Origin of the sequence: Novosphingobium sp. ZN18A2, assembly GCF_036784765.1 — a bacterium.
Lineage (GTDB): Bacteria > Pseudomonadota > Alphaproteobacteria > Sphingomonadales > Sphingomonadaceae > Novosphingobium.
In genome coordinates, this window is record NZ_CP136651.1 from 108,263 (window position 1) to 162,757 (window position 54,495).

General features: G+C 65.9%; 57 protein-coding genes and 1 tRNA gene (1 of these 58 running past the window's edge). 24 read left to right on the top strand and 34 right to left on the bottom strand.

What is annotated here, in order from left to right; genetic code table 11:
* Positions 1-550 carry the 5' end (the start) of a pyridoxal phosphate-dependent aminotransferase gene (locus RXV95_RS00620; RefSeq protein WP_338467096.1) on the bottom strand. The gene continues 629 nt to the left of window position 1, outside the view, so the window shows 550 of its 1,179 coding nt (coding positions 1-550); it begins with the start codon at positions 548-550; the stop codon falls past the left edge of the window.
* Positions 547-2,325 carry an aminodeoxychorismate synthase component I gene (gene pabB / locus RXV95_RS00625; protein ID WP_338467097.1) on the bottom strand — a complete coding sequence of 593 codons (1,779 nt, stop codon included), beginning with the start codon at positions 2,323-2,325 and terminating at the stop codon, positions 547-549. Before pabB ends, RXV95_RS00620 begins: the two co-directional genes overlap by 4 nt.
* Positions 2,326-2,465: 140 nt before the next feature.
* On the opposite strand from pabB, the gene RXV95_RS00630 reads away from it, so the two are divergent.
* On the top strand, positions 2,466-4,040 hold the full coding sequence (locus RXV95_RS00630) for a helicase HerA-like domain-containing protein (protein WP_338467098.1): 1,575 nt from the start codon (positions 2,466-2,468) through the stop codon (positions 4,038-4,040).
* Positions 4,041-4,056: 16 nt separating this feature from the next.
* Here RXV95_RS00630 and RXV95_RS00635 read toward each other — a convergent pair whose 3' ends face one another.
* From RXV95_RS00635 to RXV95_RS00660, 6 genes are all read right to left on the bottom strand, one after another.
* Positions 4,057-5,484, bottom strand: a complete 1,428-nt coding sequence (locus tag RXV95_RS00635) for an ATP-binding protein (protein ID WP_338467099.1) — start codon at positions 5,482-5,484, stop codon at positions 4,057-4,059.
* Entirely contained in the window at positions 5,481-6,230 is a 750-nt protein-coding gene (locus tag RXV95_RS00640; protein WP_338467100.1) for a response regulator, read from the bottom strand. Before RXV95_RS00640 ends, RXV95_RS00635 begins: the two co-directional genes overlap by 4 nt.
* 3 nt (positions 6,231-6,233) lie before the next feature.
* Complete coding sequence (locus RXV95_RS00645) at positions 6,234-6,857, bottom strand: EF-hand domain-containing protein (RefSeq protein ID WP_338467101.1); 624 nt, start codon at positions 6,855-6,857, stop codon at positions 6,234-6,236.
* 270 nt (positions 6,858-7,127) lie between these two features.
* Positions 7,128-7,526, bottom strand: a complete 399-nt coding sequence (locus RXV95_RS00650) for a cupin domain-containing protein (RefSeq protein WP_338467102.1) — start codon at positions 7,524-7,526, stop codon at positions 7,128-7,130.
* The gene (locus RXV95_RS00655) at positions 7,526-7,903 is read right to left on the bottom strand and encodes a VOC family protein (RefSeq protein ID WP_338467103.1); all 378 of its coding nucleotides are present in this window, start codon (positions 7,901-7,903) and stop codon (positions 7,526-7,528) included. Before RXV95_RS00655 ends, RXV95_RS00650 begins: the two co-directional genes overlap by 1 nt.
* A gap of 61 nt (positions 7,904-7,964) precedes the next feature.
* Entirely contained in the window at positions 7,965-9,770 is a 1,806-nt protein-coding gene (locus tag RXV95_RS00660) for an aminopeptidase P family protein (RefSeq protein ID WP_338467104.1), read from the bottom strand.
* A gap of 76 nt (positions 9,771-9,846) precedes the next feature.
* Between RXV95_RS00660 and RXV95_RS00665 the strand changes: the two genes are divergently transcribed.
* The gene (locus RXV95_RS00665; RefSeq protein WP_338467105.1) at positions 9,847-11,946 is read left to right on the top strand and encodes a S9 family peptidase; all 2,100 of its coding nucleotides are present in this window, start codon (positions 9,847-9,849) and stop codon (positions 11,944-11,946) included.
* A gap of 14 nt (positions 11,947-11,960) precedes the next feature.
* Positions 11,961-12,338 (top strand): acyl-CoA thioesterase, encoded by a 378-nt coding sequence (locus tag RXV95_RS00670; protein ID WP_338468598.1) that lies wholly within the window; start codon positions 11,961-11,963, stop codon positions 12,336-12,338.
* 44 nt (positions 12,339-12,382) lie between these two features.
* Here the strand turns inward: RXV95_RS00670 and RXV95_RS00675 are convergent, their stop codons facing one another.
* The 9 genes from RXV95_RS00675 to RXV95_RS00715 form a co-directional block, all read right to left on the bottom strand.
* Positions 12,383-12,793, bottom strand: coding sequence for a DUF3035 domain-containing protein (locus tag RXV95_RS00675; RefSeq protein ID WP_338467106.1), 411 nt, complete (start codon positions 12,791-12,793; stop codon positions 12,383-12,385).
* A complete protein-coding gene (gene lspA / locus RXV95_RS00680) occupies positions 12,793-13,320 on the bottom strand; it encodes a signal peptidase II (RefSeq protein ID WP_338467107.1) in 528 nt (175 codons plus the stop codon). Before lspA ends, RXV95_RS00675 begins: the two co-directional genes overlap by 1 nt.
* Positions 13,317-16,223 (bottom strand): isoleucine--tRNA ligase, encoded by a 2,907-nt coding sequence (gene ileS, locus RXV95_RS00685; RefSeq protein WP_338467108.1) that lies wholly within the window; start codon positions 16,221-16,223, stop codon positions 13,317-13,319. The genes lspA and ileS overlap by 4 nt, the downstream gene beginning before the upstream one ends.
* A gap of 99 nt (positions 16,224-16,322) precedes the next feature.
* Complete coding sequence (locus RXV95_RS00690) at positions 16,323-17,252, bottom strand: bifunctional riboflavin kinase/FAD synthetase (RefSeq protein ID WP_338467109.1); 930 nt, start codon at positions 17,250-17,252, stop codon at positions 16,323-16,325.
* Complete coding sequence (locus tag RXV95_RS00695) at positions 17,249-17,761, bottom strand: dihydrofolate reductase (RefSeq protein WP_338467110.1); 513 nt, start codon at positions 17,759-17,761, stop codon at positions 17,249-17,251. The genes RXV95_RS00690 and RXV95_RS00695 overlap by 4 nt, the downstream gene beginning before the upstream one ends.
* Positions 17,762-17,777: 16 nt before the next feature.
* Positions 17,778-18,836 carry a 5-(carboxyamino)imidazole ribonucleotide synthase gene (locus tag RXV95_RS00700; protein ID WP_338467111.1) on the bottom strand — a complete coding sequence of 353 codons (1,059 nt, stop codon included), beginning with the start codon at positions 18,834-18,836 and terminating at the stop codon, positions 17,778-17,780.
* Positions 18,837-18,849: 13 nt separating this feature from the next.
* Positions 18,850-19,338 carry a 5-(carboxyamino)imidazole ribonucleotide mutase gene (purE, locus tag RXV95_RS00705; RefSeq protein ID WP_338467112.1) on the bottom strand — a complete coding sequence of 163 codons (489 nt, stop codon included), beginning with the start codon at positions 19,336-19,338 and terminating at the stop codon, positions 18,850-18,852.
* A gap of 31 nt (positions 19,339-19,369) precedes the next feature.
* The gene (gpmA, locus tag RXV95_RS00710) at positions 19,370-20,056 is read right to left on the bottom strand and encodes a 2,3-diphosphoglycerate-dependent phosphoglycerate mutase (protein ID WP_338467113.1); all 687 of its coding nucleotides are present in this window, start codon (positions 20,054-20,056) and stop codon (positions 19,370-19,372) included.
* Positions 20,057-20,107: 51 nt separating this feature from the next.
* Complete coding sequence (locus RXV95_RS00715; protein ID WP_338467114.1) at positions 20,108-20,287, bottom strand: hypothetical protein; 180 nt, start codon at positions 20,285-20,287, stop codon at positions 20,108-20,110.
* A gap of 130 nt (positions 20,288-20,417) precedes the next feature.
* Here RXV95_RS00715 and RXV95_RS00720 point away from each other — a divergent pair.
* Positions 20,418-20,492: transfer RNA gene (locus RXV95_RS00720), tRNA-Thr, on the top strand.
* 47 nt (positions 20,493-20,539) lie between these two features.
* On the opposite strand, the gene RXV95_RS00725 is transcribed toward RXV95_RS00720, so the two are convergent.
* Entirely contained in the window at positions 20,540-20,830 is a 291-nt protein-coding gene (locus tag RXV95_RS00725; RefSeq protein ID WP_338467115.1) for a GNAT family N-acetyltransferase, read from the bottom strand.
* 53 nt (positions 20,831-20,883) lie between these two features.
* On the opposite strand from RXV95_RS00725, the gene RXV95_RS00730 reads away from it, so the two are divergent.
* Positions 20,884-21,900 carry a beta-eliminating lyase-related protein gene (locus tag RXV95_RS00730; protein WP_338467116.1) on the top strand — a complete coding sequence of 339 codons (1,017 nt, stop codon included), beginning with the start codon at positions 20,884-20,886 and terminating at the stop codon, positions 21,898-21,900.
* Positions 21,897-22,829, top strand: coding sequence for an EamA family transporter (locus RXV95_RS00735; protein ID WP_338467117.1), 933 nt, complete (start codon positions 21,897-21,899; stop codon positions 22,827-22,829). The genes RXV95_RS00730 and RXV95_RS00735 overlap by 4 nt, the downstream gene beginning before the upstream one ends.
* Here RXV95_RS00735 and RXV95_RS00740 read toward each other — a convergent pair.
* Positions 22,739-23,584 (bottom strand): SDR family NAD(P)-dependent oxidoreductase, encoded by an 846-nt coding sequence (locus tag RXV95_RS00740; protein WP_338467118.1) that lies wholly within the window; start codon positions 23,582-23,584, stop codon positions 22,739-22,741. The genes RXV95_RS00735 and RXV95_RS00740 overlap by 91 nt on opposite strands.
* A gap of 3 nt (positions 23,585-23,587) precedes the next feature.
* Positions 23,588-24,913, bottom strand: a complete 1,326-nt coding sequence (locus RXV95_RS00745) for a M48 family metallopeptidase (RefSeq protein ID WP_338467119.1) — start codon at positions 24,911-24,913, stop codon at positions 23,588-23,590.
* A 112-nt stretch (positions 24,914-25,025) separates the two neighbouring features.
* Between RXV95_RS00745 and pepN the strand changes: the two genes are divergently transcribed.
* Together pepN and pgeF are read left to right on the top strand one after the other, a co-directional pair.
* Positions 25,026-27,668, top strand: a complete 2,643-nt coding sequence (gene pepN, locus RXV95_RS00750) for an aminopeptidase N (RefSeq protein WP_338467120.1) — start codon at positions 25,026-25,028, stop codon at positions 27,666-27,668.
* Between the two features lie 7 nt (positions 27,669-27,675).
* Positions 27,676-28,443, top strand: a complete 768-nt coding sequence (gene pgeF / locus RXV95_RS00755) for a peptidoglycan editing factor PgeF (RefSeq protein WP_338467121.1) — start codon at positions 27,676-27,678, stop codon at positions 28,441-28,443.
* Between the two features lie 127 nt (positions 28,444-28,570).
* On the opposite strand, the gene RXV95_RS00760 is transcribed toward pgeF, so the two are convergent.
* From RXV95_RS00760 to galE, 4 genes are all read right to left on the bottom strand, one after another.
* On the bottom strand, positions 28,571-28,861 hold the full coding sequence (locus tag RXV95_RS00760) for a GIY-YIG nuclease family protein (RefSeq protein ID WP_338467122.1): 291 nt from the start codon (positions 28,859-28,861) through the stop codon (positions 28,571-28,573).
* Between the two features lie 613 nt (positions 28,862-29,474).
* Positions 29,475-30,089 carry an HAD-IA family hydrolase gene (locus tag RXV95_RS00765; RefSeq protein WP_338467123.1) on the bottom strand — a complete coding sequence of 205 codons (615 nt, stop codon included), beginning with the start codon at positions 30,087-30,089 and terminating at the stop codon, positions 29,475-29,477.
* Between the two features lie 87 nt (positions 30,090-30,176).
* Entirely contained in the window at positions 30,177-30,302 is a 126-nt protein-coding gene (gene ykgO, locus RXV95_RS00770; RefSeq protein ID WP_004210176.1) for a type B 50S ribosomal protein L36, read from the bottom strand.
* Positions 30,303-30,458: 156 nt separating this feature from the next.
* On the bottom strand, positions 30,459-31,463 hold the full coding sequence (galE, locus tag RXV95_RS00775) for a UDP-glucose 4-epimerase GalE (RefSeq protein ID WP_338467124.1): 1,005 nt from the start codon (positions 31,461-31,463) through the stop codon (positions 30,459-30,461).
* A 135-nt stretch (positions 31,464-31,598) separates the two neighbouring features.
* Between galE and RXV95_RS00780 the strand changes: the two genes are divergently transcribed.
* The 3 genes from RXV95_RS00780 to RXV95_RS00790 all read left to right on the top strand — a co-directional run bounded on the left by RXV95_RS00780 (position 31,599) and on the right by RXV95_RS00790 (position 33,614).
* Positions 31,599-32,195 (top strand): DUF4136 domain-containing protein, encoded by a 597-nt coding sequence (locus RXV95_RS00780; protein WP_338467125.1) that lies wholly within the window; start codon positions 31,599-31,601, stop codon positions 32,193-32,195.
* A 52-nt stretch (positions 32,196-32,247) separates the two neighbouring features.
* Entirely contained in the window at positions 32,248-33,396 is a 1,149-nt protein-coding gene (locus RXV95_RS00785; protein WP_338467126.1) for a M14-type cytosolic carboxypeptidase, read from the top strand.
* 86 nt (positions 33,397-33,482) lie between these two features.
* On the top strand, positions 33,483-33,614 hold the full coding sequence (locus RXV95_RS00790) for a hypothetical protein (RefSeq protein WP_338467127.1): 132 nt from the start codon (positions 33,483-33,485) through the stop codon (positions 33,612-33,614).
* A gap of 58 nt (positions 33,615-33,672) precedes the next feature.
* Here the strand turns inward: RXV95_RS00790 and arsC are convergent, their stop codons facing one another.
* Genes arsC through RXV95_RS00805 form a run of 3 tightly spaced genes read right to left on the bottom strand, consistent with a single transcriptional unit; the run spans position 33,673 to position 35,386 of the window.
* Positions 33,673-34,017 (bottom strand): arsenate reductase (glutaredoxin), encoded by a 345-nt coding sequence (arsC, locus tag RXV95_RS00795; protein WP_338467128.1) that lies wholly within the window; start codon positions 34,015-34,017, stop codon positions 33,673-33,675.
* On the bottom strand, positions 34,014-34,565 hold the full coding sequence (locus tag RXV95_RS00800; RefSeq protein WP_338467129.1) for a (2Fe-2S)-binding protein: 552 nt from the start codon (positions 34,563-34,565) through the stop codon (positions 34,014-34,016). The genes arsC and RXV95_RS00800 overlap by 4 nt, the downstream gene beginning before the upstream one ends.
* Before the next feature lie 35 nt (positions 34,566-34,600).
* Entirely contained in the window at positions 34,601-35,386 is a 786-nt protein-coding gene (locus RXV95_RS00805) for a class II aldolase/adducin family protein (RefSeq protein ID WP_338467130.1), read from the bottom strand.
* Between the two features lie 28 nt (positions 35,387-35,414).
* Between RXV95_RS00805 and RXV95_RS00810 the strand changes: the two genes are divergently transcribed.
* Positions 35,415-36,044 (top strand): SOS response-associated peptidase family protein, encoded by a 630-nt coding sequence (locus tag RXV95_RS00810; protein WP_338467131.1) that lies wholly within the window; start codon positions 35,415-35,417, stop codon positions 36,042-36,044.
* Positions 36,045-36,219: 175 nt separating this feature from the next.
* Here the strand turns inward: RXV95_RS00810 and RXV95_RS00815 are convergent, their stop codons facing one another.
* Both RXV95_RS00815 and panC read right to left on the bottom strand, forming a co-directional pair.
* Positions 36,220-36,924: a sulfite exporter TauE/SafE family protein gene (locus tag RXV95_RS00815; protein WP_338467132.1), complete on the bottom strand. Its 705-nt coding sequence runs from the start codon at positions 36,922-36,924 to the stop codon at positions 36,220-36,222.
* 122 nt (positions 36,925-37,046) lie between these two features.
* Positions 37,047-37,901, bottom strand: coding sequence for a pantoate--beta-alanine ligase (gene panC, locus RXV95_RS00820; RefSeq protein WP_338467133.1), 855 nt, complete (start codon positions 37,899-37,901; stop codon positions 37,047-37,049).
* Between the two features lie 129 nt (positions 37,902-38,030).
* Here panC and RXV95_RS00825 point away from each other — a divergent pair, with 129 nt between their 5' ends.
* The 5 genes from RXV95_RS00825 (at position 38,031) to RXV95_RS00845 (ending at position 43,947) form a co-directional block, all read left to right on the top strand.
* Complete coding sequence (locus RXV95_RS00825) at positions 38,031-38,858, top strand: division plane positioning ATPase MipZ (protein WP_338468599.1); 828 nt, start codon at positions 38,031-38,033, stop codon at positions 38,856-38,858.
* Between the two features lie 4 nt (positions 38,859-38,862).
* Complete coding sequence (locus RXV95_RS00830) at positions 38,863-39,153, top strand: J domain-containing protein (RefSeq protein WP_338467134.1); 291 nt, start codon at positions 38,863-38,865, stop codon at positions 39,151-39,153.
* Between the two features lie 40 nt (positions 39,154-39,193).
* Positions 39,194-40,597 carry a phosphomannomutase/phosphoglucomutase gene (locus RXV95_RS00835; protein WP_338467135.1) on the top strand — a complete coding sequence of 468 codons (1,404 nt, stop codon included), beginning with the start codon at positions 39,194-39,196 and terminating at the stop codon, positions 40,595-40,597.
* Between the two features lie 26 nt (positions 40,598-40,623).
* Entirely contained in the window at positions 40,624-41,448 is an 825-nt protein-coding gene (locus tag RXV95_RS00840; protein ID WP_338467136.1) for a DUF2059 domain-containing protein, read from the top strand.
* Between the two features lie 66 nt (positions 41,449-41,514).
* Positions 41,515-43,947, top strand: a complete 2,433-nt coding sequence (locus RXV95_RS00845) for a ligase-associated DNA damage response DEXH box helicase (RefSeq protein ID WP_338467137.1) — start codon at positions 41,515-41,517, stop codon at positions 43,945-43,947.
* Between the two features lie 171 nt (positions 43,948-44,118).
* Here RXV95_RS00845 and RXV95_RS00850 read toward each other — a convergent pair whose 3' ends face one another.
* From RXV95_RS00850 to RXV95_RS00865, 4 genes are all read right to left on the bottom strand, one after another.
* Positions 44,119-44,553: a biopolymer transporter ExbD gene (locus RXV95_RS00850; RefSeq protein ID WP_338467138.1), complete on the bottom strand. Its 435-nt coding sequence runs from the start codon at positions 44,551-44,553 to the stop codon at positions 44,119-44,121.
* A 48-nt stretch (positions 44,554-44,601) separates the two neighbouring features.
* Complete coding sequence (locus tag RXV95_RS00855) at positions 44,602-45,132, bottom strand: biopolymer transporter ExbD (protein ID WP_338467139.1); 531 nt, start codon at positions 45,130-45,132, stop codon at positions 44,602-44,604.
* Between the two features lie 119 nt (positions 45,133-45,251).
* Positions 45,252-46,013, bottom strand: coding sequence for a MotA/TolQ/ExbB proton channel family protein (locus RXV95_RS00860; protein WP_338467140.1), 762 nt, complete (start codon positions 46,011-46,013; stop codon positions 45,252-45,254).
* 90 nt (positions 46,014-46,103) lie between these two features.
* Positions 46,104-46,757 carry an energy transducer TonB gene (locus RXV95_RS00865; protein ID WP_338467141.1) on the bottom strand — a complete coding sequence of 218 codons (654 nt, stop codon included), beginning with the start codon at positions 46,755-46,757 and terminating at the stop codon, positions 46,104-46,106.
* Positions 46,758-47,019: 262 nt separating this feature from the next.
* Between RXV95_RS00865 and RXV95_RS00870 the strand changes: the two genes are divergently transcribed.
* From RXV95_RS00870 to RXV95_RS00890, 5 genes are all read left to right on the top strand, one after another.
* Complete coding sequence (locus tag RXV95_RS00870) at positions 47,020-47,976, top strand: hypothetical protein (protein ID WP_338467142.1); 957 nt, start codon at positions 47,020-47,022, stop codon at positions 47,974-47,976.
* Between the two features lie 79 nt (positions 47,977-48,055).
* Positions 48,056-48,466, top strand: a complete 411-nt coding sequence (locus tag RXV95_RS00875) for a thioesterase family protein (protein WP_338467143.1) — start codon at positions 48,056-48,058, stop codon at positions 48,464-48,466.
* 92 nt (positions 48,467-48,558) lie between these two features.
* Positions 48,559-49,875 (top strand): homoserine dehydrogenase, encoded by a 1,317-nt coding sequence (locus tag RXV95_RS00880; protein WP_338467144.1) that lies wholly within the window; start codon positions 48,559-48,561, stop codon positions 49,873-49,875.
* A gap of 56 nt (positions 49,876-49,931) precedes the next feature.
* The gene (locus RXV95_RS00885) at positions 49,932-51,149 is read left to right on the top strand and encodes a histidine kinase (RefSeq protein ID WP_338467145.1); all 1,218 of its coding nucleotides are present in this window, start codon (positions 49,932-49,934) and stop codon (positions 51,147-51,149) included.
* A gap of 3 nt (positions 51,150-51,152) precedes the next feature.
* Positions 51,153-51,950 carry a LytTR family DNA-binding domain-containing protein gene (locus RXV95_RS00890; RefSeq protein ID WP_338467146.1) on the top strand — a complete coding sequence of 266 codons (798 nt, stop codon included), beginning with the start codon at positions 51,153-51,155 and terminating at the stop codon, positions 51,948-51,950.
* 130 nt (positions 51,951-52,080) lie between these two features.
* On the opposite strand, the gene RXV95_RS00895 is transcribed toward RXV95_RS00890, so the two are convergent.
* A complete protein-coding gene (locus tag RXV95_RS00895; protein WP_338467147.1) occupies positions 52,081-52,782 on the bottom strand; it encodes a class I SAM-dependent methyltransferase in 702 nt (233 codons plus the stop codon).
* 110 nt (positions 52,783-52,892) lie between these two features.
* Between RXV95_RS00895 and nadC the strand changes: the two genes are divergently transcribed.
* Complete coding sequence (gene nadC, locus RXV95_RS00900; RefSeq protein ID WP_338467148.1) at positions 52,893-53,756, top strand: carboxylating nicotinate-nucleotide diphosphorylase; 864 nt, start codon at positions 52,893-52,895, stop codon at positions 53,754-53,756.
* Positions 53,753-54,475: a ribonuclease T gene (locus RXV95_RS00905; RefSeq protein WP_338467149.1), complete on the top strand. Its 723-nt coding sequence runs from the start codon at positions 53,753-53,755 to the stop codon at positions 54,473-54,475. Before nadC ends, RXV95_RS00905 begins: the two co-directional genes overlap by 4 nt.
* Positions 54,476-54,495: the final 20 nt, after the last annotated feature.

Here is a 54,495-nt window from a genome sequence, read left to right on the forward strand (position 1 = left end):
AGGTCGCGCCGGTCGGGTTACCGGGACTGTTCAGCAACAGCCAGCGCGTGCGCGATGTGATCGCACCGTCCAGATCGTCCGCGCTCATGCGAAAGCCGGTTGCAGCCGTCGTCGGCACCTTGACGACCTCTCCACCGGCAAAACGCACGATCTCGGGATAGCTGACCCACCACGGCGCGGGGATCACCACTTCGTCTCCGGGATCGATCGTTGCCAGCAGGGCTTCGAATATCGCCTGCTTGCCGCCTGCGGTTGCGATCACTTGCGAAGGCGACACTTCGATTCCCAGGTCGCGCCTGAAATGCAGCACCGCCGCTTCGCGCAGGGCCGCGGTCCCCGGAACCGGCGTATAGCGCGTATCGCCTGCGTCGAGCGCCGCCTTGGCCGCCGCGATCACGTGCGCGGGCGTGGGGAAATCCGGCTCTCCCACAGACAGCGAGATGATGTCGGCCCCGGCGGCGCGCAGTTCGAACGCGCGGTCGGTCATCGCATTGGTGCGTGACACGGCAACGCGGCCAAGCGCGGCGGAAATGTGTTCGGCGCCGCTCATCGCACCAGCAGCCTTGCCGGCATCAGCCCGCGCACCGCATTGCCAATAAGGAACCCGCCTTCAAGATCGTCGATCCGCAAGTCCGCCTCTTCGGCGCGGCCTTCCTCTATCAGGCTGCGGCGCAGGACGCCGGGAAGCAGGCCGAGCGAAAGAGGCGGGGTAAGCAGCTTGTCATCGCGCCGGACGAACAGCGACGTGAAGCTGCCTTCGGTCAACAGGCCGTCATCGCGAAGCAGCAGCGCTTCGTCCGCTGCCGCGTCTTTCGCCGCGGCCAGGGCGTCGCCATAAAAACCGCGATCGGTTGTCTTGTGGCGCAGCCGCCAGTCGTTCGCGGCAACGGGCAGCGGCAACAGCGCGCAAACCGCGTCTCGTCCCAGTTCCGGTGGCAACGGCGCAACCTCAAGCGCGTGGGCACCGCTTTTCGAAACGACCAGCCGCAGCCTGGAAGGCGCGTCCAGATCGAAGCACAGCGCCTGTATCGCGTTGCGGATTGCGTGCCTGTCGAACTCGAACCCCAGTTCGGCCGCGCTCGCCTTCATGCGTTCCAGATGCATTTCCAGCAGCGGGATGCCCCTGGCGGGATCGAAGGCCATCGTTTCGATCAGGTCGGCATTGCCGGCGGTAAGGCGCAAGAAATTTCCCTTCAACACGCATTCGCGCCATTCGCCCAAGCAATCGGAATCGGCAACCACCGCCGAACCGACCCCCATCCTGGCTCGACCCGTTTGCGGGTCGAGGCGCAAGGTGCGGATTGCCACATTGAACGCGGCGTCGCCAGTGGTGTCTATACGGCCCATTGCCCCGCAATAGAGTCCGCGCGCGTCGCGCTCTACCGCGCCGATCAGCTCCATCGCGCGGATCTTGGGCGCACCAGTGATCGAACCGCAGGGAAATATCGCGCGGACCAGCGACGTGGCGTCCTCCCCTTCGCGCAGGCGCGCGCGAACCGTCGTCACCATCTGGTGAACGGTGGGATAGGTCTCCACCGCGAACGGCTTTTCCACGCGCACGCTGCCTGCGTGCGACACGCGCGACAGGTCGTTGCGCATCAGGTCCACGATCATCAGGTTTTCGGCGCGGTCCTTGGGATTCGCGGCCAGTGCCTGTTTCAGCGCGGCATCTTCCTGTCCGGTGCCCCCGCGCGGCGCGGTGCCCTTCATCGGGCGGACCGTGGCAACGCCGTCCTGCAAGGCGAAGAACAGTTCGGGAGAGAACGAAAGATGCCAGTGCGATCCGTCCCAGATCACGCCGCCATACCCTGCCGCCGCGTCCGCGCGGATCGCCGCATAAAGCGCAAGCGGATCGCCGGTAAACGCGCCCTGCAACGGGAAGGTGAGGTTCACCTGATAGATGTCGCCGGCGCGGATCGCTTCTGCCAGCGTCGAAAAGGCGCGGGCATAGCCGCCGGGGGACAATTGCGGGTCCATCGGCCCAAGACCCGCGGGGGCGGTTCCGCCGGCCTCTCGCACAAGCCAGTCCGGCACGTCGCCGGGCGCGATCGCTTCGTGCGAATCGAAGCGCGCGAACCACACCAGTGGCCCCGTCGCACCCGTTCGCGCCGCCGCGCCGGGCATCAGCCGCCCTTCCAGCGCCAGCCCGGCTTCATAGGCGAAATAGCCGGCCCACTCGCCTTCGCCCTTGCCGATCCGCGCCAGCCCGCGCGCCACCTCTTCCGGCCGCCGCGCGATGACGATTTCGCACGGCGCGCGATAGAGGCGCGCCGGACTGGCGCCTTCCGCGCGGGCGTCGTCAAGCAGGATAAAGGGTTCGCGCATCGCGGCTTTCGGCTGGGGAATTGAAAGGTGCGCCGCTCTAGCGCACCGGCGTGGATGCAAAAAGCCCTCGCGCAGCGGCGTGCCACTTCGTAAACCCGCACAAGAGAACCGGGACCGCGTAAAGACAGGAACCTTCACGAATGGACGATATCTATCTCGGCCTGGCCGATAACGGCGAGAACCAGCACCTGTTGCTGTCGCGGGCAAACCGGCACGGCCTGGTTGCGGGGGCGACCGGCACCGGCAAGACAGTTACCCTGCAATCCATCGCCGAACAGTTCTCACGCGATGGCGTGCCGGTGTTCGTGGCGGACGTGAAGGGAGACCTTTCGGGAATCTCGATGCCGGGCAGTTCAACCTTCAAGCACACGGACAAGATCGAAGGCCGGGTCAAGGAACTGGGAATCGAGAACTGGGCGTACGAGGACAACCCCGCGATCTTCTGGGATCTCTACGGTGATCAGGGCCACCCCATCCGCACCACGATCAGCGAGATGGGGCCGTTGCTTCTGGCACGGCTGATGGACCTCAACGAAACGCAGGAAGGCGTGCTTAACATCGCGTTCCGTTATGCCGACGACAACGGCCTGCTGCTGATCGACCTTGCCGACCTGCAATCGGTGCTGGTCGCCACGGCCGAAAACGCGGCCGAGCTTGCCACGAAATACGGCAACGTCACAAAGGCCAGCGTGGGGGCGATCCAGCGCCAGTTGCTGTCTTTCGAAAGCCAGGGCGCGGACCGGTTCTTTGGCGAGCCCGCCTTCGAGATCAACGATTTCCTCAAGCTGGACGACAAGGGCCGCGGCTATGTGAACATTCTGGCCGCCGACAAGCTGATGCAGAGCCCCAAGCTTTATGCCACGTTCCTGCTGTGGCTGATGTCCGACCTGTTCGAGGCGCTGCCCGAAGTGGGCGACCCCGAAAAGCCCAAGCTGGTGTTCTTCTTCGACGAGGCGCACCTGCTGTTCGACGATGCGCCCGATGCATTGCTGGACAAGGTGGAACAGGTGGTGCGCCTGATCCGGTCGAAGGGGGTAGGCGTCTATTTCGTTACGCAGAACCCGATCGACATTCCTGAAAAGGTGGCCGGCCAGCTGGGCAACCGCGTGCAGCACGCCCTGCGCGCGTTTACCCCGCGCGACCAGCGCGCGATCAAGGCGGCGGCGGAAACCTTTCGCATCAATCCCAAACTCGACGTGGCTGAGGCGATCACCGAACTGAAAGTGGGTGAGGCGCTTGTCTCCACGCTCGACGCGGATGGCGCGCCCGGTGTGGTCCAGCGTACGCTGATCGCGCCGCCGCGTTCGCGCCTTGGCCCGATCACCGCGAAGGAACGCGCGATCATCCAGTCGGTCAGCCCGTTCGAAGGCAAGTACGATACCGCCGTGAACCGCGAATCCGCGGCGGAAGTCCTTGCCAGGAAGGCAGAGGATGCCGCCGCCGCCGCCAAGGTGATCGACGAAAAGGGCGAGGAAGCGCAGCGCGCACAGCCGCGCCAGTCCCCCACCTTGTGGGAACGCGCGGGCAAGGCCGCGCTGGGGGCCGCCGCCGCTTCGGCGGGAACGGCGATGGCCCGATCGATGACCGGGCGCAAATCGTCGGGCAACATGCTCGCCTCGGCGGTCAGCGCGGCGGCGGGATCGCTGGGCACGGCAATCGGCGGCGCGGCGGTGGGCCGCTTCGCACGCGGCCTGTTCGGCAACCTGTTGCGCTGAACGGAACGGCGACGGTTCAGGCCAGCGGAAGGCGCAGCGTCACCACAAGCCCGGCGACGCTGCCGTCCGCGCCGCGGCGGTTGGCCAGCGAGAGCGAGCCTCCGTGTTGTTCGGCAATCGCGCGGGCCAGCGTCAGCCCCAGGCCCGATCCGCCGGTGCCGGTGTTGCGCGACGGTTCAAGCCGCGTGAACGGTTCGAGCATTCGGTCGATATCGCCCTCGGGAATGCCGGGGCCATCGTCCTCGATTTTCAGCACGGCCGCGCCATCCTCGCGCCCCAATGAAACGCGCGCGCAGGCGCCATAACGCACCGCGTTGGAAATGATGTTGCGCAGCGCGCGGCGAACCCAGGTGGTGCGTAGCGGCAAGACGATCCTTGCCGTATCGCCCAGTTCGACAGGTTCGCCCATATCCTCGAACTCGTCGACAACGGCCGCCGTCAGCGCGCCCAGTTCAACGGGTTCGATCGGGTCCGACGGGCGGCCGACGCGGGCAAGCGAGAGAATATCGTCAAGCGAACGGTTGAGGTCTTCGATCGTCGCGGCCATCCGCGCGCGTTCCGTATCGTCCTCCACCGCTTCGATCCGCACGCGCAGGGCGGCAAGCGGCGTTTTCAGATCGTGCCCGATCGCGCCCAGCATCACGTCCTTTTCATCCAGCAGGGCGGCAATCCGCGCTTCCATGCCGTTATGCGCGGTTATCAGGCGGCGGATGTCTTCCGGGCCGCTGGGTTCAAGCTGCCCGTCGGCGTTTCGTGCACGGGCGAATTCCTCCACGCGCACCGTCAGCGCGGCAAGCGGCCGGGCGATGCGCCGCAGGATCAGCGCGACCGCGCCCACCAGCACGACATAGAGGAACAACGTTTGCAGCAGGAACGTCGCGAAAATCCCTCGCTCTACGCGCGGCGCGACGATCCGCGTCGAAAGCCATGTGCCATCGGGGCGGTGGAGCGCGGCGACGATCAGGCGCGGCATCGGCGGCCCGCCCTGCTGGGCCTGATGTTCCACCTGGCGGGGCCGGTGACGCCGCAACCACGCCAGCGCGACCGGATCGTGCATCGGATCGCGCTCTATCATCATCACGTCGCGGCCATTGAAGCCCTGCGACTGAAAAATATCGCGCAGGGCCGCCTGGGCATCGGGCATGGGCTTGTCGCCCTGCGCCCGGGGTACGGACAGTTCCACGCGCAAGCGCAAGGCGTGCGGCGACCTGCCGCGCGACCTTTCGGGCGGCCGGGGCATCCGTTCGGGCGAGCGACCGACACCGCCAAGCAAGCGGAAGGCCGCGGTATTGACCAGCGCGGCCTCTCCGCGTTCGTGTTGCGCGCGCCATACCAGCGTCGCCGAAACCGCCTGCCCGACCAGCAGCGCCAGCGCGATGGCCTGCAGGAGTTGCCCCTGCAGGCTGCGCGGCCACAGGACAAAACGGCGGCGGCGCGCGTTCATGCGACTTCGGCGGGCAGCTTGCGCACTTCGGCGGCGAGCATATAGCCGCCGCCCCACACGGTCTGGATCAGTTGGGGATTGCGGCTGTCGACCTCGATCTTGCGGCGCAGCCGGCTGATCTGGTTGTCCACCGCGCGGTCGAACAGGTGCGCTTCGCGGCCCTGCACCATGTCGAGCAGGCGATCACGGTCCAGCACTTCGCGCGGATGTTCGATGAAGGCCATCAGCAGGCGAAATTCGGCGGACGATATGGATACCACCGCACCTTCGGGATCGATCAGCCTGCGTTTGAGCGGGTCCAGCCGCCAGCCTTCGAATTCAAAAACCGAGGCTTCACCGCTATCGTCGGCCTGGCGGCCCGCGCGGCGCAGGACGCTGCGAATGCGCGCGACAAGTTCGCGCGGATCGAACGGCTTCACCACATAATCGTCGGCGCCGATTTCCAGCCCGACGATACGATCGGTCGCTTCGCCCTTGGCGGTTATGAAGATAACGGGAATCTGCCTTGCTTCGACAAGGTGCCGGCAAAGCGACAAGCCGTCCTCGCCCGGCATCATGATATCCAGCAGGACGATGTCGAACCCGGATTCGCCCAGCCGGCTGCGCGCTTCCGCGGCGGTGCCGGCCTGGGTAGCGGCAAAGCCCTGGCGGACCAGATAGTCCGCCAGGGGCTCGCGCAAGCCCGGCTCGTCATCCACGAGCAGGACCCTTATCGGCGACGCTTCCAAAGAGCCGTTCGCCGTCATTGCTTACTCGCCGTCGGCCGGCGGCGGCGGAGGCATGTTGCCGCCGGTGCGGTCCTGCCAGCGCTGCTTCATCTTTGCGCGCATTTCGGCGTGTGCGGCCTGGCGTTCCGCGCTGGTGATCTTGCCGTCGTGGTTGGTATCCACCTTGTCGAAGTGCGCCTTCGCGGCGGCATCGAACTCGGCCCTGGTCACCTGGCCGTCGTGGTTGGTATCGGCTGTGCGAAGCATCATCATGCCCATTCCGCCATGGCCGCCGCGCATGCCGCGATGGCCGCGCATCCCATGATGCTTGCCGTGGCCGCGCATGCCCCACTGGCCGTCACCCGGACCCTTCGCTGCCATGAACTCGTCCTTCGAGATCATGCCGTCCTTGTTGGTATCGAGCCTTGCGAACATTTCGGCCCTGCGCGCGGCGCGGCGCGCTTCGCGGTCGGCCGGGGTCAGCACGCCGTCGTGATTGGCGTCCATCTTCGCGAACATGGCATCGGCCTTGGTCTGCATTTCGGCCCAGGTCACGGTGCCGTCGCCATTGGCGTCCGCGCCTTTGCCCTGGCCGGTCGCGGCATAGGCAGCCCCGGCACCGAGCGCGAGCGCAGCAGCGGAAAGGGCAAGGGTAATCTTCTTCATCACGATCTCCTCTCGAAAAAAGGAGAAGCCGCGGCCGCCGATCCGGAGGGAGGGGGAGGGAACCTCCGGCGGGGGGAGTATCGCGGCGGACCGCAGCTTCCGATATCCCTTATAGGGCCGGCTTGTCGCACCCTTATGCCATCAGGGCCTGATATTGTCGCAATTTGTCGCGCCATCGCCCCTGCGTTCATAGGCGCGCAAGCCTGCGTTGTCAGCCGTTCAGGAAGGCCGGATGGCCCGTCCGACCACCAACTTGCCCACCGCCTGACCTCAACGCGGGCGATGCTGCGTTCCCGCGCCTGCGGTAATGAAGACCGCGCGCGCTTCCCCCGCGATGTCTGCGGTGTGCCATACGCCGGGCGGGTTGATCGCATATTCGCCCGCGCGGATCGTCACTTGCGAAAGCGATCCGTCCGGCGCCTCCTGATGCAGCGTCATCTCGCCGGACAGGCAAAGCACCACTTCCGCGCCGTTCGGGTGGACTTCCCATCCCGGCCAGCTTTCCGTGAAGGTGTGCATCGCCACCAGCCGCCCCTCAGCCCCGTCGGCGGCGTGGCGCGCGCCATAACCTTCGTACCACGCCACATCTCCGGTAAATTCGGGTTCCACCACGGCGGTAGCGCCAAGGCCCAGGTGAACCGGATGCGTTTCAAGGCCATGGCCGGCCATCACGCCTGCTCCATCACGAAAGCGTTGAGCTTGTTGCCGTCCGGATCACGGAAATAGGCGGCATAGAAGCCACCCTCGCCACGCGGGCCGGGTGCGCCCTCGTCCGTCCCGCCATGGGCAAGGGCGATTTCGTAAAGCCGGCCCACTTGCGCCCGGTCCTTCGCTTCGAGCGCCACCATCACGCCATTGCCGACCGTTGCCGCCTTGCCGTCCCACGGCTTGGTAAGGCCGATCCCCGCGCCGCCGCCCGGCGCGCCCCAGGCGATGAAGGTTTCCTCCTCCATCATCCGGCCGATGCCGAGTTCGGCGGCCAGCAGGTCATAGAATGCCGCCGCGCGCGGCAAGTCATTGGTACCAAGCGTCACATAACCGATCATGGCCGTTCTCCCATGCCGCGACTCGCGGCGATGGAAGAACATTATGCGAACAAATATCGTGTCACAAGGGCGCGCAGGCCGCCTCCAGCCAGGCCAGGTCATCCCCCGAAAGTTGCGGCGCAAGGATCGCGCGCGTCTGTGCGTGATAGGCATTCCACCAGTCGCGCTCCGTCGGCGTCAGCATATCCGCATTTACCAGCGTGCGGTCGATCGGCACGTACGTGAGCGTCTCGAACCCGTAGAACACGCCTTCCGCGCCGGGGATCGCGCGTTCTTCCACCAGCACGAGGTTTTCGATGCGAATCCCGTATTCGCCCGCCTTGTAATAGCCCGGCTCGTTGGAAAGGATCATGCCGGGAAGCAGCGGCTGGCCGGTGCCCGGCTGCGGCCCCGCCGCCTTCGCGATGCGCTGCGGGCCTTCGTGGACGGACAGGTAGCTGCCCACCCCGTGTCCGGTGCCGTGCGCATAATCGAGCCCGGCCGCCCACAGGAACTGGCGCGCGAAGGCATCCAGCTGCCCGCCGCTGGTGCCGTGCGGAAAGACGGCCAGCGCCAGCGCGATATGCCCCTTCAACACGCGGGTATAGCGGTCCTTCACTTCGGCCGGGGGGGCATCGGGGCCGATCCAGACGGTGCGCGTGATGTCGGTTGTCCCGTCGGGATACTGCCCGCCCGAATCGACCAGATAGACGCTGTTCGGTTCGATCGCGCGGTTCGAATCGTCTGTCACCTTGTAGTGCGGACTGGCGCCATTCGGCCCGGCGGCAGAGATCGTATCAAACGAAAGATCCTTCAGGCAGCCGGTCTTCTCGCGCTCTGCATGCAGCCGCGCGGCGGCGGAAAGCTCCGTCTCGCCGCCCGACGGAGCCGCTTCGCCCAGCCAGCACAGGAATCGCGCCTCTGCCGCGCCGTCGCGCGCCTGCGCGTCGCGATGGCCCTGCTGTTCGACCGGGTTCTTCACCGCCTTGGGCAGGATCGTCGGATCGGTAAGCGCGACGGGCTTAGCACCCGCCTTTTCCAGCGCCGCGAAGATCGCCGCCACCGCGCGCTCGGGATCGACCGCCACGCGCTTGCCCGCCAGTTCCGCCAACGCGCCCTCGAAGGCATCGCGCGGGCGGATGTGGACCGCGTTACCCAGATGCGCGACCAGTTCGGGCGTCACTTTCTGCTCGTCGATGAAAAGGTGCGCCGTGCCGTCATCATGCACGATGCAATAGGCGAGCGCGACCGGCGTGTGTTCAACGTCCGACCCACGGATGTTGAGCAGCCAGGCAACCGAATCGAGCGCGGAGATTACCGCCGCGTCCAGCTTCTTCTCCTTCAGCCATTCGCCCACCGCGGCCCGCTTTTCGCGGCTGGACAGGCCGGCGTTTGTGTCCGTCTGCACCAGGGCCGGGGCGGGCGAGGGTTCGGGCTGGTCCTGCCACACGGCATCCACCGGATTGCCATCGACCGCGACCAGCTTGCCGCCCTTTTCCGCAAGCGCCCTGGCCAGCGCATCGGCCCACCCCTTCGAATGGAGCCACGCGTCGTATCCGATCGTCGCGCCTTCTGGGGCGTTGTCGGCAATCCATTGGGCGATGCTGTTGTCTGGAACGGACTGGTATTCGTAAAGCTTGCCGTCCACCTGTTCGCGCACCTGCAACGTATAGCGCCCGTCGACGAACATCGCCGCCTTTTGCGCCAGCACCGCCGCCGTGCCCGCAGATCCGCCGAATCCCGTCAGCCACGCCAGCCGCTGGGCATAGGCGCCGACATATTCGCTCATGTACTCGTCGGAAATGGGGATGACGAAGCCGTCCAGCCCGCGCCGGGAAAGTTCCTTGCGCAACGCATCGAGGCGGGCTTCGTGGGTCTGCATCAACATGACAGGTATCCTCGGGATAGGAAGTTGGGGGCGGAAACGGGCGCACCCGCTTGCGGCCATCATGCACGCAACATAGATGCGGGGCATGGCCAATTCCACCCCAACCGCCCAGCCGCCCGCGCTTCCGCCCGTTGCGGCCAAGAAGCCCCACACATTCACCACCCACGGCATAGAGGTTTCCGACGATTACGCGTGGATGCGCGATCCCGGATACCCGGTGGTGAAGGACGAGGAAGTGCTTGCCCACCTCGCGGCCGAAAACGCCTGGTTCGAAGCGCGCATGGCGCCGCACCAGCCGCTGGTGGACACGCTGTTCAGGGAAATGCGCGGGCGCATCAAGGAAGCCGACAAGTCCGTGCCGCAGAAGGACGGCGATTTCCTCTACTGGATCGAGTTCGAGGAAGGCGCGGAATACAAGAAGTGGTGGCGCCGCCCCGTGGGCGCGCCGGACGATGGCAGCGCCGACGAACTGATCCTTGACGAAGTGGCACTGGCCGAAGGCAAGGAATACTTCCGGCTTGGCGCGATCTCGGTTTCGAACGACGGGATGATGCTCGCCTGGTCGGCCGACGACAACGGATCGGAACGTTTCACCGCCCGGATCAAGGTGATCGCCACCGGAAAGATGCTGCCCGACGAGATTCCCGGCACGCTGTCCTCGCTGGTATGGGCGGCTGGCGACACGGCACTGGTCTATTCGCTCGCCAACGAGAACTGGCGCACGGACAACGTGCGGCTGCACTGGCTGGGCAAGCCGGCGGGAGAGGACGTGGAGCTTTTCCACGAGGATGACGAAGGCTTCCGCTGCGGCGCTTCGCTTTCGGCCAACGAAAAGTGGATCGTCGTCTCCACCGGCGACCACGAGACAGGCGAGGCGCACCTGATCCCGGCGGCCGATCCGCTGGCGACGCCGCTGCTGGTCAAGGCGCGCTCAGCAGGCGTGGAATACGACGTGGATGAGCGGGATGGCCTGCTCTACATCCACACCAACGACACCCACGAAAACTTCCGGCTTGCGACCGCGCCGCTTTCCGCCCCGGCGGACTGGACCACGCTGATCGCGGGCAGCGACGACTTCTACCTGACCGGGGTGGACCTGTTCCGCGATTTCTATGTGATCGAGGGGCGCGAGCGCGGGCTCGACCGGATAGAAGTGCGCTATTACGACGATCCGGCGCGCGTTGAGCCGATCGCGTTTCCCGAAGCAAGCTATAGCGCAAGCCTTGGCGAAAACCCCGAATGGGCGGTTTCGAAGCTGCGCGTATCCTATGAGAGCATGGTCAGCCCGGCGACCGTTTTCAATTACCACCTTGCGGACAAGCGGCTTGAAACGCTGAAAGTGCAGGAAATCCCCAGCGGTTACGATGCGGAGCTCTATCGCACCGAACGACTGGAAATTCCGGCGAGGGACGGCACGCCGATCCCGGTCAGCATCCTTTACCGCAAGGACCGGCAAAGCCCCGGCCCGCTCTACCTCTATGGCTATGGCGCCTATGGCATCGCGATCCCGCCCGGCTTTTCGACCGGGCGCCTCAGCCTTGTCGATCGCGGCTTCGCTTTCGCCATCGCGCATATCCGCGGCGGGGATGACATGGGGCGGGCGTGGTACAAGGCGGGCAAGCTCAAGCAGCGCACCAACACCTTCAACGACTTCGTCGATTGTGCAAAGGCGCTGGTCGCGAAGGGTTATACCCAAGCCGGGCGCATTGCGATTGCGGGGGGCTCTGCCGGCGGCGAACTGATGGGCGCGGTGGTCAATTCCGATCCCGGCCTGTTCGGCGCCGTGGCCGCGCACGTGCCATTCGTCGACGTGCTGAACACCATGCTGGACTCCACGCTGCCGCTCACCCCCGGTGAGTGGCCCGAATGGGGCAACCCGATAGAGGATCGCGAGGCTTTTGAGCTGATCCGGTCCTATTCGCCCTATGACCAGGTGCGCGTGCAGGCCTATCCGCCGATGCTGGTGACGGCCGGGCTGAACGATCCGCGCGTCACCTATTGGGAACCGGCGAAATGGGTGGCGCGCCTGCGCGAGATGCGCACCAACGACGCCGAACTTCTGCTGAAAACCAACATGGGCGCGGGCCACGGCGGCAAGTCCGGCCGGTTCGAAAGCCTGAAGGAAACGGCGGAGGAATTCGCCTTCATCCTGTGGCAGCTGGGGGTGGAGGCGTGACCAGCCGCCACCGGATGACGTTTACCGCCGCGCCCGAACACATCGACGAACTGGGCCACGTGAACAACGCGGTCTGGATCACCTGGGTGCAGGATATCGCCGTGGCGCACTGGAACGCGGTCGCCCCGCAAGCCCAGCAGGATGCCTATTTCTGGGTCGTGGTGCGGCACGAGATCGACTATCGCGGCAACATCGGCCCGGGCGAGAGCGTGGAGGCCGAAACCTTCATCCCCGGAACGCCCAGCGGCGCACGGTTCGATCGCTGCGTGGAATTCCGCAATCGGGACGGCAAGGTGATCGTCAGCGCGAAGACGACGTGGGCGTTGCTCGACCGGGCGAGCGGACGGCTGTGCCGCGTGCCGACGGACGTTGCCGCGCCGTTCGTGGGGTAGAGCGTTTTCCGACCAATCCGTCAGGATGGCCGGAACGCATCGGATCAGCCGGGGACAACCGCCTGCGCGTATTGCCCGTCGCCCTGCGGGGCGGCGATGATCGTCTGGATCAGATCCCCCTTGGCAACGACATTGGTCTGCGGATCGCCAACCGAGCTGCGGATGCCCGGTGCGGCATCGCCGGCGCGGCTGATCGTGTCGCTTTCCACTTCGCTGCGCTTGGCCGGGCCGCCGAACAGCGCCTCAAGCGCCTGCTTGCTCGATTCGGCATCCTGCGGGCGCGGGGCGCCGGGGCTGGGCGGGGACAGCGCGAAATCGGGCGGCACCACCAGCGGGGCCTGGCGCTGCACCGCGAATTCGTCGGGGCGGGCGCGGCCGAGCAGCCCGCCGCTCGAACAGGCCGAGAGCAGGCTTGCGCCGGTCACGACAGTGGCGATGAGGGCAGCTTTGCGCATTATCGGGTCTCCGTGGCGGCATCGCCGCTTTGTTGCTTGGCGGGCTTTTCGCGCAGAAGCAGCGAACGGGCAAGCAGTAACAGGACGCCGATGGTGATCGCCGCATCGGCAAGGTTGAAAATCAGGAACGGGCGCCATGTCCCGAAGTGCAGGTCGGCATAGTCGATCACATAGCCATAGGACGTGCGGTCCCAGATATTGCCCAGCGCGCCGCCCAGTACCAGCCCCAGCCCGGCCAGGTCCACCTTGTTCGTCTCGCGCAGCATCCACGCCGCAACGCCCAGCGCGATCACCGCCGTCACCGCAACAAGGCCCCAGCGCATTTCCTGCGACGTGGCCGTGAACATGCCGAGCGAGACGCCATAGTTCTCTGTCCAGCGAAGGTCGAAGATCGGCAGCAGCCCGATCAGCCCCTTACCCTGCAGGTCGAGCGGCCCGGTCATCATCGCCTTCACCCCGCGGTCGAGCACGAAGACGACAACCGCGAGCGCGAAGCCCGCCCAGCGCCGGCTGGAAACGCGCTTCACGCGGTGGCCCCTTCGATTTCGGCCACGGCTTCTTCGCAGCGGCCGCACAGCGCGCCGTCTTCCGCCACTTCGGGCAGGTGCCGCCAGCAGCGGCCGCACTTGTGATGGGTGGTGCGGGTTATCTTGATTTCAGTTGCGTGAAAATCGACGTTCAGCTGCCCTGAAATGAAGATTTCAGGGCCAGCCTTGGTTTCATCCCAACCGTCAATCAACTCGTAATCCGGAATTGTCACATCCGCCTCAAGGCTCGAGCCGAGCGTCTTGTCTCGCCGCAACGGCTCGATGGCTTCTGTCACCTTGCGACGCAGTGAACGAACTTCGTTCCACTTTGCCAAAAATTTGTCATCCTCACTCTCGGCTGATTTGCCCGGCACCACCGGCCATTCGTTGAGGTGGACGCTCGCCGCGTCCGGATAGCGCGTGCCCCACACTTCCTCTGCCGTGAACACCAGCACCGGCGCGGCATAGCGCACCAGCGCGTGGAACAGCGTGTCCAGCACGGTGCGGCAGGCGCGGCGGCGCGGATCGGACGGCGCGTCGCAATAGAGCGAATCCTTGCGGATATCGAAATAGAACGCCGAAAGATCTTCGTTGCAGAACTCGGACAGCGCGCGGACATAGGTGTTGTAATCGAAGTCCGCGACTGCGCGCTTCATCGTCGCGTCCAGCTTTTCGAGCAGGACCAGCACATAGCGTTCCAGCTCGGGCATGTCCTTCACATCGACCCGTTCGGCGTCGTCGAAGCCTTCCAGCGCGCCCAGCATATAGCGGAACGTGTTGCGCATCTTGCGATACTGGTCGGAAACGCCCTTCAGGATTTCATCGCCGATGCGGTGATCCTCGGTAAAGTCGACCGAAAGCGCCCACAGGCGGATGATGTCCGCCCCGTATTGCTGCATCACTTTCAGCGGATCGATGGTGTTGCCCAGGCTCTTGGACATTTTCATGCCCTTCTGGTCCATCGTGAAACCGTGGGTCAGCACCGCATCGTAAGGCGCACGGCCGCGCGTGGCGCAGCTTTCGAGCAAGCTCGACTGGAACCAGCCGCGATGCTGGTCGCTGCCTTCAAGGTAGAGGTCGGCCGGCCACTTGAGGTCCGGCCAGCGCCCGCTTTCCAGCACGAAGGCGTGCGTGCTGCCCGAATCGAACCACACGTCCAGAATGTCGGTGACGCGTTCGTAGTCCGCGGCGTTGTAGTCGTTCCCCAGGAACTCCTGCGCGCGCGCATCGGACCACGCGTCGACGCCGCCTTCGCTCACCGCCGCGACGATGCGCTGGTTTACTGCCGGATCGCACAGGTACTGGTTGGTGCCCTTCTTCACGAACAGCGTGATCGGCACGCCCCATGCGCGCTGGCGGGAGAGCACCCAGTCAGGGCGGCCCGACACCATGCTGCCGATGCGGTTGCGCCCCTTTTCGGGCACAAAACGCACGCGGCCAATCTCTGCCATCGCGATTTCACGCAGCGTCTCGCCCGCGCCTTGTTCCGCGCGGATCTGCGCTTCGGTTTCGCAAAGCGCGGCCTGCCGGTCGATGGGCTTGTCCATCGGCACGAACCACTGCGGGGTGCAGCGGAAGATTACCTTGGCCTTCGAACGCCACGAATGCGGATAGCTGTGCTGGTAATCCGCGCTTGCCGCAAGCAGGGCGCCTGCCTCGCGCAGGTCCGAACAGATCGGCCCGTCGGGCGCGTTGAACTTGGGATTGATGACCGATCCCTGCCCACCAAGCCACAGCCAGTCCTCGCGGTACTTGCCGTCGCCTTCCACCGCGAAGACCGGCTCGATCCCGTGTGCCTTGCACAGATCGAAGTCGTCCTCACCGTGGTCGGGCGACATGTGGACGAGGCCGGTGCCGCTGTCGGTAGTGACGAAGTCGCCCGGCAGCAGCGGACGCGGCGCGGCGAAGAACCCGCCGAGATGGTGCATCGGGTGGCGGGCGATGGTTCCGGCCAGGTCGGAGCCTTTGATCGCAGGCTCATATTCGAGTTCGAGCCGCTCTAGCCCACTCGCCGTAAATACGCGATTTTGAAAAGCGCCGATGAGTTCAGCCGCAATGAGGAACTTGCCCGATTTCAGAGGCTCAGGAAGTTCACCCGCTTCCTCCCCCCTAAACCAACACCGTCGGTACTCAACCTCCGGCCCATAGGCCAAGGCCTGGTTCACCGGGATCGTCCACGGCGTCGTCGTCCAGATCACCGCGTGCGCGCCGACCAGTTCGGGGATCGGCGATTCCGTGATCTCGAACGCCACGTCGATCTGCGTCGAGGTGATGTCCTCGTACTCGACCTCGGCCTCGGCCAGCGCGGTCTTTTCGACCGGGGACCACATCACCGGCTTGGCGCCGCGATAGAGCTGGCCGCTTTCCGCGAACTTCAGCAGTTCGCGAACGATGGTGCCTTCGGCTTGCGGGTCCATCGTCAGGTAGGGGTGGTCCCAGTCGCCCATCACGCCAAGGCGCTTCAGCTGCTCGCGCTGGGTATCGACCCAGTGCTGCGCATAGGCGCGGCATTCGGCGCGGAATTCCTCCGCCGGAACCTCGTCCTTGTTGAGCTTCTTCTTGCGGTACTTCTCTTCCACCTTCCATTCGATGGGAAGGCCGTGGCAGTCCCAGCCGGGCACATAGGGCGCATCCTTGCCGAGCAGGTTCTGCGTGCGGCACACCATGTCTTTCAGGATGTGGTTCAGCGCGTGGCCGATGTGCATGTCGCCATTGGCGTAGGGCGGGCCATCGTGCAGCACGAACTTCTCGCGCCCCTCGCGCGCGGCGCGCATCTGGCGGTAAATCCCCTCGTCTTCCCAGCGCGACAGGATACCCGGCTCCTTTTGCGGGAGCCCGGCCTTCATGGGGAATGCAGTCTTCGGCAGGAAGACGGTGTTTCGGTAATCGCGCTGCTGAGTCATAATCCGAGCGCCGTTAGAGGAATTGCGCGGGCGGGGAAAGTCTCGTGCGCTGTGCCATCTCCCGCTCGTCCCTAGACCGTCGAAGGGCGAATGGATGGATCACTCGGCCGCAAGCAGCCTCTTCGCCTCTTCGCAGTCCTTTTCCATCTGCGCCATCAGCGCGTCGAGACTGTCGAACTTCGCTTCGGGACGCAGGAAGTGATGGAATGCCACCTCTATCTCCTGCCCGTACAGATCGCCCGAAAAATCGAAGAAATAAGGCTCAAGCAGTTCCTTGGGTGGGTCGAACGTGGGCCGCACGCCAAGGTTCGCCGCGCCTTTCAGCACGCGCCCGTCCGGCAACCGGCCCGTCACCGCATAGATGCCGTAACGCGGGCGCAGATAAGTGCCGAGCGGCAGGTTGGCGGTGGGATAGCCGATTTCGCGTCCGCGCTTGTCACCGTGCTGGACCACACCCCGGATCGCGAACGGCCGCGTCAGCAGGCGCGTGGCCGTCTCGCACTCGCCGGCCTTCAGCGCGTCGCGGATCCGGCTGGAGGATACGACTTCGCGCGATTCGAGCACCGGACCGACCGCGCGCGCTTCCAGCCCGCAGGTCGCGCCGACGTCGCGCAGCACCTGCACATTGCCGCCGCGCCCCTTGCCGAAAGTGAAGTCCTCACCCGTCACCACACCAGCCGCGCCGATCCGCCCCGCCAGAAGCTCTCGCACGAAATCCTCGGCCGTGGTGCCCGCCAGCGCATCGTCGAAGTGGAACACCAGCATCGCATCGGCCCCCGCCGCGCCGAACAGTTCCTCCCGCTGGTCCAGTGTGGTCAGGCGGAACGGCGGGATATGCGGCGCAAAATGGCGCACGGGGTGCGGATCGAACGTGGCGATTATCGCCGGGCGACCCTGCTCCTTCGCCCAGCGCACCGCTTCACCCGCCACTGCCTGGTGCCCCTGATGAAAGCCATCGAAATTGCCCAGCGCCACAATCGCGCCGCGCAGGGGGGCGGGGACACGTTCGCGCGAATCGAGCCGGGTCATTCTCTCCCTCCCGCCTGTGGGAGGGGGAGATCACGCGCCAGCGTCACGAACGAGTACGCCGGGCGGCCATCCTGCGCCGGCTGGTCCTCTCGCGCCACTTCGCGCCATTCGGCGCCCAGGGCGTGCATATGCGTGTCGCCCGCATAGTCTGCATGAACCTCGGTCAGCTCGACACGGTGCGCAAGCGGCAGGAACAGGTCAAAGACCTGCGCCCCGCCAACCACGCAGACCTCTCCGCTTCCCGCGAGTTCGAGCGCGTCACCCACCGTGCGCACCACCTCCGCGCCTTCGGCCTGCCAGCCATCGTCGCGGGTAAGCACGATATGCCGGCGCCCCGGCAAGAGGCCCGGCAGCGAATCGAATGTCTTGCGCCCCATGATCATGGGGCGTCCCATCGTCAGCGCCTTGAAGTGCTTCAGGTCCGCCGGGATATGCCACGGCAATCCGCCATCGGCGCCGATCGTGCCGTTAGCGGCGCGGGCATAGACGAGCACTACGGTCTGTTCCATCAGCGCACCGCCCCGGTCACAGCACCAACCGCGTCACGTGGCCCATCTTGCGGCCGGGGCGGACCGCCGCCTTGCCGTAAAGGTGCAGGTGGTTGGCCGGATCGGACAGGATCTGCGCCCAGTCGCGCGCCGCATCGCCGATCAGGTTGTCCATCACCACGCCGCGCGCCGCAAGGCCGCAATCGCCAAGCGGCAGCCCGCAGATCGCGCGCACATGGTTTTCGAACTGGCTGGTCAGCGCGCCTTCGATGGTCCAGTGGCCTGAGTTGTGGACGCGCGGCGCCATCTCGTTGAACACCGGGCCTTCGTCGGTCGCGAAAAATTCAAGGCACAGCACACCCACGTATTCCAGCGCGTCCGCCACGCGCCGCGCCAGCGCGCGCGCATCGCGCACCTGCCCCGCGACGCGGTGGCTGGCCGGGACGGTCGACTGCACAAGGATGCCGTCCTCATGCCGGTTCGACGGGCTGTCCCAGAAGCGCACCTCACCTTCGGCGGACCGCACGAGCACGACCGAGAATTCGCCTGAAAATTCTACGAAACCTTCATAGACCATCGCCTTGCCGGAAAGGTCCACTTGCGCGGCATCGCCCGCGGTGCGGATGCGCCACTGGCCCTTGCCGTCGTATCCGTCGCGCGCGGTCTTCAGGATGCCGGGCGCGCCGATCCGGGCAATCGCGGCCTCAAGATCGTCAGCAGTTACCACGGCCTGCCACGGCGCGGGCCGTCCGCCCAGCTCTTCCACGAAGGCCTTTTCCTTGGTGCGGTCCTGCGCGATTTCCAGCGCACGCAGCGACGGGTGGAGCGGCGCGTTGTCGGCCACGGCGCGCAGCGGGCCGACCGGCACGTTCTCGAATTCGTAGGTGACGACGGCGCAGTTGCGCGCGAACGCGGCCAAAGCCGCCTCATTGTCCCATCCCGCGCAAGTGAAACCCGCGCAGACCTCCGCCGCGATGCTGTCCTGCTCTGGCGCGTAGACGTGGCAGCGATAGCCCAGGTTGGCCGCCGCAAGCGCGATCATCCGGCCAAGCTGGCCGCCGCCGAGGATGCCGATGGTTTCGCCCGGCGGGATCATCGCACGTGCCTCCTCAGGATGACGGCCGCTCGGCCACAGAGGCGGATTGCGCCTCGCGCCATGCCTTCAGCCGCCCGGCAAGCGCCGTATCGTGGGTGGACAGGATCGCCGCCGCCAGCAGCCCCGCGTTCTTCGCCCCGGCCTTGCCGATGGCCAGCGTGCCCACCGGAATGCCGCCGGGCATCTGCGCGATGGAAAGCAGGCTGTCCATGCCCGAAAGCGCCTTGGATTCGACCGGAACGCCCAGCACCGGCAGGTGCGTCATGCTGGCGACCATGCCGGGCAGGTGCGCCGCACCTCCGGCGCCCGCGATGACGACACGGAAGCCCTCGGCCTCGGCCCCCTTGGCGAAAGCCACCAGCCGGTCGGGCGTGCGGTGCGCCGAAACGATGCGGCAATCGTGCGCGACGCCCAGTTCGTCCAGCACTTCGGACGCATGGCGCATCGTTTCCCAGTCGGACTGGCTTCCCATCACGATCGCCACTTGCGGCGTGTCGGTCATTCCCCCGGTTCCCCGTCTTGCCTTCGGACGCTCAGCGCTCCGAGAGGTAATAGCGTTCGACCTCGTTCAGGTCATTGTCGAGTTCATAGACGATCGGCTGCCCGGTCGGGATTTCCAGACCGGTGATCTCGTCATCCGAAATGCCGGAAAGGTGCTTTACCAGCGCGCGCAGCGAATTGCCGTGGGCGGAAACCACCACCAGTTCGCCCGCCTTCAGCGCGGGGGCAATCTTTTCCTCGAAGCAGGGCAGGGCGCGCGCGATCGTGTCTTTCAGGCTTTCGGTCGCGGGAATGTCTATCCCGGCATAACGCGGGTCCGACGACAGGTCGAATGCGCTGCCTGGCTCCATCGGCGGGGGCGGCGTATCGAAGCTGCGGCGCCAGATCTTCACCTGGTCCTCACCGTGCTTTTCCGCGGTCTCCGCCTTGTTCAGCCCGGTCAGCCCGCCATAGTGGCGTTCGTTGAGGCGCCAGTCCTTGTCCTCGGGAATCCATAGACGGCCGGCCGCTTCAAGCGCCAGGTGCAGCGTCTTTATCGCGCGCGTCTGAAGCGACGTGAAGGCGACGGTGGGAAGCATGCCCCGCGCCTTGAGCAATTCGCCCGCGGCAACCGCCTCCGCCGCGCCCTTCTCCGTCACGTCCACGTCCCACCAGCCGGTGAAGCGATTCTCCAGGTTCCACTGCGACTGGCCGTGGCGGATCAGGATCAGGCGGGGCATCGTCACTCCATTTCGGGATCGTGTGCGGGCTTTTGCCGGGACGCGGTGCCCCTAGCTGTCGCGCGGCGTTTTGGGAAGGCCCGGTTCGCCCGAATCAGCGGCATCCCCGGCCTTGCGGGCGGGCGCCATCGCGCGCGCCTGCGCCTTGCGGCGGCGCAGGTTGCCCCGCAGTTGCGCGGCAAGCCGTTCCTCGCGCGTCATGGCCTTGTCTTCACGCGTTCCGTCACTCATGCCTGCCCCTGTGCCGCGCCGCGCCGCGCGGGGCAAGCCCCGCTTGACAAAGACGCCCCGCACGGCCAATAGCGCGCCCCTGTCCGCCCCCGGCCCTTCGGCCGAACGCGGGCGGCTGCGGAAATGGTGTGCTGCTGTAGCTCAGTGGTAGAGCGCATCCTTGGTAAGGCTGAGGTCGGGAGTTCAATCCTCCCCAGCAGCACCATTTCCCGCTTCTTCCACCAGTCTTGCGATTTGCGACCGCGATAGCGCTCAGGCGTGAAGGTCCGCCCATTCGGGATGCCGCTTGAACAGCGCGGCGACATAGCTGCACTGCGGGTCTATCTTCCAGCCGGAGTCGCGCGCATCGGCAACCAGCGCCTTGACCAGCTCCGCCGCGACGCCGCGCCCGCCGATTTCGCGCGGCACGATGGTGTGATCGGCAACCAGCACTTCGCCCTTGCGCTGGTAGGTCAGGCGGCCGATCGCATGGTGCCCTTCAAGTCGCGCGTGGTATTCGCCCCGCGCGCCCTGGTCGAAGTGGGTTATGGTCAGGCCGTCCATTCTGCATTCTCCTTGCTTGACCCTGACAACGCCCGATCTAGAGGCGGTTTCCCATGAAGTTCTTTTCCGACAACGCCGCCGCCGTCCATCCCCGCGTATGGGAAGCGATGCAGGCCGCCGATTCGTCCGACAACGCCTATGACGGCGATGCCCTTTCGGCGAGACTCGATTCCGCCTTTTCGGACCTGTTCGGCACCGATTGCGCGGCTCTGTGGGTCGCCACCGGAACCGCGGCCAACTGCCTGGCGCTGGCCGCGATGTGCCCGCCGCACGGCGGCGTGGTGTGCCACCGCGAAGCGCATATCGAGATGGACGAAGGCGGCGCGCCCGGATTCTTCACCCACGGCGCCAAGCTGATGCCGGTGGACGGGGAAGGCGCCAAGGTAACGCCGCAGGCCATCGCCGCGCTCACCACCCCGATCCGAAACGACGTGCATCAGGTGCAGCCGCACGCGATCTCCATCACCCAGGCGACCGAATACGGGCAGGTCTATTCTGCAGGGGAAGTTGCCGCGCTGGGCACTTTCGCGCGTGAGCGCGAGCTGGGCCTGCACATGGACGGCGCGCGCTTTGCCAACGCGGTTGCGCATCTGGGCTGCACGCCGGGCGAGATCACCGCGCAGGCCGGTGTAACCGCGCTTTCGTTCGGCTGCGTCAAGAACGGCGGGATGAATGCCGAGGCGCTGGTGTTCTTCGACCCGGAACTGGCCGCGCTGACCCGGTATCGCCGCAAGCGTTCGGGCCACCTGCAATCGAAAGGCCGGTTCCTGGCCGCGCAGATCCTGGCGATGATCGAGGGCGAGCTCTGGCTGGACAACGCGCGCGCCGCAAATGCCGCCGCGCAAGAGATTGCCCGCGCCTGCGGCAACCGGCTGCTCCATCCGGTCCAGGCGAACGAGATTTTCGTCGCGCTTTCGCCCGCCGAAGCCGCTGCCCTGCGCGCGCAGGGATTCGACTTCTATGACTGGCCCGCGCCCGAAGGCCGCCCCGGCGCGGCGCGGCTGGTCACGGCGTGGAACAGCGATCCCGGCCATGTGGCCGCACTGGCGCAAGCCATAACCCGCCTATGACCGCCCCTTCCGCGCCCACCGCGCCCACCGCGGTCAGCTTCTGGCACGCCCGCACGGTGGTGCCCTTCATGCTGGTCGCCCTGATCTGGGGGTCCACCTGGCTGGTGATCAAGGACCAGGTCGGAACGGTCCCGCCCAGCTGGTCTGTCACCTGGCGCTTCATGCTGGCCGCTTGCGGGATGTTCGCGCTCGCCGCTGTCCGGCGCGATCCGCTGTGGCTTGGCGCGCGCGGGCTGCGCGTGGCGATGGCGGTTGGCATCCCGCTGTTCGCGCTGAATTTCCAGTTCGTCTATCGTGCCGAACAACACCTGACATCGGGCATCGTCGCGGTGATGTTCGCGCTGCTGCTGGTGCCGAACGCGCTGCTGGCGCGCACATTCCTGGGCCAGCCGGTGACGCGGCGGTTCCTTGGCGGTTCGGCTGTCGCCATCGCGGGCATCGCGCTGCTGCTGTGGCACGAATTCCGCGATGCGCCGCCCGAAGGGGGTATCGCGCTGGGCATCGTCTTCACACTGGTGGGCATCGGTTGCGCGTCGGTTTCGAATGTCGTCCAGGCGACGGGGCCGGCGCGCGATTATCCGATGACCACGCTGCTCGCCTGGGCAATGGCCTTCGGCGCGCTGGCTGACGTGGCCATCGCGTGGATGCTGGCCGGTCCGCCGCAAGTGGAATGGCGTGCGGGGTATTTCGCGGGAATCGCCTATCTGGCGCTGGTCGGTTCGGTGCTGACCTTCCCGCTCTATTTCGGGCTGGTGCGAACGCTGGGCGCGGGGCGCGCGGCCTATAACGGCGTGCTTGTGCCGGTGGTGGCGATGCTGCTTTCGACGCTTTTCGAAGGCTATCGCTGGACGCCGATCGCCGCATCGGGCGCGGCGCTGGCGCTGGTGGGGCTGGTGCTTGCGCTCAAGGCGCGCAACCCGGCGAAATAATCGGGATAGCGCAATCGCCAGCCCAGCAGGCGCTTTGCCCTGCCGTTCGCCACGCGCCGGTTTTCCGCATAGAAACCACGCGCCATGGGCGAAAGGCCAGCCTCATCCAGCGATTGCAAAGGCGGCAAGGGCTGCCCGGACAGGCGGCAGGCTTCCTCTACCAGCGCGTTCTGGCTGGCGGGCAGGTCGTCCGACAGGTTGTAAACGCCCGCCGGTCCGCCGAACGAGGCAATCACCCCGCCCGCGATGTCATCCACGTGGATGCGACTGAACACCTGCCCGGGCAGGTCGATCCGATGCGCGCGGCCTGCCGCGATGCGATCGAACACGTTGCGGCCCGGGCCATAGATGCCGGGCAGGCGGAACACGTTCACCCTGCTGTCGAGCGCCTGCCACGCGGCATCCGCTTCGGCGCGCGCGATGCGGCGGCCGGTTCCCGTGGGCGCGCTTTCATCCACCCATGCGCCACGCGCGTCGCCATAGACGCCGGTCGAGGAAAGATAGCCGATCCACTCCGCCCCGCAGCGCGCAATGTCCGCTCCGTATGCGTCAAGCACCGGATCGCCGCCGTCCCGCGCCGGCGGAACCGAAGAGAGGACGTGGCTCGCGCCCGCCAGGGCGGCGCGCACGGCATCGCGATCGGCAAAGTCCACGTCACCCGCGCTACCGGTGCCGGACACCGTCCAGCCCGCCGCCAGCAACCTGCGGGCAAGCACCTGTGCCGAATAGCCGAGACCGAAGACGAACAGCCGCAAGCGTCAATCTCCGCCGGCCCGATCGCCGAAGTCCTGCGGCATGGGCGGAGGCACCACCATCTGTGCGTTTTTCACGTGGTCCTTCTTCCACTGCATCGCCATGCGCACCCGCGTCGCGCCAGAGGGGTGGTCATAGAACAGCATCTCTTCAAGCGCGGAAGGCTCTATCTTGCGGTATTCGGACAGCTTCATCGCCACCGAGGCAAAGCCGTCCGGCTCGCGCGCCGCATTCAACCCGAAAGCATCGGCCTCGCTCTCGTCGATGCGGATCAGCGTGTTGGTCAGCGGGGTGGCCAGATAGAACAGCACGCCCGCGCAAATGCCCAGCACGGGAAGCGAGGCCGGGTCCGCCACGTCGCGCACGTTCCAGCGGTCCCCCCAGCGCGAGATCATCGCCGGGGCGATCCGCGCCGTCAGGAACAATACGCCGCCGAAAATCAGCGTCAGGAAAATCATGTTCCGCCACACGTGGCCCAGCACGTAGTGGCCCAGTTCGTGCCCCATCACCGCCGCGATCTCCTGCGGGGTCGACCGGTTCAGCAGGTTGTCGTTCAGGCTGATACGGATGGTCGGCCCGATGCCCGAAACGTTCGCCGAAATGCGCTTCGACTGTTTCGAAGCGTCGAACACATAGATGTGCTGCGCCGGAACGTGGTTGGCTTTCGCCATGGCCACGATCCGGTCCCGCACGGGGCCTTGCGGCAGTTCGGTATAATGGTTGAATAGCGGCGCGATATAGACCGGGCCAACCAGCATACCGAAGGCCATGAATGCAGCGATCACGCCCGTGCCCGCAATCCACCAGTTTCGCGGAAAACGGCGGATCACCACGTATATGATCGTGATCGCCAGCGTCCCGAATACCAACGCCAGCGCCCAGCTTATCGCCTGTTCGCCAAGCCAGCCGGCAAAGCCCAGGTTCATCAGCCCGTACTGCTTCTCGCGCACGAATGAGGCATAGATCGTCCACGGCAAGGCTATTACGATGCCCCAGGCGATATAGCAGGCGGCCGTTACGGCGGTGACGATGAAGCGCCGCTTCGAAAGCCGCTGTCCCAGGTTGCGGAACGCGGCCGACAGGCGGAAGCCCAGCGCCAGCCAGTCCACCAGCACGCCCACCAGCGTGCCCCACAACGCAATCCAGTACCCCCCGGTGAAATAGGCATCGGATTTCGCCCGCGCCGGGCCTTGCAGCGTATCCAGCCAGGCGCGCGTTGCCGCGTTTACGTCAAAATTGGGAGAGGCGGCGGCCGCATGGGCCAGCAAGGGCAGCGATAGCACGCCCGCCAGCACGATCACTCCGGTCGCGAATAGTCTCACGTGGCGCATGGCTGTTCCCCCACTGTCTTATCGTTGCAATACAGGTGAACGGTGCATCCGATCACTGTCAAGCGCACAATTGCCGTTTGCGGCGGCGGATTGCGCTCCTACATATCGGGTTATGAACGATATGTCCCAGCATCCCGCCGCCGCGGGCGCGACCGGCACGGCGCAGCCCGAAGCCCCCCGCACCATCCACCGCAAGGACTATCGCCCGCCCGCGTGGCTGGTGCCCGACATATCGCTGGATTTCGACCTGTCACTGAAGGCGGCGAAAGTCGTCGCCACGCTTTCGGTCGAAAAGAACGGGGACGACAGCACGATCCGCCTCGATGGAGACGACCTCTCGCTCGTCTCGCTGAAGGTTGACGGCAATCCGCACAACGACTGGCGGATGGACGGCAGCGACCTGGTGGTGGACCTGCCCGGCGACAGGCACGAACTGACCATCGAAACGCTGGTCGATCCGTCCGCCAACACCCAGCTTTCCGGGCTCTACGCATCGAACGGCCTGCTTTGCACCCAATGCGAGGCGGAAGGTTTCCGCCGCATCACCTTCTTCCCCGACCGGCCCGACGTGCTGAGCCGCTACAAGGTGCGGATGAAGGCCGACAAGGCAGCCTTCCCGGTGCTGCTGTCAAACGGCAACCCCGAAGCGGCGGGCGAAAACGCGGACGGCACGCACTGGGCCGAATGGCACGATCCCTGGCCCAAGCCGAGCTATCTGTTCGCGCTGGTCGCCGGGCAGCTCGTCGCCAACCGCGACACCTTCACGACGATGGGCGGCCGCAAGGTGAAGCTGGCGATCTGGGTGCGCGAGGGCGACGAGGGCCGCACCGGCCACGCCATGCGTTCGCTGAAGGATTCGATGAAGTGGGACGAGGATACCTACGGCCGCGAATACGATCTTGACGATTTCAACATTGTCGCGGTCAGCGATTTCAACGCCGGAGCCATGGAGAACAAGGGCCTCAACATCTTCAACACGCGCTATATCCTCGCCGATCCGGAAACCGCGACCGACGGCGATTTCGACGCGATCGAAGGCGTTGTCGCGCACGAATATTTCCACAACTGGTCGGGCGACCGGGTGACTTGCCGTGACTGGTTCCAGCTTTCGCTGAAGGAAGGCTTCACCGTGCTGCGCGACCAGCAGTTCAGCGCCGACATGGGTTCTGCCCCGGTGAAGCGGATAGAGGACGTGCGGATTTTGCGCGCGGCCCAGTTCCCAGAGGACTCCGGCCCGCTGGCACATCCGATCCGCCCCGATTCCTATCAGGAAATCAGCAACTTCTACACCGCGACCGTCTATAACAAGGGCGCCGAGGTGATCCGCATGATGACGGTCCTTGCCGGCACCGAAGCGTTCCGCAAGGGCACCGACCTCTACTTCGAGCGCCACGACGGCGAGGCTGCGACCTGCGAGGACTTCGTCAAGGCCATCGAGGACGGCGCGGGGCTGGACCTGACCCAGTTCCGCCGCTGGTACGAACAGGCGGGCACCCCGAAGATCGAAGTCGAGATGCAGCACGACGCGGCGTCGAAATCCGTCACGCTGACGCTGAAGCAGACCGTGCCGCCCACCCCCGGCCAGCCGGAAAAGCTGCCGATGGTGATCCCGCTGCGCGCCGCGCTGTTCGACCGGCAGACCGCGAAGCATCGCGGAGAGCAGCTGATCGTGCTCGACCGGGCGGAGCAGACGTTCGTCTTCACCGGGTTCGATACGCCGCCGGTGCTTTCGCTGAACCGCGGGTTCTCTGCCCCGGTCTCGATCGTCACGCCCACGCCCGACGACGACCTGGTGTTCCTTGCCGCGAACGACGACGATCCCTTCGCCCGCTATGAAGCGATGCAGCAACTGGTGGTCCAGCATCTCGTCGCCGCGGTGCTCGGCCAGCTGGACGATGGCGCCAAGGCGCGCGGCCGCGAAGCGATCGGCAAGGTGTTCTCCGCCGTTCTGGCGGACAGCGCGCTTGATGACCTGATGCGCGGCGAACTGCTGATCCTGCCCGGCGAAAGCTATCTGGCCGAACAACTGGCGGTAAATCAGCCGGGCCGGATCCGCGAGGAACGCGAGGCGCTGAAGGCGTGGCTGGGCGATACGCTGGGCGACGCGTTCCGCGCGCTGCACGATCGCTGCACCAAGGTGCCCTACAGCCTTTCCGCAGAGGCACGCGGCGCGCGCAAGCTGAAGACGCAGGCGCTGGTCTATCTTGCCGCCGCCGATCCGGCCGGAGCCGCCACCCGCGCCAAGGCGCAATACGACGCGGCCGATAACATGACGGACCGCCAGGGCGCGTTGATGGTGCTCTGCGGGCTCGATTGTGCCGAGCGCGAGGAAGCGCTGGCCGATTTCCACCAGCGGTTCGAAGGCAATGCGCTGGTGATCGACAAGTGGTTCTCGCTCCAGGCCGGGTCGCTCCACCCCAGGGTGATAGAGCACGTGCGCGAACTGGCGAAGAACCCCGAGTTCACCTTGACCAACCCCAACCGCGTGCGCTCGCTCTACATGGCTTTCGCGGTCAACACCGCAGGATTCCATGCCGAAAGCGGCGAGGGGTACCGGATCATCGCCGACCTGATCCTGGCGCTCGACCCGATCAACCCCAACACCGCCGCGCGCTTCGTCCCGCCACTTGGCCGCTGGCGCAAGATGGAGCCGGGCCGCGCCGCGAAGATGCGCGCGGAGCTGGAACGGATCGTCGCCGCACCCAAGCTTTCGCGCGACACGTTCGAGCAGGTCAGCCGCAGCCTGGAAGGTTGATGCGCGGATGAACGAACCGGTCGAGGTTCTCACCCACCCGTCGCTGGCGGGTGCCGCGCACGGTTTCCTGGGCAGGCGCGGCGGGGTGAGCGCGGGCATTCATGCGGGCATGAACGTCGGCTGGGGTTCGGACGACGAACGCGCGGCGATCACCGAAAACCGCGCGCGGGCCATCGCCGCCGTGCTGCCCGGCGCCGCGCTCGTCACCGTGCACCAGGTCCATTCGCCCACGTGCGTGACCGTAACCGGGCCCTGGGGCGACGATGCGCGCCCGCAGGCCGATGCGCTCGTCACCGACAGGCCGGGCCTGTTGATCGGCGTGTTGACCGCCGACTGTGCGCCGGTGCTGTTCCACGATGCGAAAGCCGGCGTGATCGGCGCGGCGCACGCGGGCTGGAAAGGCGCGATCGGCGGAGTGACGGACAGCACCATCGCGGCGATGGAGAAACTCGGCGCGACGCGCGCCGACATCGCCGCCGTCGTCGGCCCATGCATCGCGCAGGCAAGCTATGAAGTGGACGAGGGTTTCGAGCGGCGCTTTCAAGAACACGATCCCGCAAACGAACGCTTCTTCCGGCCCGGCAAGGCCGGCCACGCATGGTTCGACCTGGAAGGCTATGTCGCCGCGCGGCTGGCGGCGGCGGGTGTGGGCAGCGTGGCGATGCTGGGCGAGGATACCTATGCCCAGCCCGACCGCTTCTTCAGCTACCGCCGCGCCACGCACCGGGGCGAGCCGGGATACGGACGCGAGATTTCGGTTATCGGGCTGGAGTAGGGCGCCCGCCCCGCTGCGACCAGCACCGCCTGCGGCAGCGCAAGTCTAGCTCCCCTCCCGCTTGCGGGAGGGGTTGGGAAGCCGCTTCGCCCCCTTCGCCCGTCATCCCAGCGAAAGCTGGGATCGCTCACGGCAAGGCGAGATGTTCGAAGAGGTCGCTCCACTCCGGATTGGCATTTTCGATCAGTTCGATCTTCCATGCCCGTTTCCACGCTTTCAGCGCTTTCTCTCTGGCAATGGCGCCCTGAATGTCGGGATGCGGTTCGGCATAGACCAACCGGTCAAGGCCGTAGCGGCGGCAGAACGCGGAGCCGTTACCCGTGCGATGTTGCATGACACGAGCGGGCAAATCGGAAGTAACCCCGATATACAGAACGCCATCGCGCTTGTTGGCCATGATGTAGACCCAGCCGCCCACAGCAACTGGCCAGCACGGAGCCGACAGCGATCCCAGCTTCCGCTGGGATGACGGGTGCGGGAGGGGAAACGTCGGCAAAATCGGCGTTTCTGACGAGCCGCTTTCAGGGGGAAATTGCGCTTAGCTGGCATTTCGGCTTTCGGGGCGCTCGGGCGACGCGCTAAATAGCTGGAATGTTCGGGGAAGCGGACATTTTCGTTTTAAAATGGCGACCTACACGAGCCGCGTATCCCGGTGGCATTTGCTGCAGGTCTTAGCTGGCCACGGCACCGCCCATATGCCACGCGTAAATAGGGATGTTCCACAGTTGGGACATCGAAAAACCAGTAGAGAGGCCGCGCCATGGCCCAACCAAATTGCTCCAGCAAGCGGATAACCCATCGCTGCTGACCAAACGGGAAAGGTCACGAAGACCAACAGGGTCCAAAGAAGGAACCAGCGGGCCTTATTGTAAATCGACATGTCGCTTGTGTGCCTCACTGGATGCCCGCGATCAACGAACTAGGGCAATCGCATGAACGTCTGCAATGTCGGCGTCTCCGGAAAGTCCGGTTTCCGCGGAAAATCCCCGAAAGCGGCCAAAAGTCTTAAGGATGGAATTTGTCCACGCCGCCTAGACCAGTCCCCGCGCCGATAAATCCGCGCACAATGTCTCCGCGTCGGTAAAGTGGTGGACATGCCAGCCGCAGGCGGCGGCACTGGCGATGTTCGCGGCGTTATCGTCTATGAACAGCATTTCGCCCGGTTCATGCCCGAAGCGCCGCGCAGCCAGCGCGAAAATCGCCGGATCGGGCTTGGCGAGCTTTTCCTCGCCCGAAACGACGATGTCGCGGAAGCGGTCGAAGATCGGCTGCGTGGGGCGAAAGCGCGCCCACAGCGCGTCTCCGAAATTGGTGATCGCATAAAGCGGCACGCCGCGCGCGAAAAGCTGTTCCACCAGTTCGAAGCTGCCGGGCACCGGGCCGGGCACGGTTTCGTTGAAGCGTTCCGCCCAGGCGCGCACCAGATGGGCGTGGCCGGGGAATTCGGCGCTGCGCTGCGCAACCATCTCGCCTATGTCGCGGCCCCGGTCGTGCTGAAAGTGCCATTCCTCGGTGATGACGTTGGCCATCACCCAGTCCAGCTCGGCCCGGTCGGGCACCAGTTTGGAAAAGAGCGCGCGCATGTCCCACCGGACCAGCACGCGCCCCACATCGAACACCACGATTCGGGGCAGACCGTCAGGCATGGAAAAAGCCCCCGCGAAAACGGGGGCCTCCACAGACCGTCAGGCGGCCAAGAGGCTGAAAGCCCCCGCCGATGCGGGGGCGGGCCATCAGCCCTGGCGCGCCTTGAAGCGGCGGTTCGTCTTGTTGATCACATAGGTCCGGCCACGACGGCGGATAACGCGGTTGTCGCGGTGGCGGCCCTTGAGCGACTTGAGGCTGTTGCGAATCTTCATCTCGAATCCATCCTGCCCGAAACGACCGGGCGCAAAAACAAGGCTGCGCCGTTAAGGGTGCTGCCAGGGAAAGTCAACCGAAAGCCCCCGGCCTCTGCCACCGGACTGCCGGTCCACGCGGCCGGTTGGCATGATCCGGCGTATGCGGCGAACGTGTCAGGCTTCCGCGCGGATATCGGTCAGCCTGCGTTCCCATTGCAAGGCGTGGGCCACGATCGTGTCGAGATCGGCATATTGCGGCTGCCACGGCAGCGTCGCCCTGATGCGGCTGTTGTCGGAGACGAGCGAATCGGGGTCGCCCGCGCGGCGCGGTTCCATCCGGCGCTCGATCGCGGCGTTCGTCACTCGGTCGACCGCGTCGAGCACTTCCAGCACGGAGAACCCGCGACCATAGCCGCAGTTCATGGTCAGCGACCGGGCGGGCTGCGCAATCAGTGCTTCCAGCGCAAGCACGTGCGCGTTCGCAAGGTCCGATACGTGGATATAGTCGCGCACCCCGGTGCCGTCGGGCGTGTCGTAATCGGTGCCGAACACGCTGACATGGCTCCGCTTGCCCAGCGCGGCTTCCACCGCAACCTTGATGAGGTGCGTGGCCCCGGCGGTCGATTGCCCGGTGCGCGCCTGCGGGTCCGCCCCCGCCACGTTGAAATAACGCAGCGCGCAAAAGTTGAGCGGGTGCGCCTTCGCCGTGTCGCCCAGCATGATCTCGGTCATCAGCTTGGACATGCCATAGGGGTTGATCGGCTGCTTCGGGCTGTCCTCTGTCACCGGCGATACTTCGGGGATGCCGTATGTCGCCGCGGTAGAGCTGAAGATGAAGTGCGGCACGCCCGCCTCCACCGCCGCGGCAATCAGCGCGCGGCTCTTCGCGGTGTTGTTGTGATAGTATTTCAGCGGGTTCTCTACCGATTCGGGCACGATGATCGACCCGGCGAAGTGCATCACCGCGCGCGTGCCCTGTTCGGCGAAGATCCGCGCAAGCAGCGCGCCATCCTCTATATCGCCTTCATAGAACGGCACGCCTTCGGGAACGGCAAAGCGAAAGCCCGTGGTCAGGTTGTCAATCACCGCGACAGGCCAGCCCGCGTCCTTCAACGCAAGCACCGCGTGGCTGCCGATATAGCCGGCGCCGCCGGTAACGAGGACGGGGACCGTGGTCATGGAAAAGACATGCTCCCTGAATCGGACCGCTGCGGCGCAACGGCAAATTTCATAAGACCTTGCGCACCCGTTCATCGGGCGGCAACAGGCGCGGGCCTAGCGCGAAAGGCTGTAAACGTCATGAGTTTCGATCCGATGAACCGAGCATTCCTTTTGCCGCTGGCCCTACTGGCCGCCGCGCCGCTTCCGGCGCAGGCAAGAAGCGACGTCACGGTGGCCAGCTTCCGCGCCGCCGACGCCGAAGGCGTGCTGGGCCACGGCGGCATCGTCGCCTCGTCCGATCCGGCGGACAGCGGGCTGGAAAGCCGGCTGCCGGTCTATGAACACGCGGTGATGGATGCGCTGGGCCGCATCGGATACCAGGTGGGCGCGGAAGAAACCGGACGCGGACAGGTTGCAGAGATTACGGTCAGCCATCACGAAGTCCGCCCGCCGGAGCCGCCGCACAAGCCGGTGAGCGGCGCGATGAGCACGATGTTCTCCAATCGCGGATCGGGCGTGGGCCTTGCGCTCAACATAGACCTCAGCAAGCCGAAGGGCGCGCTGGTGGCGACGAAACTGGAAGTGCGCATCCGCGACCGCGCCAGCGGAAAGGTGCTGTGGGAAGGCCGCGCCGAAACGGCGACGACCGAAAAGGACGGAGACCTCGACCACGGCAAGATCGCCGACCGGCTGGTAACCGCGCTGTTCAAAGGCTTTCCCGAAGCCGCGCAGGTGGTGACGCAGGACTGATGGCCGGCGCGCGGGGTTTCGCTTCGCCGCGCGGGCGCCTATCTCCACTTGCATGACAGCAGACAGCACCCCCATCCGCATCGATACCGCATTCGATTCCGGCAATATCGAAGTCCTTTCCATAGACGGCGCCAGTGCACGCCTTGCGATCCGCAAGGACAACGGGTCCGATTTCGCGCAATGGTTCCATTTCCGCGTAACCGGCGCGGCCGGGCGCGCGCTGGACCTGAAGATCACCGGGCTGGGCCATTCCGCCTATCCGGAAGGCTGGCCGGGCTATCGCGCGTGCTTTTCCGAAGACCGCGACTACTGGGGCCGCGCCGCCACCACGTGGGACAAGGATGCCGACGGCGGAACGCTGACCATCCGCCACACGCCCGAAAGCGGCGTTGCCTGGTTTGCCTATTTCGCGCCCTATTCGATGGAGCGGCACCACGATCTGATTGCCGAAACCGCTGCGTGCGAAGGCGTGGAATACCGGTGCCTGGGCACCACGCTTGACGGGCAGCCGATCGATTGCCTGGAAATGGGCGAAGGCAAGACGCAGGTCTGGCTCTATGCGCGCCAGCATCCGGGCGAAACGATGGCCGAATGGTGGATGGAAGGCGCGCTGGAAATGCTGACCGACCCGGCCGATCCCCACGCGCGCAGCCTGCGCGCGAAGTGCCGGTTCCACATCGTGCCCAACATGAACCCGGACGGATCGCGGCGCGGGCACTTGCGCACCAATGCCATCGGCGTGAACCTGAACCGCGAATGGGACACGCCCACCGCCGCCAAATCGCCCGAAGTGCTGTGCGTGCGCGACGCGATGGATGCCACCGGCGTCGATTTCGCGATGGACGTGCATGGCGACGAAGCGATCCCCGCGGTGTTCCTGGCCGGGTTCGACGGCATCCCTTCGCTGACCGAGGCACAGGGCGCGGCCTATACCCGCTATCGCAAGATACTCGAGCGGCGCACGCCCGACTTCCAGACGAAGCGCGGCTATCCCATCGCGCGGCCGGGCAAGGCCAACCTCTCCATGTCGACCAACCAGGTGGCCGAACGCTTCGGATGCCTGGCGATGACGCTGGAAATGCCGTTCAAGGACAACGACGACCTGCCCGATCCCGCGCAGGGATGGAGCCCGGAACGCTGCCGCCTTCTGGCACGCGAATGCCTGGCGTCGCTTAACGAGTTGCTGTCGGACGAAGCATAGCGCCCCGCGCCGGGCGGAGCGGAATTTGCCGCGCGCTGCCCGGCGTCTTTACGATCCGTTAACCGGAACGGGCGCATTGCTGGCACATGAGCCACGCGATCGCCCTGCTGCACCTGCCGGACCTTCCCGAAGGAAGCGTCGAAGGCGTGCTGCGCGCCGCCGTTATCGGCTTCTGCGCGCTGGCACTGGCGTTCGCCGGGCATTCCCTGCCCTTCTGATCGCGCCATTGCGGCCCCGATGCCGCGGCGCGCGGGAAGCGGGCCTTAGGGTCAGAGCCTAAAGTATTTCCTGCACCTTTTCCTTGGGCCGGCACAGGCGCACGCCCTTGTCGGTTTCCACCAGCGGGCGTTCGATCAGGATCGGTTCCGCCGCCATTGCCGCCAGCACCGCTGCATCGCTCGCTTGCGGAAGGCCGCGCTCTGCCGCGTCGGTGCCCTTCAGGCGCAGGCCCTGCTGCGGCGTGATCCCCGCATCGCGATAGAGCTGGGCCAGCTTTTCCGCGGCTGGCGGGGTCTTAAGGTATTCGACCACCGTAACCTCTACGCCCGGCGTCTCTTCCAGGATTGCCAGCGTATTGCGCGAGGTGCCGCACTTCGGGTTGTGCCAGATGGTGGCCTTCACTTCGTATCTCCTTGTTCGCTGCCCAGCGCGGGCACGGTGCGCGCCGCTTCGGCCGGGCGGATGCCGGGCGCGGGGACCGGCGGTATCGTGTCTTCGCCGCGCATCGCCCGTCCCGCGCGCTGCACGGCGCGCACCAGCCGGGGATAGACACCGCAGCGGCACATGTTGGTGAGCGCGGCCTTTATCTGGTCTTCGGACGGATCGGCATTCTGCGCCAGCAGCGCCGCCGCCGCCATCACCATGCCCGGCGTGCAGAAACCGCACTGGATCGCCTGTTCGGCGACGAAGGCCTGCTGCACCGGATGGCTGCGATCGGGCGAAAGCGCCTCGATCGTGGTGACGGAGCGCCCCTCCATCTCGCCAAGCGACAGCAGGCACGCTTTCGCCGCCTCGCCATCCACGATCACCGTGCAGGCGCCGCAATCGCCATTGCCGCAGCCATACTTGGTGCCCGTCAGGTTCGATGCGTCGCGCAGCGCCCACAGCAGGGGCGTATCGTCGGGCAGGCGATACTGCACCGGCTGGTCGTTGACGATGAAGCGCGACATGGTGCGCCTGCGCCTAGTGCGTCAGCGCCCGCGCATCAATCCCGCCAGCTGCGGTCGACCGCATCCACCTTGCGCACCCAGGCATCGAAATCCGCCTCGCCCGGCGCCTTGCCGGGCACGCCGCCTTGCGAAAGATCGCGTTGGTGAACGTCGATCACGTCCTGCGAAATGCGGATCGGATTGCCCATCGAAAGCGTGGCGACCTGGATTTCGCAGGCGCGCTGAAGGCTCCACATCTGCACGAACATTTCCGGCAACGCGCGCGCCAGAACAACCGGCCCGTGGTTGCGCAGCATCAGGATGCGGTTGTTGCCAAGGTTCTTCTGCAACCGCTCGCCCTCTTCCGCGCGCACGGTGATGCCTTCGAAATCGTGATAGCCCAGCCGCCCCTGGAAGTTGCAGGCATAGAAGCTGATCGGCATCAGCCCTTCCTCGTGGCTGCACACCGCCATCGTCGCCGTGGTGTGGACGTGGCAGATCGCGTGCGCCCAATCGAGGTTGCGGTGGAAATAGCTGTGCTGGACGAAGCCCGCCTTGTTCACCGGATAGGGGCTGCCGTCCAGCGTGTTCCCGTCGATATCGATCTTGACGAGGTTTGACGCGCAGACTTCGGAATAGAGCAGGCCGAAGGGGTTGATAAGGAAGGCGTTGTCTTCCCCCGGCACGCGGACCGAGATGTGGTTGTAGATCGATTCGGACCAGCCCATCAGGTCGAAGATGCGATAGCACGCGGCAAGCTGCTGGCGCGCCTGCCATTCGGCATCGCTGCAATCGAGGTTGCGCCCCCGGTGTTCGGCATGCTCCGCAAGCTGGGTAGCCATCTTTCTCTCCGCGTGTAGGTTCGTTTCTATGTGCAACCTCTATCGCATGACCAGCAATGTGGACGCAATGCGCCAGCTGTTCGGCCCGGTCGAAACCGGCGGCGCCAACGTGCCCCCGCTGCACGAGATCTGGCCCGATCGCGCCGCCCCGGTAATCGTGGCAACGGAAGACGGCACGCGCCGGCTGGAAAGCATGGCGTGGGGCTGGCCGCCGTTCGGCGATTTGAAGCGGTCCATCACCAACGTGCGCAACCTTGCCTCGCCGATGTGGCGCGGCGCGCTGGCCGATCCGATGCGGCGATGCCTGGTGCCCGTCACCGCGTACTGCGAATGGTCGGCAAGGCCCGATCCGGCAACCGGGCGCAAGGTAAGGCACTGGTTCGCCCTGCCCGGCGAAGACCTGTTCGCCTTCGCCGGCCTGTGGCGCCCCACGGACAGCGGCCCGCGCTTTGCCTTCCTCACCTGCCCGGCCAACGAAACCGTTGCGCGCATCCACCCGAAGGCGATGCCGGTGATGCTGGCCGGGCGCGACATGGCGCAACGCTGGATGACCGCGGACGGAACGGGCGCGGCGGCGATGCAGCATCCGTTCCCCGACGCGGAGATGATGGAACTGCCGCCGGAGCCCTCGCCCGGCGAGCAGGGAGCCCTGCTTTAGTTCGGTGCGTCCGCTATCGGGCGCTTCAGGCCGAAAGAAGACTTTCCGGACACGGCGCCATTGCAGACGTTGGGCTGGCCCACCCCCGACCCCTCCCGCAAGCGGGAGGGGAGCAAGACTTGCGCCGCCGCAGGCGGTACTAGTTGCAGCGGGGCAGGCAATTACGCAAAGTCCGCTACACCCCGCACAGCGCCGCGATTGTCGATTGCGGCACCGCGAAGCTCGCCATGCCCAGCGCCATGATCGCCAGCCCCACGCCCACCTGCAACCGCGTGTTGTGCGCCAGCCGCCGCAGCGAGGTTGCGCCGAAGGCGGCCGCCGTCACCGCCGGGATCGTGCCCAGCCCGAAGCCCGCCATCACGCCCGCCGCGCGGATGGGCGTGCCTGTCATCGCCGCGAAAACCAGCGTGCCATAGACCATGCCGCAGGGCACGAATCCCCAGGCCAGCCCCATCGCCACCGTGCCCGCGCTGCCGCTTAGGTGCAGCGCTGCGGCACCGGCGCGGATGCGGTCCGCAATGGCCGCGAACAGCCGGTCCGCTACCGCGATCCCCGGCGCAAGGCCGGTCAGCGACAGCCCGATCCAGCCGAGCGACAGCGCCGCGAAGAGCCGCAGCATCAGGTAAAGCGTCGGGTGGTCGAACCGGGCGATCACCGCCGCCCCCAGCCCGCCGACCGCCACGCCCATCAGCGAATAGGCCAGCACGCGCCCGGCCTGCAGCGTCAGCAGTCCCCGCATCCGCGCGGCGGGTGCGTCGCTGTCCGGTTCGGCCGACATCGACAGCACAGAAGCAATGCCCCCGCACATGCCCGCACAGTGCAGACTGCTGGCAAGGCCCAGCACCATGCCGCCGGCAAAGGTAAGGCTGGTCATGCTCATCGCAGGCGGGATCCCGGCATCATGGATTCATCCGATAGGTCGCGGGGACGGGCGGTTCCTTGATTCAGGTCGAATTTCGTCCTTCTACCGGTTCTCCCCGGCTCTGGCATCCATGCGGCCGGCTATCCGACACCCATGTTGTCGATCAGCCGCGTGCCGCCGATCCGCGCCGCGACCAGCAGGCGCGCGGGGCGTTCGCCCGGCGCATAGAGTTCGGCCAGCGTCTCCGCATCGCGCAGGTCCGCGTAATCGACGCTGGCAAACCCCGCGTCGATCAGCGCGCCTTCCAGCGTGTGGAGCGTGGGCGCGACCTCCGCGCCGCCTTCAATCGCCGCAATCGCCTGTTTCATCGCCTTGGGCAACGCGGCGGCGCGACGGCGGTCTTCTTCGGACAGGTATCGGTTGCGGCTGGACAGGGCGAGGCCGTCCGCCTCGCGCACGGTGGGCACCCCGATAATCGCGTCCACGTGCGGGCGCGTGAGATCGAGGTCGCGCGCCATTCTGCGGATCACCGCCAGTTGCTGCCAGTCCTTCTCACCGAACAGCGCCATGTCGGGCGTGACCTGGTTGAACAGCTTGCACACCACCGTTGCCACCCCGTCGAAATGGCCGGGCCGGGCCGCACCGCACGCGCCTTCGCTGACGCCCGAGACAGAGATGTTGGTGGCATAGCCATCGGGATACATCTGGTCCGACGTGGGCGCCCACAGCAGGTCTGCCCCTTCGGCCTCCAGCATCGCGGCGTCGGCGGCAAGCTGGCGCGGATAGGCGTCAAGATCCTCGTTCGCACCGAACTGGCGCGGATTGACGAAGATCGACACCGCCACCGCACCGGCGCGCGCCTTTGCTTCGCGCACCAGCGTAAGGTGCCCTTCGTGCAAAGCGCCCATTGTCGGGACAAGGGCGAGCGTTTTTCCCCCGTTTTTCAGCGCAGCCACGCATTTGCGCAGGTCTTCAAGCCGATTGATGGTTTGCACGTTTGGCCCTTTGTCCTCTAATTCGTCGCGATGACGTAACCCTTGCGGTCTGTAGTGCGCGCAACATGCCGGCGGCAAGCCGCGCGCACGCAGACCGGCACAGACAAGAAGAGAGCACTCGCCTTGGCCATGGCGCCTTTCGTTCCCCATCGCATCGTCTTCGCCAACGAAAAGGGCGGCACCGGCAAATCGACCACCGCGGTCCACGTGGCGGTTGCGCTTGCCTATCGCGGCGCGAAAGTCGCGGCGATCGATCTCGACGCGCGCCAGCGCACGATGCACCGCTATTTCGAAAACCGCGCCGAAACGCAGAAGCGGCGCGATATCACGCTGCCCGGCGCGACGTGCGAGGTCTATTCGGGCGACAGCGCGGAAGAACTGGACGCCATCGCCGCGCGGCTGGGCGAAAGCCACGATTTCGTGCTGTTCGATACGCCGGGCCGCGACGATCCGCTGGCGCGCCACGTGGCGACCGGCGCGGATACGCTGGTCACGCCACTGAACGACAGTTTCGTGGACTTCGACCTGATCGGACAGGTCGATGCCGAAACGTTCAAGGTGCGCCGCCTTTCGTTCTATGCCGAACTGATCTGGGAAGCGCGCAAGAAGCGCGCGCTGACAACCATCCGCGAACAGCGCAAGGACATGGACTGGGTCGTGGTGCGCAACCGCACCGGCTATACCGAAGCGCGCAACCAGCGCCGCATCGACCAGGCGCTGACCGAACTTTCAAAGCGCGTGGGATTCCGCGTCGCCAGCGGGCTTTCCGAACGCGTGATCTATCGCGAGCTTTTTCCTTCCGGGCTGACCCTGCTGGACAAGGGGCACCTGGGCGAACTGGGTACCAGCCACCTTGTCGCGCGGCAGGAACTGCGCCAGCTCGTCGCCGGACTGGCCCTGCCCACCGCCACGCGCGACCAGCCCGAACTGGCGCTGGCGCAAGCGGGGGAGCGATAGGGCGATGTTGAAGATCGTCTGGCTTGTCGTGCTGGCCGCTATCGCGGTGAAGCTGCTGTCCGGCCACTGGCCGTGGCACCTGCTGAAAGCCGCAGACCGTTCCGCCGCGGCATCGCGCGCCCGCGCCATGCTGGGCGTGCGCGAGGATGCAAGCCGGCAGGAAATCGTGGAGGCGCACCGCCGCCGCATCGCCGCCGTCCACCCGGACCGGGGCGGATCGAACGAGGCCGTTCACGAAGCCGATGCCGCGCGCGACCTGCTGCTCGCGCGGCTGGGACGCAGCGGCCGGGACTGACGCGCTGGACAACGCATCGCCGAACAGGAAAGCTTGAAAAATGACCTATACCTTCCACCCGACTGTCCTGCGCGAATACGACATTCGCGGGATCATCGGCGAAACGCTCGGCCCCGACGATGCGCGCGCGATCGGGCGCGGGTTCGGAACACGGGTGCGCCGCGCCGGGGGAAGCAAGGTTGCGGTGGGGTATGACGGACGCATCAGTTCGCCCATGCTGGAACACGCGCTGGCCGAAGGGCTTACCGCCAGCGGCGTGGACGTGGTACGCGTGGGTCTGGGGCCGACGCCGATGCTCTATTACGCCGAAGCGTCAATGGAAGATGTGGATGGCGGCATCCAGATAACCGGCAGCCACAATCCCCCCAATTACAATGGCTTCAAGATGGTACTTGGGGGCAAGCCGTTCTTCGGAGACGACATACTCGACCTCGGGCGGCTGGCCGAGGCGGGTGACTGGCTCCACGGCACCGGCACGTGCGAAAGCATTGACATCATCGACGCCTATGTCGACCGGCTCGTCGCCGGGCTTGATGGCGTCGACAAGGCGAAACTGGCATCGCTGCGCATCGGGTGGGACGCGGGCAACGGCGCTGCCGGCCCCGCGCTCGAAAAGCTGGTCGCGAAGCTGCCGGGCGAACATGTCCTGCTGTTCACCGATGTCGATGGAAGTTTTCCCAATCATCATCCCGATCCTACCGAGGAAAAGAATCTTGCCGATCTGAGGACGGCAGTCGCCGCGAATAATCTCGACTTCGGAGTCGCTTTTGACGGCGATGGAGACCGGATCGGCGCGATCGACGGCGAAGGACGGATCATCTGGGGCGACCAGCTTTTGATGATCTATGCCGAAGACCTGCTGAAAATGGTGCCGGAAGCCACGATTATCGCGGATGTGAAGGCCAGCCGCGCGCTGTTTGACCGCGTTGCCGAACTGGGCGGCAAGCCGCTGATGTGGAAAACCGGGCACAGCCTTATCAAATCCAAAATGAAAGAGACTGGCAGCCCGCTGGCCGGGGAGATGAGCGGCCACGTGTTCTTCGCGCACGAATACTATGGTTTCGACGATGCACTTTACGCCGCCGTCCGCCTGATCGCCGCCAGCGCGCGGCTGGGCAGGTCCGTCACCGAATTGCGCGGCGCGATGCCGGCGATGATCAACACGCCCGAAATGCGCTTCCAGGTCGATGAAAGCCGCAAGTTCGCCGCGATAGACGAAGTGCTGGCGCGCCTGAAGGCCGAAGGCGCGGAGGTCAACGACACAGACGGCGCGCGCGTCAACACGCCCGACGGCTGGTGGCTGCTGCGCGCATCGAACACGCAGGACGTGCTGGTCGCCCGCGCCGAAAGCGAAAGCGAGGACGGGCTGGAGCGCCTGATGGCCCAGATCGACGACCAGCTCGGCAAATCCGGCATCACGCGCGGCGCGCAGGCGGGGCATTGATTCATTTTCCCGAGGGAGAAAAGCGGTTGAAGGTTCGCACTATCCTCGCCATGGGCGCGGCGACGTTCATGCTGGCAGCCCAACCCACCTTCGCTGCGCCGCAAACGGCCAGGTCAAGCGCGGATGAACAAATGGCCGTGGCGGCGATGGCCGACATGTTCAAGGCCGAACCGCTTACGGCCGAACAACAGGCCCGGCTGCCAAAGGCGGAACGGATCGTTGGCACCATCATGCCGCCCGGAACCATGCAGTCCCTGATGGGATCTATGTTCAGCCGCATCCTCGATCCGATGATGAAGAAGTTTGCAAAGCCCGGCGCCATGGAGATCGCGCGCCAGCTTGGGCGGTCTCCCGGCACGCTTGACCTTTCGCCCGAAGCGGCGGGCGAAATCGAAGCGATCCTTGATCCCGCCTGGCAACAGCGCAACGCATTGCAGATGAGCGTATTCAAGGAAAGCATGGGCAAGGCTATGTCCGCTATGGAGCCGGATATGCGCGTCGGCATGGCGCAGGCCTATGCGGTGAACTTCACCGATGCCCAACTGGATGACATCCTTGCGTTCTTCACGACACCCACCGGCCTCGTCTATGCCCGACGGTCATACATGCTGGCGTCCGACCCGCACATCCTTGCCGCTTCGATGAAGGGGCTGCCCAAGATGCTGGACAACATGAAAACGATGCAGGCAAAGGTCAGTGCCGCGACGTCCGGCCTGCCCCCGCGCCGAGGCTATGATGACCTGAGCGCCGATCAGCGCGAAACGCTCGCGCGTCTGACCGGACTGACGCAGGATCAGATCCAGCGGGGCATGGAACGCGCGGCAGGGAAGCAGGCTGACGCCGGCAAATAGGCTTCCCGGCGACACTTGCCTCAGCAAGGTGTGGCGCCAGGCCCCCGTCCATGCTTTTCCTGCGGGATGACTGCCCAGGTTCCTCCTGAAATCGCACGCTGGTTCGCGCAGCGCGGGTGGCGTGTGCGGCGGCATCAGGCGGGGATGTTGGCGGCGGACGATGCCGGGCTTCACGCGCTGCTCACCGCCGATACCGGCGCGGGCAAGACGCTGGCGGGATTCCTGCCGACGCTTGCCGCTTTCGCGCCTTCGCGGCTGGACGGCGCGCCGCCGCCCGAAGGGCTGCACACGCTCTATGTCTCGCCATTGAAAGCGCTGGCGCATGACGTGCAGCGCAACCTGCTGGCTCCGATAGAAGAGATCGGCCTGCCGATCCGCGTGGAAACGCGCAGCGGCGATACTCCGTCCGATCGCAAGGCCCGCCAGCGCGCTCGCCCGCCGCACGTGCTGTTGACCACCCCCGAATCGCTTTCGCTGCTGCTGTCCTATCCGGAAAGCGCGCAGCTCTTTGCCACGCTGCAGCGCGTGGTGATCGACGAGGTACACGCCTTCGCCACAGGCAAGCGCGGCGACCTGCTGGCGCTGGCGCTGGCGCGGCTGAACGCGATGGCGCCGCAAGCACGCCGCGCCGCGTTGTCCGCAACGGTGGCCGATCCCGAAGCCTTCCGTGCGTGGCTGGCACCGTGGGGTGAGATCGACCGTGTCGCCATGGTAATAGGCGAGGCCGGGGCGCCGCCGGAAGTGGACATCCTGCTGCCGGTTGAGGAACGTGTGCCGTGGGGTGGGCACGCGGCGGCGTGGGCGGTGCCCCAGCTTTACGACGCGATCAAGGCCAACCGCACCACGCTGATCTTCACCAACACGCGCTTCCTGGCCGAATACATCTTCCAGCTGCTGTGGGACGCGAACGAGGATACGTTGCCCATCGGCATCCACCACGGCAGCCTGTCGAAGGAAGCGCGGCGCAAGGTGGAGGGCGCGATGGCGCGGGGCGAGTTGCGCGCGCTTGTGGCCACCGCCAGTCTCGACCTCGGCGTCGACTGGGGCGACATAGACCTTGTCGTGCAGATGGGCGCGCCCAAGGGATCATCGCGCCTGTTGCAGCGCATCGGCCGGGCGAACCACCGGCTCGACCAGCCCAGTCGCGCGTTGCTCGTCCCCGGAAACCGCTTCGAATTCCTCGAGGCCACCGCCGCGCGCGATGCGGTGGAGGCGGGCCAGCGCGACGGCGAGGATTTCAGGCCCGGCGGGCTGGACGTGCTGGCGCAGCACGTGATGGGCACCGCCTGCGCAGGCCCGTTCGACGAAGCGGCGCTGCTGGCCGAAGTGCGCTCAAGCGCGGCCTATGCCTGGGTGGACGATGGCGTGTGGGCGCGCGTGCTGGAGTTCGTGGCGACGGGTGGCTATGCCCTGCGCGCCTATGACAAGTTCCGCCGCATCGTGCGTGCGCGCGACGGCACGTGGCGGCTCGCCCACCCGGAAATGGCCGCGCGCCACCGCCTGAACGCGGGCATTATCGTCGATGCCGAAATGCTGGACGTGCGGTTCCGCAACGGACGGTCGCTGGGCAAGGTGGAGGAGAATTTCGGCGCGACGCTGCGGCCGGGCGATACTTTCCGCTTCGCGGGAATGGATCTTGCGGTTGAAGCACTGAAAGACCTCGATCTGATCGTGCGCGCGGCGAAACGGTCGGCGCAGATCCCCAGCTATATGGGCGCTCGCATGCCGCTGACCACGCACCTTGCCGGTCGCGTGCGCGCGATGTTGACCGATCGCGCAGGCTGGGCGCGTTTTCCCGACGATGTGCGCGAATGGCTTGAGATGCAGGACTGGCGCAGTCGCCTGCCCCCCCCCGGCGAACTGCTGTGCGAAAGCTTTCCTTTCCAGGGCCGGCATTACAGCGTGTTCTATCCGTTCGAAGGCTGGAACGCGCACCAGTCGCTTGGCATGCTGCTCACCCGGCGGATGGAAACACAGGGGCTTTCGCCCATGGGTTTTGTCGCCAACGATTATGCGCTGGCGGTCTGGGGGCTGAAACCGGTGCGCGATCCGGCCACCCTGCTTTCGCCCGACATCCTTGGCGACGAATTCACCGGCTGGGTGCAGGACAGCTATCTCTTGCGCCGGGCATTTCGCGAAGTGGCGGTGATCGGCGGATTGGTGGAGCGGCAGCATCCGGGAAAGCGCAAGTCCGGGCGGCAAGTGACCTTCTCGACAGACCTGATTTACGACGTGTTGCGCAAGCATGAGCCCGATCACCTGTTGATTCAGGCGGCCTGGGCCGATGCCCGTGCGCGGATGACCGACGTGGGCCGGCTGGGCGACCTGCTGGATCGCGCCGCCGGGCAACTGGTCCACGTCGAGCTGGACCGCGTCAGCCCGCTCGCCGTGCCGGTGCTGGTGATGATCGGCAGCGAATCGCTGCCCGCCGGATCGGCCGATGATGCGTTGCTGGTGGAAGCGGAAAGCCTGGCGGCGGCGGCGATGCGCGGGGATTAGAGCGCTTCTTGACGTCTGGTCCGTCTCGGCCGGGCAACGCTTGCACGGCCCATGGCGCCGGAAGGGCCGAAAAAGGTAGCCATGCCAGTGGCAGGCCGGAAAATGCCCGGACCACAAAAAAGGGGGCGGATCGCTCCGCCCCCTTTCGCATATCGCTGCGTGGTCTTCGGCTTATTCCTTGCCGAACACGCGATACTGTTCGTTGCCCACGAAGCCGAACTTCGTAACGCCGACGGTCGTGATGTCTTTCATCAGCCGGTTGGCGATTTCGTAGCTCGCAAATTCTTCGGGCTGGAACTGCAGTTCCGGCTCGGGGTCCATCGCCTTGGTCGCCTGGAGAAGCGAGATCAGCTGACCTTCGGTCGTCTCTGCGCCGTTCCAAAGGATCGTGTTCTGCTGGGTCAGGACCAGCTTGTTCTTCACCGGGTCGATCGTCTGGTTCGCATTCGGCGGGGTCGCCTGCGGCAGGTCGATGTTGACCGCGTTGGTGGCCACCGGAATGGACATGATGAAGATGATGAGGAGACAGAGCATGACGTCGATCAACGGCGTCGTGTTCATCTCCATCATCGGTGAGCCGTCGTCCTTGCCGCCGCTCATTGCCATGATGCGTTACTCCTGTTCGTTCTCGTCACGCCTGTCGTCCGCCCGGGATCAGCCGTTCGGGTCGACGGGGTTCGAGATGAAGCCGACCTTCGGATAGCCGGCGGCCTGCACGTTGTAGATGGTGCCCGCGATGCACTTCCACGGAACGTTCACGTCGCCGCGAATGTGGACTTCGGGGATCTTGTCCGGAGACATGTTCGCCGCACCGCCTTCACGCTTAACGATCGCATCGAGACGATCGAAGGCCTGCTGGTAAAGCTGTTCCGAATCAACCGGCGTGATGTTGTTGATGTAAACGCGGCACTGTCCGCCACGCGAAGATCCCTCGTAACCGGGATCGCCGGGGCTGCGGCCCTGTGCGTCGGTCGACACGACGGCGAGCTGAAGGTTCTCGACCTTGTCCTGCGTCTCTTCCGAGGGAAGGATCGGGATCTTGAGCTTTTCGACCGTTTGGATGGCGACCGGGACGGCAATTAGGAAGATGATCAGCAGCACCAGCATCACGTCGACGAGCGGCGTGGTGTTGATGTCCGACATCGGGGCTTCTTGACCGCCTTCGCCGCCAACATTGATTGCCATGAGTTACGTCCTATCCAATTCCTGCCGCGGGGAGGAGCCGGAGGGGCCGGGTTCGACCGCCTCCGGACTTGTTACCCGCTTGCGCCGGACGGCCGACGGCCGCCCGGGGTCGTCCTAGCTTACTTCTTGGCCGGGGCGGCAGCCGGGGCCGGCTTGGCCGGGGCAGCCGGAGCAACGGCCGGCTTGACCGCGCCACCCGAGCTCAGGTTGGCGAGAACGTCGGTCGAGAAACCGGCGAGCATGCCGCTGATCTTCTTGTTGCGCGCCTGCAGCCAGTTGTAGGCAAGCACGGCGGGAACCGCGACGAGCAGACCGATGGCGGTCATGATCAGCGCTTCACCGACCGGACCCGCGACCTTGTCGATCGAGGCCGAACCGGCCAGGCCGATGGCGATCAGGGCGCGGTAAATACCGACAACGGTACCGAACAGGCCGACGAACGGCGCGGTCGCACCCACGGTGGCGAGGAACGGAAGACCGCCGGCCAGCTTGGCGTTGATGGTCGATTCCGAACGGGCCAGCGAACCGTGCAGCCAGTCGTGCGCTTCGACCTGGTCGGTCATCTTCGACTGCTGGTCGGCAGCGGCAACGCCGTCGTCGACGAGCTGGCGCCATGCGCTGTTCTTGTCGAGCTTCGCGGCGCCTTCCTTGACGTTGGGCGCGCGCCAGAAGGCCGACACGTTCTTCTTGTACTGGTTCATGAGCTTGTTCTGCTCGAAGAACTTGGTGAACAGGATGTAGAACGAACCGAACGACATGATGCCAAGGATGGTGACGGTCGCATAAGCGATGAAACCGCCCTGCTCCAGCGCCTCGACGAAGCCGAACTTGTTCTGCGGAGCAGCGGCAGCGGCCCCGGCGGCAAGCATGTGGATAAGCATTTGCGGGTCTTCCTCTTATAAAATTCGAAACGTGATCGAAACGATTACGGAATCAAAGACTTTTGGATCGGTGCCAGGTGTGATTCCGGATCAGTCCGGAATCACCCAGCGAACCGAGCTGCTGTACGAACCGGCAACCGGCTGGCCATTGACCTCACCCGGCCTGAAGCGGGCGCGGCGCATGAGGTTCTTGCAGGTTGCCTCGTCAAGATCGGCGCTGCCGCTGGACTTGGTAACCGTGCAATTCGTGGGCCGGCCATCTGTATCGAAATCCAGACGGAACCCGGTCGTGCCTTCGCGTTCCTCGCGCAGGGCGCGCGACGGGTAATCGTTCGGCGTCACCCAGTTGCCGGGATTGCCGCGCGTCCTGAACGGCGTCGGCTTCGGCGGCGGCGGCGGCGGCGGCGCGACGGGCGGCGGAGGAAGAACGACCATCGGCGGCGGAGCCGGCGGCGGCGTCGTCACAGCCTGGACCTGCGGCGCGGGCGCGTTGAAGGTAATCGGCGGCGGCGGCGCCACGATGGGCGGCGGCGGCGGCGTGTTATCCTTCGGCGGAGGTGGCGGCGGCGGCGGCGGGGGCGGTTCATCCTTGATGTTGACCGCCGTAGTCACCTCGCGAATCTTCTTCACCGCCGAATACGCAAGGCCCGTGACCAGCGCATAGACGACAATGATGTGAAGGATCGCGACGATGACGAGCGCAGTCATCTTGTTGCCGCTCATCTTTTGGTCAGCGTATGCCATTCAGCTCCTGCACTCCTGATACTCGACCCTGTCGCGGCTCGCTTCCGCTTGCGCGGCCCGTGCCCCGACCGAGACAATGCCTCCGCGCAGGAAGGTCAATCCCCGCGTGAAGGCCAAACCCTGTAGTTTCATCCACCCTGCCGGACAACCCCGGAGCGACCACCAACGAACGCAGGGCATCCGGAGGCAGCATGTGCCGGGCGATTGTTATTGCGCTGCCCGATCGGTCGGGAGCTTTAACGCCGATGCCCTAGGCGCGCAAATGCTTTATCGGTTAACCGGCAATTCACCCGTGGACGTCCTCTATTGCAAGGCCGCCCGCCACCCGCGCGCCAGCCGCGCCCAGCACCCGACGGAGAGCCCTTCGATGTTCCCTTGTTTCCCGCGCCGCCGGATCGCCGCCCTGGCCCTTGCCGCGGCCTGCATTCCCCAGATTCCGCAGGTTTCCGCGCAAGAGGCCGCCAGCCCCGCGCTGCCCGGCCCCACATATGCCGACCTGGCCGATCTGGCCGGCGCATCGAACCTTGTCGCCATCGCCACGGTGCACAAGGTTGCGCCGCTGAAGGCGGAACGCGCGCCCGGCGTTGCACCCGGAATGGTGCGCATCTACGTCGAGGCGGACACGTCCGCGCTGCTGATCGGCACGGGACTGGGCGAATCGGTAAGCTATCTTGCCGACGTGCCGCTGGATTCGCGCGGCAAGGTGCCGAAGCTGAAAAAGCAGAAGGTGATCCTGTTCGCCCGCTCCGTCCCTGGCCACGCGGACCAGCTGGCGCTTGTCGCGCCCGATGCGCAGATCGAATGGACCCCCGCGCGCGAGGCGCAGGTGCGCTCCATCCTCACCGCGATGGTCTCTCCCGACAAGCCACCGAAAATCACCGGCGTGCGCGAGGCAATGCACGTTCCCGGCAACCTGGCGGGCGAGGGCGAGACGCAGATCTTCCTTGCCACGCCCGGCGGCCAGCCGGTTTCGGTCAGCGTGCTTCGCCGCCCGGGTGAGCCGCCGCGCTGGGGCGTGAGCCTGACCGAAATCGTGGACCAGTCCGCCCATCCGCCGCGGCGCGACACGCTGCTGTGGTATCGCATGGCGTGCTTCCTGCCGCACACGCTGCCAGCGCGCGCCAACCTTTCGGAAGACCCGGCGGACCGGCAGAAGGCCGCGGCCGACTATGCGCTGGTGATGCGCGAGCTTGGCCCCTGCCCCCGCACGCGGACCTGAGACGCGCGCGCGAAAGGTAAGGCGCGAAGGCCAGGCGGCGGGCTTTCCTTGCCCGCGCACTCGGCTATAGGCGCGGCTCATGACCGAGCCTTTTCGCCATACCTTCCGCGTGCGCTATGCAGAGATCGACGGCCAGTCGGTGGTCTTCAATTCGCGCTACCTTGAATATGCGGACGTTCTGATCACCGAATACTGGCGCGCCACCGGCATCCACCAGACGGACATCGGCGAGCTTGAGTTTCACGTGGTGAGAGCCGAAGTCGATTACCGCGCACCGATCCGCTATGACGAGCTGATCGAAGGGCGCGTCTGGACCGAGCGCGTTGGCAGCACGAGCATCGTCACGCGGTTCGAACTGCACGGCGCGTCCGGGCAGGGAGGAGACGACCTGCGCGCGGAAATGAAACTGGTCAACGTGCACGTCGATCTGGAACGGGGAACGCCGATGCCGATCCCGCAAGAGGTCCGCGCGCGGCTCGGGGCCGGATAGGCACGGCCACTTCGGCGGATTCCCGCGCGGGACTCGCCTTTTCGCTCCCCATGCCTTAGGGGGCGCGCGCAATTCCAGCAGATGGACATGACATGAGCGAACCCTTGCGCATCGCGCTTGCCGGCCTGGGTACGGTCGGCGCCGGCGTGATCCGACTGATCGAAACCAATGCAGACCTGATCGCGCGCCGCGCGGGCCGCGAAATCCGCATCGTGGCGGTCAGCGCGCGCAACCGCGGCAAGGATCGCGGCGTCGACCTGTCCGGCTATGCCTGGGTGGACGACATGGTGATCCTGGGCGAGCGCGAGGATGTGGACGTCGTGGTGGAGCTGGTCGGCGGGTCGGACGGCCCGGCGCTTTCGCTTGCGCGCACGACGTTCGATGCGGGCAAATCGCTGGTCACCGCGAACAAGGCGATGGTCGCGCACCACGGGCTGGAACTGGCGGCGAAAGCCGAAGGCGCGAAAGCCGCGTTCAAGTTCGAAGCTGCCGTCGCGGGCGGCATACCGGCGATCAAGGGGCTGAAGGAAGGCGCGGCGGCCAACGCGATAGAGCGCGTCTATGGCATCCTCAACGGCACCTGCAACTACATCCTCTCGACAATGGAGGACACCGGCCGCGACTTTGCAGACGTGCTGGGCGAAGCGCAGGCCAAGGGCTATGCCGAGGCCGACCCCACGTTCGACATCGACGGCATCGACGCCGCGCACAAGCTGGCGATCCTGTCGTCGATCGCGTTCGGCACGGCGGTAGATTTCAAGGCCGTGGGCGCCACCGGCGTGCGCCGCGTGATTTCAGCCGACATCGCCCAGGCGGCGGCGCTGGGCTATTACATCCGGCTTATCGGCATGGCCGAAACCGAAGTGGATGAAAAAGGCGAACGCCGCCTGTTCCAGCGCGTGCACCCGCACCTTGTCCACCGCGACCACCCGCTGGCCCATGTCGACGGGGCTACCAACGCGGTTGTCGCCGAAGGCAATTTCGTGGGCCGCCTGTTGTTCCAGGGCGCGGGCGCGGGCGACGGGCCGACCGCAAGCGCGGTTGTGGCCGACCTTATAGACATCGCGCGCGGCGATATCGGCGCGCCGTTCTCCATACCCGTGGCGGACCTCGACACCGCGCCGCCCGCCGAAACCGGGCATCGCACCGGCAAGGCCTATATCCGGTTCGAGGTGGCGGATCGCCCCGGCGTGCTGGCGGAAATAACCGCCGCCATGCGCGATGCGGGCGTTTCCATCGAAAGCCTGATCCAGAAAGGGCATGGCGAACCCGGTCGCGACGATACCGTGCTGGTGGCGATGGTGACGCACGAAGGGCCGGAAAGCGCCATCTCCGAAGCGCTGCGCCTGCTGGAAGGCAGCGAGAGCCTGGCCGAACGGCCGCTGGTGATGCCGCTGATCGGAGAGTGATGGCGCCGCGGCGGCGCGGACTATCCGCGCATCGCCTCGCGCGCTAGAAAGGGGGCATGGCCGTGCTGCCGTTCAAGCCCTCGCCGTTCTTCGGCAACAAGAACCGCGCTTTCTGGCGTCTCCAGTTCCTGGGCTGGGGCGGGGCGATGCTGTTGCGCGCGATGTCCAGCCTGGCGAACGCGCAGCCGTGGTCTTTCCTGATCATCGTGGCTATCGCCTCTATCACCGGCTTTTCGATCTCGCTGATCCTTTCGGTCATCTACCGCGCGCTGATCAACCGGCGCCCGCTGGTCACCTGGGGCGTGACGGCGATCGTGCTGGCGCTGGCCGTCGGGCTTTACGCCTTCATCGATTCGTGGGTGATCAGCCTTTACCGCCCCAGCAGCGACGCGGGCTTCGCGCAGCTGTTCCTGGGTGTGTTCTACCTTGACCTGACGCTGCTGGCCGCGTGGTCGGCGCTGTATTACGCGATCAACTTCTTCCTCCAGGTGGAGGAACAGAACGATCAGCTGATGCGGCTGGAAAACCAGGCGACAAGCGCGCAGCTGGCCATGCTGCGCTATCAGCTGAACCCCCATTTCCTGTTCAACACGCTGAACTCCATCTCAACGCTGGTGCTGCTGAAGCAGACCGAGCCGGCCAATGCGATGCTGAACCGGCTGTCGTCTTTCCTGCGCTATACGCTGGTCAACGATGCCACCGCCCGCGTTTCCGTGGCGCAGGAAGTGGAAACGCTGAAGCTCTACCTGGATATAGAGCGGATGCGCTTCGAAGAGCGGTTGCGCACCGAATTCCGCATAGACGAGGCGGCGAAACGCGCGCTGATCCCGTCGCTGTTGCTGCAACCGCTGGTCGAAAACGCGATCAAGTATGCGGTCAGCCCGCTTGAAGAAGGCGCGCGAATCACCATTTCCGCGCAACTCGTCGGTCCAAGGCTTCGTATCACCGTCTCGGACACCGGGCCGGGATTGCAAACCGCACCCGACCCGGCAAGGGTTCCGGTGACGGGCGGTGCCGGCAGCACGACTTCGACCGGGGTCGGGCTCGCCAATATCCGCGACCGGCTCGTCCAGGCCTATGGAGACAACCAGCGCTTCGAGATGCAGAACCGGCCGGAAGGCGGCTTCGCCGTGGTGATAGAATTGCCATACGAAGTGAAACCTGCCGGCACGCCGGGCGCCGCGCCCCCCACGCGAACGTCCGGATCGCCGGAACCTGCACCTGCCGCGCCCGTTTCCGAATCATTGCGGCCTGCAACACATGAACAAGGGTAGCGCATGACCATCCGCACCATCCTCGTCGACGACGAGAAGCTCGCCATCCAGGGGCTGCAACTGCGGCTCGAGAAGTTTTCCGACGTCGAGGTGATCGACACCTGCAGCAACGGACGCGAAGCGATCCGCAAGATCAAGACCGAAAAGCCCGACCTTGTGTTCCTCGACATCCAGATGCCGGGCTTCGACGGGTTTTCCGTCGTGAAGGGCGTGATGGAGATCGATCCGCCGCTGTTCGTGTTCGTCACCGCCTATTCCGAACACGCGCTGCGCGCGTTCGAGGCGAACGCGGTCGACTACCTGCTGAAACCCATCGACGACGACCGCCTTGCCGACGCGCTTGACCGTGCGCGCACCCGCCTTGCCGAAAAGCGCGGGCTGGAAGAGGTGGAGAAGCTGAAGAACGTGCTGGCCGAAGTCGCGCCCGACGCGATCGACACCATGCCCGACGATGCCGAGCCTGCCACCGGGCGGTTCGAAAAGCTCATCAACATCAAGGATCGCGGCCAGATCTTCCGCGTCGACGTCGACACGATCGAGCGGATCGAGGCGGCGGGCGACTATATGTGCATCTACACCGGCGACAATTCGCTGATCCTGCGCGAGACGATGAAAGACCTTGAACGCCGGCTGGACCCGCGCGTGTTCCAGCGCGTCCACCGTTCGAAGATCGTCAACCTCGATCAGGTTCGGCAAGTGCGCCCGCACACCAACGGCGAATGCTTCCTGGTTCTTTCCAGCGGGGCCGAAGTGAAGGTTTCGCGCAGCTACCGCGACGTGGTGGCGCGCTTCGTGCACTGAGGCGCACCGGCGGCGTCCCCCGACGGGCGGATTGCCCCGATAGGCGGATTACCAAGGTAATGCCCACCTCCAACCCCTCCCGCTTGCGGGAGGGGTTGGAGGTGGCGCGATCAGGCGGCGCGCCGCATCCTCAGCGTTTGCGATAGATGTCCAGCAGCATCGGCTGGTCGAACACATAGTCGCCGCCGGCGGTGCGTCCGGCCTCGAACGCGGCGCGGGTTTCCTCGCTCTCCACGCGGGCGCGGTCGTGGCTGTTGAAGGTCTGGCCCATCACCCGCTCTACCATCGCGGCAAAGCTGGCGTGGCGCGGATGCTGGACGTACCGGAAATAGTCCGCGTGATCGAACAGCGCGGGCGCGTTGCGATCGAGCGCGGCCTGCGCGGCGGTGCGCACCTCCGTCTCGTCATGGAAGTGGCGCATCATGCCGAAATTGCTGCCGTCCATCCCCGGCTCTACGATGCACAGCGTGCCGGTGCCGGGCTTCAGCACGCGCGCCGCTTCGGCCAGCGCGGCGTCCATGTGGCTTGCCGGCACGTGGTGGAGAGAGCGGAAGAACACCACGACATCGGTCGATCCGTCATCCAGCGGCAGGCTTTCGGCCCCGCCTTCAACAAACGTCACGTGCTTTACCGGCCCTGCGTCGCGGTTCTTCGCCGCCTGCACGGGATCGGGCTCAAGCGCCAGAACCTCCGCGCCCATCGCTGCCAGTTCGCGAGACGTCGCGCCCGGCCCGCAGCCGACATCGGCCACGCGCCTGCCGGCCACTGCCACCAGACCGGCAACCGCCTGGATATCGCCCATTTCGCCAAGATCGATCCGCTGTTTCGCCATATTGCGCCCTCCTTTTTATCCAACGGGATATGCCCCGCTGCGGTTCCGCGGCCAAGCCCTTCGCAGGCGGGCGCTCGACACGGGCGGGGGAGTTTGCGATTGGGCTGGGCATGACCGCATTCTCCATTCCCGGCTTCGACCTCGATGCCTTCGTAACCGCCACGCTTGCCGAAGATCTTGGCGAAGGGCTGCCCGGCGGCGGGCATGACGTGACCAGCGAAAGCGTGATCCCCGCCGATGCGCGCTTTTCCGGCACGATGGACAGCCGCGACGCGATCACCGTGGCGGGCCTGCCGGTGGCTGCGGCGTTCTTCCGCCGGCTCGATCCCGCGATGGAGATAGTGCTGCTGGTAGAGGACGGCACGCAGGTCGCCCCCGGGACCGACGTGATGCGCCTGTCGGGCAACGCCCGCGCGATGCTGACGGCGGAGCGGGCGGCGCTCAACACCGTGCAGCACTTGTCCGGCATCGCCACGCTGGTGCGCCGCTATGTCGATGCGATGGGCGAAACGCGCGCGAAGCTGCTCGATACGCGCAAGACCATCCCCGGCCTGCGCTTCCTTGAAAAATATGCGGTGCGCATGGGCGGCGGGCACAATCACCGCATGGGGCTGTGGGATGCGGCGATGATCAAGGACAACCACGTGGCGGTGGCAGGCGGCGTAACCCAGGCGGTGCGCCGCGCGCTGGACGCGGGGGTGAAGGCCGTGATCTGCGAGGTCGACCGGATCGACCAGATCGCCCCCGCGCTGGATGCCGGGGCAACGCGGCTGCTGTTCGACAACATGGAACCCGATATGCTGCGCAAGGCGGTCGCGCTGGTCGCCGGGCGGGTGCCGACCGAAGCGAGCGGGGGCATCAACCTCGATACCATCGCCGCCAAGGCCGCGACCGGCGTCGATTACGTGTCGGTCGGCCGCCTTACGCAAAGCGCGCCCGCGGCCGATATCGGGCTGGATTTCACCCCGCTTTGACCGCCGCGCGCAGATTTCCGGCCACTCTGGGCCTCGCTTCCGCGCTGGCCCTGCTTCCCGCACCGGCGGTGGCGCAGGCCTGGCAATGCCGCGTGCCGCCTTCGGTCAACGTACCGCGCCTGCCGCGCGCGGACGGACCGCGCATTTCCACGCCCGTCACCGGCTATGTCCTTGCGCTGAGCTGGAGCCCGGAATTCTGCCACGGGCGCGGCAACGGTAGCGATTCGCGCCTGCAATGTTCTGGCCGGATCGGCCGCTTCGGCTTTATCCTGCACGGATTGTGGCCCGAAGGACGCGGACGCGATCCGCAGTGGTGCGCAGCCGCGCAAGGGCTGACCGAACGGACCGTGCGTGAAAACCTGTGCGTTACGCCGTCACCGCGTCTGATGGCGCACGAATGGGCGAAGCACGGCGCCTGCATGGCGCGCACGCCCGCCGGATACCTGAAGGCGGGGCGCGTGCTGTTCCATTCGATGCACTTCCCCGACATGGCGCGGCTTTCGCGCAAGGATGGCCTCAGCGCGGGGATGGTCCGCGCGGCGCTGGTGAAAGAGACGCCCTTCCTTTCGACAGACATGATTCGCCTGCAGGTGAACGCGCGCGGATGGCTTGAGGAAGTGCAGGTCTGTTATGGCCGGGACTTCATGCCCGCGCGCTGCCCCGGCGGCACCGGCCCGCGCGATTCGCAGCCGGTGAAGATCTGGCGCAGCTTCAGCTAGGCGGCGCTTTCCCCCAACCC

Excerpts from the sequence above, each read along its gene's own strand:
- pabB (WP_338467097.1), bottom strand. The coding sequence starts at position 2,325 with ATGCGCGAACCCTTTATCCTGCTTGACGACGCCCGCGCGGAAGGCGCC.
- RXV95_RS00630 (WP_338467098.1), top strand. The coding sequence starts at position 2,466 with ATGGACGATATCTATCTCGGCCTGGCCGATAACGGCGAGAACCAGCAC.
- RXV95_RS00635 (WP_338467099.1), bottom strand. The coding sequence starts at position 5,484 with ATGAACGCGCGCCGCCGCCGTTTTGTCCTGTGGCCGCGCAGCCTGCAG.
- RXV95_RS00640 (WP_338467100.1), bottom strand. The coding sequence starts at position 6,230 with ATGACGGCGAACGGCTCTTTGGAAGCGTCGCCGATAAGGGTCCTGCTC.
- RXV95_RS00645 (WP_338467101.1), bottom strand. The coding sequence starts at position 6,857 with ATGAAGAAGATTACCCTTGCCCTTTCCGCTGCTGCGCTCGCGCTCGGT.
- RXV95_RS00650 (WP_338467102.1), bottom strand. The coding sequence starts at position 7,526 with ATGGCCGGCCATGGCCTTGAAACGCATCCGGTTCACCTGGGCCTTGGC.
- RXV95_RS00655 (WP_338467103.1), bottom strand. The coding sequence starts at position 7,903 with ATGATCGGTTATGTGACGCTTGGTACCAATGACTTGCCGCGCGCGGCG.
- RXV95_RS00660 (WP_338467104.1), bottom strand. The coding sequence starts at position 9,770 with ATGTTGATGCAGACCCACGAAGCCCGCCTCGATGCGTTGCGCAAGGAA.
- RXV95_RS00665 (WP_338467105.1), top strand. The coding sequence starts at position 9,847 with ATGCGGGGCATGGCCAATTCCACCCCAACCGCCCAGCCGCCCGCGCTT.
- RXV95_RS00670 (WP_338468598.1), top strand. The coding sequence starts at position 11,961 with ATGACGTTTACCGCCGCGCCCGAACACATCGACGAACTGGGCCACGTG.
- RXV95_RS00675 (WP_338467106.1), bottom strand. The coding sequence starts at position 12,793 with ATGCGCAAAGCTGCCCTCATCGCCACTGTCGTGACCGGCGCAAGCCTG.
- ileS (WP_338467108.1), bottom strand. The coding sequence starts at position 16,223 with ATGACTCAGCAGCGCGATTACCGAAACACCGTCTTCCTGCCGAAGACT.
- RXV95_RS00690 (WP_338467109.1), bottom strand. The coding sequence starts at position 17,252 with ATGACCCGGCTCGATTCGCGCGAACGTGTCCCCGCCCCCCTGCGCGGC.
- RXV95_RS00695 (WP_338467110.1), bottom strand. The coding sequence starts at position 17,761 with ATGGAACAGACCGTAGTGCTCGTCTATGCCCGCGCCGCTAACGGCACG.
- RXV95_RS00700 (WP_338467111.1), bottom strand. The coding sequence starts at position 18,836 with ATGATCCCGCCGGGCGAAACCATCGGCATCCTCGGCGGCGGCCAGCTT.
- purE (WP_338467112.1), bottom strand. The coding sequence starts at position 19,338 with ATGACCGACACGCCGCAAGTGGCGATCGTGATGGGAAGCCAGTCCGAC.
- gpmA (WP_338467113.1), bottom strand. The coding sequence starts at position 20,056 with ATGCCCCGCCTGATCCTGATCCGCCACGGCCAGTCGCAGTGGAACCTG.
- RXV95_RS00715 (WP_338467114.1), bottom strand. The coding sequence starts at position 20,287 with ATGAGTGACGGAACGCGTGAAGACAAGGCCATGACGCGCGAGGAACGG.
- RXV95_RS00725 (WP_338467115.1), bottom strand. The coding sequence starts at position 20,830 with ATGGACGGCCTGACCATAACCCACTTCGACCAGGGCGCGCGGGGCGAA.
- RXV95_RS00730 (WP_338467116.1), top strand. The coding sequence starts at position 20,884 with ATGAAGTTCTTTTCCGACAACGCCGCCGCCGTCCATCCCCGCGTATGG.
- RXV95_RS00735 (WP_338467117.1), top strand. The coding sequence starts at position 21,897 with ATGACCGCCCCTTCCGCGCCCACCGCGCCCACCGCGGTCAGCTTCTGG.
- RXV95_RS00745 (WP_338467119.1), bottom strand. The coding sequence starts at position 24,913 with ATGCGCCACGTGAGACTATTCGCGACCGGAGTGATCGTGCTGGCGGGC.
- pepN (WP_338467120.1), top strand. The coding sequence starts at position 25,026 with ATGAACGATATGTCCCAGCATCCCGCCGCCGCGGGCGCGACCGGCACG.
- pgeF (WP_338467121.1), top strand. The coding sequence starts at position 27,676 with ATGAACGAACCGGTCGAGGTTCTCACCCACCCGTCGCTGGCGGGTGCC.
- RXV95_RS00765 (WP_338467123.1), bottom strand. The coding sequence starts at position 30,089 with ATGCCTGACGGTCTGCCCCGAATCGTGGTGTTCGATGTGGGGCGCGTG.
- ykgO (WP_004210176.1), bottom strand. The coding sequence starts at position 30,302 with ATGAAGATTCGCAACAGCCTCAAGTCGCTCAAGGGCCGCCACCGCGAC.
- galE (WP_338467124.1), bottom strand. The coding sequence starts at position 31,463 with ATGACCACGGTCCCCGTCCTCGTTACCGGCGGCGCCGGCTATATCGGC.
- RXV95_RS00780 (WP_338467125.1), top strand. The coding sequence starts at position 31,599 with ATGAACCGAGCATTCCTTTTGCCGCTGGCCCTACTGGCCGCCGCGCCG.
- RXV95_RS00785 (WP_338467126.1), top strand. The coding sequence starts at position 32,248 with ATGACAGCAGACAGCACCCCCATCCGCATCGATACCGCATTCGATTCC.
- RXV95_RS00790 (WP_338467127.1), top strand. The coding sequence starts at position 33,483 with ATGAGCCACGCGATCGCCCTGCTGCACCTGCCGGACCTTCCCGAAGGA.
- RXV95_RS00800 (WP_338467129.1), bottom strand. The coding sequence starts at position 34,565 with ATGTCGCGCTTCATCGTCAACGACCAGCCGGTGCAGTATCGCCTGCCC.
- RXV95_RS00805 (WP_338467130.1), bottom strand. The coding sequence starts at position 35,386 with ATGGCTACCCAGCTTGCGGAGCATGCCGAACACCGGGGGCGCAACCTC.
- RXV95_RS00810 (WP_338467131.1), top strand. The coding sequence starts at position 35,415 with ATGTGCAACCTCTATCGCATGACCAGCAATGTGGACGCAATGCGCCAG.
- RXV95_RS00815 (WP_338467132.1), bottom strand. The coding sequence starts at position 36,924 with ATGAGCATGACCAGCCTTACCTTTGCCGGCGGCATGGTGCTGGGCCTT.
- RXV95_RS00825 (WP_338468599.1), top strand. The coding sequence starts at position 38,031 with ATGGCGCCTTTCGTTCCCCATCGCATCGTCTTCGCCAACGAAAAGGGC.
- RXV95_RS00830 (WP_338467134.1), top strand. The coding sequence starts at position 38,863 with ATGTTGAAGATCGTCTGGCTTGTCGTGCTGGCCGCTATCGCGGTGAAG.
- RXV95_RS00835 (WP_338467135.1), top strand. The coding sequence starts at position 39,194 with ATGACCTATACCTTCCACCCGACTGTCCTGCGCGAATACGACATTCGC.
- RXV95_RS00845 (WP_338467137.1), top strand. The coding sequence starts at position 41,515 with ATGACTGCCCAGGTTCCTCCTGAAATCGCACGCTGGTTCGCGCAGCGC.
- RXV95_RS00850 (WP_338467138.1), bottom strand. The coding sequence starts at position 44,553 with ATGGCAATGAGCGGCGGCAAGGACGACGGCTCACCGATGATGGAGATG.
- RXV95_RS00855 (WP_338467139.1), bottom strand. The coding sequence starts at position 45,132 with ATGGCAATCAATGTTGGCGGCGAAGGCGGTCAAGAAGCCCCGATGTCG.
- RXV95_RS00860 (WP_338467140.1), bottom strand. The coding sequence starts at position 46,013 with ATGCTTATCCACATGCTTGCCGCCGGGGCCGCTGCCGCTGCTCCGCAG.
- RXV95_RS00865 (WP_338467141.1), bottom strand. The coding sequence starts at position 46,757 with ATGGCATACGCTGACCAAAAGATGAGCGGCAACAAGATGACTGCGCTC.
- RXV95_RS00870 (WP_338467142.1), top strand. The coding sequence starts at position 47,020 with ATGCTTTATCGGTTAACCGGCAATTCACCCGTGGACGTCCTCTATTGC.
- RXV95_RS00875 (WP_338467143.1), top strand. The coding sequence starts at position 48,056 with ATGACCGAGCCTTTTCGCCATACCTTCCGCGTGCGCTATGCAGAGATC.
- RXV95_RS00880 (WP_338467144.1), top strand. The coding sequence starts at position 48,559 with ATGAGCGAACCCTTGCGCATCGCGCTTGCCGGCCTGGGTACGGTCGGC.
- RXV95_RS00885 (WP_338467145.1), top strand. The coding sequence starts at position 49,932 with ATGGCCGTGCTGCCGTTCAAGCCCTCGCCGTTCTTCGGCAACAAGAAC.
- RXV95_RS00890 (WP_338467146.1), top strand. The coding sequence starts at position 51,153 with ATGACCATCCGCACCATCCTCGTCGACGACGAGAAGCTCGCCATCCAG.
- RXV95_RS00895 (WP_338467147.1), bottom strand. The coding sequence starts at position 52,782 with ATGGCGAAACAGCGGATCGATCTTGGCGAAATGGGCGATATCCAGGCG.
- nadC (WP_338467148.1), top strand. The coding sequence starts at position 52,893 with ATGACCGCATTCTCCATTCCCGGCTTCGACCTCGATGCCTTCGTAACC.